Annotated in this window: 25 protein-coding genes and 3 pseudogenes (2 of these 28 cut by a window edge); 15 read left to right on the plus strand and 13 right to left on the minus strand. The window is 71.6% G+C overall.

The window, feature by feature from the left end:
* On the minus strand, positions 1-9789 hold the 5' end (the start) of the coding sequence (locus ACSYGN_RS40830) for a type I polyketide synthase (protein ID WP_460405948.1). Its footprint begins 14610 nt before the window's first position; 9789 of the gene's 24399 nt are visible here — the first part of the coding sequence; it begins with the start codon at positions 9787-9789; the stop codon falls past the left edge of the window.
* A gap of 305 nt (positions 9790-10094) precedes the next feature.
* Between ACSYGN_RS40830 and ACSYGN_RS40835 the strand changes: the two genes are divergently transcribed.
* The 3 genes from ACSYGN_RS40835 to ACSYGN_RS40845 all read left to right on the plus strand — a co-directional run bounded on the left by ACSYGN_RS40835 (position 10095) and on the right by ACSYGN_RS40845 (position 11446).
* Entirely contained in the window at positions 10095-10625 is a 531-nt protein-coding gene (locus tag ACSYGN_RS40835; protein WP_460405950.1) for a hypothetical protein, read from the plus strand.
* A 165-nt stretch (positions 10626-10790) separates the two neighbouring features.
* Positions 10791-11057 carry a hypothetical protein gene (locus tag ACSYGN_RS40840; protein ID WP_460405952.1) on the plus strand — a complete coding sequence of 89 codons (267 nt, stop codon included), beginning with the start codon at positions 10791-10793 and terminating at the stop codon, positions 11055-11057.
* Positions 11054-11446, plus strand: a complete 393-nt coding sequence (locus ACSYGN_RS40845) for a PIN domain-containing protein (RefSeq protein ID WP_460405954.1) — start codon at positions 11054-11056, stop codon at positions 11444-11446. Before ACSYGN_RS40840 ends, ACSYGN_RS40845 begins: the two co-directional genes overlap by 4 nt.
* A 196-nt stretch (positions 11447-11642) precedes the next feature.
* On the opposite strand, the gene ACSYGN_RS40850 is transcribed toward ACSYGN_RS40845, so the two are convergent.
* Positions 11643-12461, minus strand: a complete 819-nt coding sequence (locus tag ACSYGN_RS40850) for a class I SAM-dependent methyltransferase (RefSeq protein WP_460405956.1) — start codon at positions 12459-12461, stop codon at positions 11643-11645.
* Between the two features lie 290 nt (positions 12462-12751).
* A complete protein-coding gene (locus ACSYGN_RS40855; RefSeq protein WP_460405958.1) occupies positions 12752-13126 on the minus strand; it encodes a YybH family protein in 375 nt (124 codons plus the stop codon).
* A gap of 114 nt (positions 13127-13240) precedes the next feature.
* Here ACSYGN_RS40855 and ACSYGN_RS40860 point away from each other — a divergent pair, with 114 nt between their 5' ends.
* The 4 genes from ACSYGN_RS40860 to ACSYGN_RS40875 all read left to right on the plus strand — a co-directional run bounded on the left by ACSYGN_RS40860 (position 13241) and on the right by ACSYGN_RS40875 (position 15377).
* Positions 13241-14128, plus strand: coding sequence for a LysR family transcriptional regulator (locus tag ACSYGN_RS40860; protein WP_460405960.1), 888 nt, complete (start codon positions 13241-13243; stop codon positions 14126-14128).
* A 44-nt stretch (positions 14129-14172) separates the two neighbouring features.
* Positions 14173-14439, plus strand: coding sequence for a ribbon-helix-helix domain-containing protein (locus tag ACSYGN_RS40865; RefSeq protein ID WP_460405962.1), 267 nt, complete (start codon positions 14173-14175; stop codon positions 14437-14439).
* Positions 14436-14843, plus strand: coding sequence for a type II toxin-antitoxin system VapC family toxin (locus tag ACSYGN_RS40870; RefSeq protein ID WP_460405964.1), 408 nt, complete (start codon positions 14436-14438; stop codon positions 14841-14843). Before ACSYGN_RS40865 ends, ACSYGN_RS40870 begins: the two co-directional genes overlap by 4 nt.
* A 321-nt stretch (positions 14844-15164) precedes the next feature.
* Complete coding sequence (locus ACSYGN_RS40875) at positions 15165-15377, plus strand: hypothetical protein (RefSeq protein WP_460405966.1); 213 nt, start codon at positions 15165-15167, stop codon at positions 15375-15377.
* 153 nt (positions 15378-15530) lie between these two features.
* Here ACSYGN_RS40875 and ACSYGN_RS40880 read toward each other — a convergent pair whose 3' ends face one another.
* Positions 15531-15929: a YunG family protein gene (locus tag ACSYGN_RS40880; RefSeq protein WP_460405968.1), complete on the minus strand. Its 399-nt coding sequence runs from the start codon at positions 15927-15929 to the stop codon at positions 15531-15533.
* A 230-nt stretch (positions 15930-16159) separates the two neighbouring features.
* On the opposite strand from ACSYGN_RS40880, the gene ACSYGN_RS40885 reads away from it, so the two are divergent.
* Positions 16160-17254, plus strand: coding sequence for a barstar family protein (locus ACSYGN_RS40885; protein WP_460405970.1), 1095 nt, complete (start codon positions 16160-16162; stop codon positions 17252-17254).
* A 177-nt stretch (positions 17255-17431) separates the two neighbouring features.
* Here ACSYGN_RS40885 and ACSYGN_RS40890 read toward each other — a convergent pair whose 3' ends face one another.
* Positions 17432-18601, minus strand: coding sequence for a helix-turn-helix domain-containing protein (locus ACSYGN_RS40890; protein WP_460405972.1), 1170 nt, complete (start codon positions 18599-18601; stop codon positions 17432-17434).
* Positions 18602-18950: 349 nt separating this feature from the next.
* Here ACSYGN_RS40890 and ACSYGN_RS40895 point away from each other — a divergent pair, with 349 nt between their 5' ends.
* On the plus strand, positions 18951-19196 hold the full coding sequence (locus tag ACSYGN_RS40895; RefSeq protein WP_460405974.1) for a hypothetical protein: 246 nt from the start codon (positions 18951-18953) through the stop codon (positions 19194-19196).
* A gap of 81 nt (positions 19197-19277) precedes the next feature.
* Here ACSYGN_RS40895 and ACSYGN_RS40900 read toward each other — a convergent pair whose 3' ends face one another.
* Entirely contained in the window at positions 19278-19565 is a 288-nt protein-coding gene (locus tag ACSYGN_RS40900; protein WP_460405976.1) for a hypothetical protein, read from the minus strand.
* A 208-nt stretch (positions 19566-19773) separates the two neighbouring features.
* Between ACSYGN_RS40900 and ACSYGN_RS40905 the strand changes: the two genes are divergently transcribed.
* Complete coding sequence (locus tag ACSYGN_RS40905; protein WP_460405978.1) at positions 19774-21054, plus strand: MFS transporter; 1281 nt, start codon at positions 19774-19776, stop codon at positions 21052-21054.
* A 33-nt stretch (positions 21055-21087) separates the two neighbouring features.
* Here the strand turns inward: ACSYGN_RS40905 and ACSYGN_RS40910 are convergent, their stop codons facing one another.
* Positions 21088-21849 carry a futalosine hydrolase gene (locus tag ACSYGN_RS40910; protein ID WP_460405980.1) on the minus strand — a complete coding sequence of 254 codons (762 nt, stop codon included), beginning with the start codon at positions 21847-21849 and terminating at the stop codon, positions 21088-21090.
* A gap of 151 nt (positions 21850-22000) precedes the next feature.
* Here ACSYGN_RS40910 and ACSYGN_RS40915 point away from each other — a divergent pair, with 151 nt between their 5' ends.
* Complete coding sequence (locus ACSYGN_RS40915) at positions 22001-23194, plus strand: RNA-guided endonuclease InsQ/TnpB family protein (RefSeq protein WP_460405982.1); 1194 nt, start codon at positions 22001-22003, stop codon at positions 23192-23194.
* A gap of 30 nt (positions 23195-23224) precedes the next feature.
* Here the strand turns inward: ACSYGN_RS40915 and ACSYGN_RS40920 are convergent, their stop codons facing one another.
* The 3 genes from ACSYGN_RS40920 to ACSYGN_RS40930 form a co-directional block, all read right to left on the minus strand.
* Positions 23225-24292: a glucose-1-phosphate thymidylyltransferase gene (locus ACSYGN_RS40920; protein WP_460405984.1), complete on the minus strand. Its 1068-nt coding sequence runs from the start codon at positions 24290-24292 to the stop codon at positions 23225-23227.
* Between the two features lie 74 nt (positions 24293-24366).
* On the minus strand, positions 24367-39714 hold the full coding sequence (locus ACSYGN_RS40925; RefSeq protein WP_460405986.1) for a type I polyketide synthase: 15348 nt from the start codon (positions 39712-39714) through the stop codon (positions 24367-24369).
* A gap of 68 nt (positions 39715-39782) precedes the next feature.
* Positions 39783-52547, minus strand: a complete 12765-nt coding sequence (locus tag ACSYGN_RS40930) for a type I polyketide synthase (RefSeq protein ID WP_460405988.1) — start codon at positions 52545-52547, stop codon at positions 39783-39785.
* 559 nt (positions 52548-53106) lie between these two features.
* On the opposite strand from ACSYGN_RS40930, the gene ACSYGN_RS40935 reads away from it, so the two are divergent.
* The 3 genes and pseudogenes from ACSYGN_RS40935 to ACSYGN_RS40945 all read left to right on the plus strand — a co-directional run.
* Positions 53107-53628 (plus strand): hypothetical protein, encoded by a 522-nt coding sequence (locus ACSYGN_RS40935; protein ID WP_460405990.1) that lies wholly within the window; start codon positions 53107-53109, stop codon positions 53626-53628.
* Positions 53629-54186: 558 nt separating this feature from the next.
* A pseudogene (locus tag ACSYGN_RS40940) lies at positions 54187-54480 on the plus strand (lasso peptide biosynthesis B2 protein); the annotation flags it as partial.
* Positions 54481-54569: 89 nt separating this feature from the next.
* Positions 54570-54788 (plus strand): annotated as a pseudogene (locus ACSYGN_RS40945) (protein-L-isoaspartate O-methyltransferase family protein); the annotation flags it as partial.
* Positions 54789-54857: 69 nt separating this feature from the next.
* Here the strand turns inward: ACSYGN_RS40945 and ACSYGN_RS40950 are convergent.
* The 3 genes and pseudogenes from ACSYGN_RS40950 to ACSYGN_RS40960 form a co-directional block, all read right to left on the minus strand.
* Positions 54858-55256: pseudogene (locus tag ACSYGN_RS40950) on the minus strand (MFS transporter); the annotation flags it as partial.
* 66 nt (positions 55257-55322) lie between these two features.
* Positions 55323-55775, minus strand: coding sequence for a hypothetical protein (locus ACSYGN_RS40955; protein WP_460405992.1), 453 nt, complete (start codon positions 55773-55775; stop codon positions 55323-55325).
* Positions 55776-56536: 761 nt separating this feature from the next.
* Complete coding sequence (locus ACSYGN_RS40960; protein WP_460405994.1) at positions 56537-56680, minus strand: hypothetical protein; 144 nt, start codon at positions 56678-56680, stop codon at positions 56537-56539.
* 181 nt (positions 56681-56861) lie between these two features.
* Between ACSYGN_RS40960 and ACSYGN_RS40965 the strand changes: the two genes are divergently transcribed.
* Positions 56862-57671: the 5' portion of a LacI family DNA-binding transcriptional regulator gene (locus ACSYGN_RS40965; protein WP_460405996.1), read on the plus strand. 210 nt of this gene lie beyond the right edge of the window; the window shows 810 of its 1020 coding nt (coding positions 1-810); its start codon is at positions 56862-56864; the stop codon falls past the right edge of the window.

Raw genomic sequence — 57671 nt, forward strand, 5'->3', positions numbered from 1 at the left:
CGTACCCCGTACGACGGCGAGCACCCGGTGCCCGTGCCGCCGCGCGTCGGACAGCCGCTCCACGACGAGCACGCCGACACCCTCCGACCAGCCAGTCCCGTCGGCGCCGTCGGCGAACGCCTTGCAGCGGCCGTCGGGCGCGAGCCCGCCCTGGAGGCTGAACTCGACGAACGCGCCGGGGTTCGCCATGACCGTGACACCACCGGCGAGCGCCAGATCGCACTCACCGGAGCGCAGCGACTGCACGGCGAGGTGGAGCGCGACGAGCGCCGACGAGCACGCGGTGTCCACCGTCACCGCCGGGCCCTCCAGCCCGAGGGCGTACGAGACCCGCCCGGAGACGACGCTTCCGGCGCCACCCGTCAGCAGATGTCCACCGAGCCCCTCGGGCACCTCGGTCAGGCCCGAGCCATAGCCGGAGGCCCCGGCGCCGACAAAGACGCCGGTGCGGGTGCCCTTGAGGCCGGTGGGGTCGATTCCACCGCGCTCCAGGGCCTCCCAGGAGGTCTCCAGAATCAGCCGCTGCTGCGGGTCGATCGCGAGGGCCTCACGGGGCGAGATACCGAAGAAGGCCGCGTCGAACCCGGACGCCTCCGGCAGGAACCCGCCGGAGGCGGTGTCGCTGGCGGCGAGCAGCGTGTCGAGGTCCCAGCCCCGGTCCTCCGGGAATCCGGATACGGTGTCGAGCCCCTCGGCGACGACCCGCCACAGATCCTCGGGCCCGGCGACACCGCCGGGCAGCCGGCAGCCCATGCCGACGATGACGACGGGGTCTGTGTCGGTGACGGTGCTGACTTTGTCTTCCACGACGGCTGCGGTGCCGAAGAGTTCGCCGCTCAGGCGGGTCGCGACGGTCAGCGGGGTCGGGTGGTCGAAGACGAGCGTGGACGGCAGCGGAACGCCGGTGGCGCCGGTCAGCGCGTCGCGCAGTTCCACGGCGGTGAGGGAGTCGAAGCCCAGCTCACGGAAGGTCCGCCCGGCGGCCACGGCGGTGGCACCAGAGTGCCCGAGCACGGCGGCGGCATGTTCCCGTACCAGGGCTACGAGTTCGGCGTCGCGTTCGCCGGCCGGCAGCCCGGAGAGCCGGTCGCGCAGGGCGGCACCGGCGCGATTGACACCGGCCTGGGCGGTCCCGTTCGCGCTCAGCGCCTCGGCGACCTCAGGCAGGCCGGACAGCAGCGGGCTCGCCCGCCCGGTGGTGAACGCGGGCGCGAACCGCTCCCACTCCACATCCGCTACGACGATTGCCGCATCGCCCAGCTCCAGCGCCCTGCCCAGCGCACTCAGCGCCGCCCCGGACTCCAGCGGGCGCAGCCCCCGGCGTCGCAGCAACTCCTGCGCCTCCGCGTCGGCCGCCATACCGCTCTCGCCCCAGGGCCCCCAGGCGACGGCGGTACCGGCCTGGCCCCGGGCGCGTCGGCGTTCGACGAGGGCGTCGAGGTGGGCGTTGGCCGCCGCGTAGGCGGACTGGCCTCCGCTGCCCCAGACACCGGCTATGGAGGAGAAGACGACGAAGGCGGTGAGATCGCTGTCGCGGGTGAGGGAGTCGAGATGGTCGGCGGCCGTGGCCTTGGCGGCCAGGACGGCGGTGGTGCGGGCGGGGGTGAGGCGGTCGATGAGGTCGTCGTCGAGGATGCCCGCGGCGTGGAAGATCGCGTCGGTGGGGTGGTCGTTCAGGAGGGTGGCTACGGCGTCGTAGTCGGCCATGTCGCAGGCGACTACGGCGACTTCGGCGCCCAGGGCTTCGAGTTCGGCGGTGAGGTCGGCGGCGCCGGGGGCGTTCGGGCCTCGGCGGCTGGTGAGGGTGAGGTGGGTGGCGCCTCGGGCGATCAGCCAGCGGGCCAGGTGGGCGCCGAGACCTCCGGTGCCGCCGGTGATCAGGACCCGGGCGGGGGCCTGCCAGTCCTTGTTCTTGTTGGCGGGCGGTGTGGCGTGGGTGAGGCGGCGGGCGTAGGCGTCGGCGGCGCGGATCGCGAGCTGGTCCTCGGTGGTGGCGGTGGTGCCGGTGGCCGCCGCGTCATCGGTGCCATCGGTGACGAACGCGGCGAGGGTGGTCAGGGTGCGGCGGTCGGGGCGGGTGGGAAGGTCGAGGAGGCCGCCCCAGCGGTCGGGGTGTTCCAGCGCTGCGACGCGGCCGAAGCCCCAGAGGGCCGCCTGGGCGGGGTCGACGACACCCTCGGATGCCGTGCCGGCGGCCACGGCGGCCTGGGTGAGGAGCCAGAGGGGGGCGGTGAGGTCGGCGTCGCCGAGGGCTTGGACGAGGGTGAGGGCGGCGGTGGTGTCGGTGGGGCGGGCGAGGACGGCTGCGATCGGGGCGTCTCCGGTGACCGCTGCGGCCATGGTTGCGGCGAGGGTGGCTCGGTCGGCCTGCGGGTCGTAGGTGATGCGCTCGATGCAGGGCAGGAATTCCTCGATGCCGGGGAGGAGTTCGTCGGCGCCCTCGGGCTGGAGCAGGAGGCGGCGGCGAGCGGTGTCGGGGGCGGTGGTGGGGACGGTGAGCGGCTCCCAGGTGACCCGGTAACGCCAGCCGTCGGCCCGGGTCCGCTCGGCCGCGCCGCGCCGCCAGGAGGACAACGCCGGTACGACGGAGTCGAGTTCCTGCTCGTCGACGCCCAGGACTTCGGCGAGGTCACGGGCGTCACCACTCTCCACGGCCTCCCAGAAGCCGGCTTCCAGGGGGTTGGCGGCGGTGGCAGTGGTGGTGGGGTGGGCGACCTCGGGCCAGTAGCGCTCGCGCTGGAAGGCGTAGGTGGGCAACTGGACGAGGTGGGCGGCGGTGCCGGCAAAGAGGGCGGACCAGTCGACGGCCACACCGTGCGCGTACACCTTGGCGAGGGCGGTGACCAGGGCTTCCGGCTCGGGGCGGTCCTTGCGGAGGGTGGGGACGAGGATCGTGTTCTCGCCGCCGGTGATCGTAGAACCGGCGAGGGCGGTCAAGGTGCCGTCGGGGCCGAGTTCCAGGAAGCGGCGGACACCGCGTTCTTCCAGCGCCTTGACTCCGTCGGCGAACCGGACGGCCTCGCGGACATGGCGGACCCAGTAGTCGGCCGAGGCCAACTCCCCTGCGGCGGCGACCTGTCCGGAGAGATTCGAGATCACCGGGATGCGTGGCTCGTCGTAGGTGATGCTCTCGGCGACCGTGCGGAAGTCGGCGAGCATCGGTTCCATGAGCGGGGAGTGGAAGGCGTGGGAGACGCGGAGGCGGGTGGTGCGGCGGCCCAGCGTCGCCATCTCGGTTGCGATGGCCTCCGTTGCGGCGTCGGCGCCGGAAATCACTGTGGAGCGGGGGCCGTTGATCGCCGCGATCGCCGCGTCTTCGGTGAGGAGAGGCGTCACCTCGGCCTCGGTAGCCTCCAGGGCGAACATCGCACCGCCGGTGGGCAGTTGCTGCATCAGACGGCCACGGGCGGAGACTAAGCGGCAGGCGTCGGCGAGGGTGAGGACTCCGGCGACGTGTGCGGCGGCCAGTTCGCCGACCGAGTGGCCGATCAGGTAGTCGGGGCGGACACCCCAGGATTCGACCAGGCGGAACAGGGCGACCTCGATCGCGAAGAGGGCGGGCTGGGTCCAGCCGGTCTGGTTCAGCTCATCGGTGTCGGTGCCGTAGACGACGGCCTTCAGGTCACTGTCGAGGTGTGCGCAGACATCGTCGAAGGCGTCGGCGAAGACGGGGTAGGCGTCGTACAGCTCCCGGCCCATGCCGAGGCGTTGTGAGCCCTGCCCGGAGAAGAGGAAGGCGAGTTTGCCGTCACCAGCGGTGGTCGGCTGGGCGTCGTCCTGGGCCACGGCGGCCAGTCCGGCGAGGAGTTCCTCACGGTCCGTGCCGCGGATCACCGCGCGGTTCTCGAACGCGGTGCGGCTGGTGGCCAGGGACAGGCCGACGGTCACCGGGTCGAGGTCGGGGTGGTCCTGGAGGTGGACGAGGAGGCGTGCGGCCTGGTCGCGGAGGGCGTCCGCACCCTGGCCCGACACCACCCACGGGATCACCGGGAGCGGCCGGGGAATCTCGCGGGCTTCGGTCTCGTCAGGCGCTTGTTCCAGCACGACGTGGGCGTTCGTGCCGCTCAATCCGAACGAGGACACACCCGCCCGGCGCGGATACTGGCCCGTGTCGGGCCAGTCGACCGCCTCGGTCAGCAGCCGGACCTCGCCCGCCCCCCAGTCCACATGCGACGACGGCTCATCCACATGCAAAGTGGCCGGGAGGACCCCGTTGCGCAGGGCCAGCACCATCTTGATCACGCCCGCCACACCGGCGGCAGCCTGCGTGTGACCGATGTTCGACTTCACCGAGCCCAGCCACAACGGCCGGTCCCCGGTCCGGTCCTGCCCGTAGGTGGCCAGCAGCGCCTGCGCCTCGATCGGGTCGCCCAGCGCCGTACCCGTCCCGTGTGCTTCGACAGCGTCGATGTCGCCCGGGGTTAGCCCGGCACTGGCCAGGGCGGCGCGGATCACCCGCTGCTGGGAGGGCCCGTTCGGCGCCGTCAGACCGTTCGACGCACCGTCCTGATTGACCGCAGACCCCGCAACCACCGCAAGGACAGGGTGCCCGTTGCGGCGGGCGTCGGACAGCCGCTCCACCAGCAGCACACCCACACCCTCACCCCACCCCGTACCGTCCGCACCCTCCGCGAACGCCTTGCACCGCCCATCCCCCGCAAGGCCGCCCTGACGGCTGAACTCCACGAACGCACCGGGCGTCGACATCACCGTCACACCACCCGCCAACGCCAGATCACACTCACCCGCCCGCAACGACTGCGCGGCGAGATGAAGAGCGACGAGGCTGGAGGAACAGGCCGTGTCCACCGTCACCGCCGGACCCTCCAGGCCCAGCACATACGACACCCGCCCCGAGAACACGCTCGCCGCATTCCCCGTCCCCACGTACCCCCCGAAGTCACCCTCCGACAACGACAACAACACCGGATAGTCCTGACCGTTCGTCCCCGCGAACACCCCCGTCCGCGACCCCCTCAACACCCGCGGATCGATCCCCGCCCGCTCCACCGCCTCCCACGACGCCTCCAGCAACAACCGCTGCTGCGGATCCATGGCAAGGGCCTCACGCGGCGAGACACCGAAGAACCCCGCGTCGAAGGACCCGACATCGGACAGGAACCCGCCCAGCCGGGTGTGGCTGGTGTAGGGCCCGTCAGGCGCGTTGAGCAGGTCGAGGTCCCAGCCACGGTCGGTCGGGAACCCGACGATCCCGTCCCGCCCCTCCGACAGCAGCCCCCACAACCCCTCCGGAGACTCCACCCCACCCGGGAAACGGCACGCCATCCCCACGATCACCACAGGATCGGAGGCGACGGCACTTACCACGGGCACAGCGGACGCATCCGCGACAGCGCCCCCCAACTCCCCGTGCAGGAAGTCCGCGAGAGCCGCGGGCGTCGGATGGTCGAAGACCACCGTCGCAGGCAGCCGCACCCCGCACTCGGCCCCCAGCACATTCCGCAGCTCGACCGCGATCAACGAATCCACACCCAGATCACGGAACGCCCGATCGGCGGGCACCAACTCGGCACCCACGTACCCCAGGACGGCCGCCGCCCGTGCCCGCACGGTGTCGAGCAGTTCGGCGCGCCGGGCCTCCGGGGCGAGGCCGGTGAGACGGTCGCGCAGGGCATTGGCAGGGCCGGTGTGCTCGGCTGCCCCAGCCGTCGCCGCGTACAGCTCGGCGAGGAGCGGGCTGGTGCGGACGGCGGTGAAGGCCGGGCCGAACCGGCTCCAGTCGATGTCGGCGACGAACGCGACGGCGGCGGGCGCGGCCACGCTCAGGGCGAGGGCGTCAAGCCCGGCGACCGGGTCGAGGAGGTTCACCCCGCCACGGCGCTGCCGGTTCTCGGATGCGGAGTCGGCGGCCATGCCACCGCCCGCCCACGGCCCCCAGGCGACGGAGGTCGCGGTCAACCCCTCAGCTCGCCGACGCTCGGCGAGGGCATCGAGCATGGCGTTGGCGGCGGCGTAGTTGGCCTGGCCTGCGGAGCCGACGGTGCCTGCGAAGGAGGAGAAGAGCACGAAGGCCGAGAGGTCACGGTCGCGGGTCAGTTCGTCGAGGTGGCGGGCGGCGTCGACCTTGGACCGTACGACGGTGTCGAGCTGCTCGGGGGTGAGGGCGTCGAGGACGCCGTCCTCCAGGACACCGGCGGTGTGTACGACGGCGTCCACAGGGTGCTCGGCAAGCAGGTGCCGTACAGCCTCACGATCCGTCATATCGCATGTCACGATGGCGACTTGGGTGCCCAAGGCCGCGATCTCAGTCTCCAGCTCGGCGGCACCGGGGGCCTCCGGACCACGACGGCTGGTGAGGACGAGACGCTCGGCACCCTGCTCGGCGGCCCAGCGGGCGACGCGGGCGCCGAGGACACCCGTACCGCCGGTGACCAGGACCGTCCCGGTGGGCGTCCAGGGGTCGGCGGGCGTCTCGGTGACCGGTGTCAGACGGCGGGCGAGGACGGTGCCCCCGGCCCGCACGGCGACCTGGTCCTCGCCGAAGGCGGCGCCGGACAGCAGGGCGGCCAGCCGTGACGCCGTACGACGATCCAGGGAGGCGGGGAGGTCGACGAGACCGCCCCAGCGGTCAGGGTGTTCCAGGGCGGCCACGCGGCCCAGGCCCCACACGGCGGCCTGGTCGAGACGCGGCGGGAGGTCGTCGGCGCCGGTGGTGACCGCGTCCCGGGTGAGGGTCCACAGGGGCGCGGTGACGGCGGCGGCGCCGAGGGCCTGGACGAGAAGGGCCGTGGCGAGGACGCTCGCCGGGGTTCCGGCGCGCTCTGAGGGGGTGAGGGCGAGGGCTGAGACCACTCCCCCGACCTGGGTGTCCCCGGCCGCCTCGGTCAGCAGTGCGGCCAGGGTGAGGCGGTCGGCGTCGGCGGGGCAGGGCACGGTGACGACGTCGGTGGCGCGGGCGGTCAGCGCCTCGGTGAGGGCGCCGTGCCAGCCGTCGTCGACGAGGTCGGCGGGGGTGACCAGCAGCCAGCGGCCGGTCAGCCGTACCTCGCCGGGCAGTCCGGTCACGGGACGCCAGGTCACCCGGTGGCGGAGGCCGGCGTTCTCGGCGGGAGCGGTCTCGGGGCCGTAGGAGCGCTCGATCCAGTAGCGGTCGCGGCGAAAGGCGTACGTCGGGAGGTCGACGCGGCGGGCGCCGGGGAGGAGTGCCTGCCAGTCGGGGGTACGGCCGTGCACATGCAGTCGGCCGAGGGCAGCCGTGATGCTCTCGGCCTCGGGGCGGTCCTTGCGGAGGACCGGGACGAACAGGGCGTTGTCCTGCTCGGTGACGCAGGACGCGGCGAGGGCGGTGAGGGTGCCGTCGGGACCGATCTCGACGTACCGGGTCACGCCCTGCTCGTCGAGCGCGCGCACCCCGTCGGCGAAGCGGACGGCCTCACGGACATGCCGCACCCAGTACTCCGGCGAGGCCAACTCCCCGTCCGCCGCGACCTGTCCGGTCACGTTCGACACGACGGGGATGCCCGGCTCGCCGTACTCGATGCTCTCCGCGACGGCGCGGAACTCGGCGAGCATCGGCTCCATGAGCGGGGAGTGGAAGGCGTGCGAGACGCTGAGACGGGAGGTACGTCGCCCGTGCGCGGCAATCTCCGCCGCGACGGCGGAAGCCGCAGCCTCCACTCCCGAAACGACCACGGACCGAGGCCCGTTGACGGCGGCGAGCGAGACGCCTTCGGTGAGGAGCGGCGTGACCTCGTCCTCGGTCGCCTCGACGGCGAACATCGCACCGCCGGAAGGCAGTTGCTGCATCAACCGCCCCCGAGCGGCCACCAGACGGCAGGCGTCGTCAAGCGAAAGCACCCCGGCGACATGCGCGGCGGCCAGCTCGCCCACCGAATGCCCGACGAGGAAGTCCGGCCGGAGGCCCCACGACTCCACGAGCCGGAACAAGGCGACCTCAATGGCGAACAGCGCGGGCTGGGTCCACCCGGTCTGATGCAACTCATCGGCATCAGCGCCAAAAACAACATCGCGCAATCCACCACCGAGCCCCGTGCACACGGCGTCGAAGGCCTCGGCGAACACGGGACAGGAGTCGTACAACTCCCGCCCCATACCGACCCGCTGAGCCCCCTGCCCGGAGAACAGGAAGGCGACCTTGCCCTCCCCCTGGGCGTTCCCGGTGACGACCCGCTCCGAGGCGCGCCCCTCCGCGAGAGCGGCGAGCCCAACCAGCAACTCCGCACGACCGGAACCGAGGACAGCGGCCCGGTACGGAAGTGCCGCGCGCCCGCTGGCGAGGGACCAGGCGACGTCGTATGCGTCGTCCTCGGTGTAATCGGCGAGGTGGGCGGCAAGACGGGCGGCCTGCTCGCGCAACGTGGGTTCGTCGCTGCCGGAGAGCACCCAGGGCAGCACGGGCAGCCCGCGGCGGACGGAGTCACCGTCGGCCACGGTCTCCACGGCCGGGGCCTGCTCGATGACGGCGTGGGCGTTGGTGCCGGAGACGCCGAAGGCGGAGACGGCCGCGCGGCGCGGACGGTCGGCCTCGGGCCAGGCGACGGACTCGGTGAGGAGGCGGACGTTGCCCGCGCTCCAGTCGACGTGGGAGGAGGGCCGCTCGGCGTGCAGGGTGGGTGGCAGAACGCCGTTCCTCAGCGCGAGGACGGTCTTGATGACACCGACGACACCGGCGGCGGCCTGGGTGTGCCCGATGTTCGACTTGGCGGATCCGAGCCACAACGGCCGTTCGAAGTCACGCCCTTGCCCGTAGGTGGCGAGCAGCGCCTGGGCCTCGATCGGGTCACCGAGTGCGGTACCGGTGCCGTGGGCCTCGACGGCGTCGATCTCGGTGGCGGGGACGCCGGCGTTGGCGAGGGCGGCAAGGATGACGCGCTGCTGGGAAGGCCCGTTGGGGGCGGTGAGCCCATTGGAGGCACCGTCCTGATTGACGGCGGATCCCCGCACCACAGCAAGCACTTGATGCCCGTTCCGCCGCGCATCGGACAGCCGCTCGACGACGATGACACCGACGCCCTCGGCCCAGCCGGTGCCGTCGGCGTCGTCGGAGAAGGCCTTGCAACGCCCGTCGGAGGCGAGGCCGCCCTGCTGGCCGAACTCGATGAAGGCGCCGGGGCTGGACATGACGGTGACGCCGCCGACGACGGCGAGTGAGCACTCGCCGGAGCGTAGTGACTGGGCGGCCAGGTGCAGGGCGACGAGCGACGACGAACAGGCGGTGTCGACGGTCACCGCAGGCCCCTCAAGCCCGAGCGTGTAAGCGACCCGGCCGGACACGACAGACATGGAGGTACCGGTCAGCAGATGCCCGCGGACGTCGTCCGGGACCTCGCGCAGCCCGCTTGTGTACCCCTGGTCGCTGCACCCGACGAACACACCGGAGCGGCTGCCGCGCAGGGCGCCGGGATCGATACCGGCCCGCTCGACGGCCTCCCAGACGGCCTCGAGCAGCAGCCGCTGCTGGGGGTCCATGGCAAGAGCCTCGCGAGGCGAGATCCCGAACAGACCGGAATCGAACCGATCGGCATCGGCGACGAACCCGCCCCGCCGCTTTCCGGCCTCCTCGGCGCTCCCGGCATCGAGGTCCCACCCCCGGTCGGCGGGCCATTCACCGATCGCATCGGTCCCGGAGACCAGCAGGTCCCAGAAATCCTCGGGCGAGCGGACGCCACCGGGCAAGCGGCAGCTCATGCCGACGACGGCGACAGGTTCGGTGTCCCTCGACTCCAGCTGCGTGATCTTGCGGCGGGCGTCGTGCAGCTCGACGGTGAGCCGTTTGAGGTAGTCCCGAAGCTTCGCTTCATTCGTCATGGACTGCCCCCATGCTGTTGTGGTGACGGAACGGCCGCACCTGGCGCGGCGTGGACAGCATGTCCCGGGGGCGGGGGGTTTTCGGGGCCGTGGCCGGGTTGTCTGGGGAAACCCTTGAATCCGCTGCTCGCGGCAACTGCCGGACGGCGGCACGGACATACCGGAACGGCGGCAGACGGGCCCAGTCCTGGCCACGAGGCAACAACGAGCGCGCAACAGGTGGGCAGCGACGCTGTGGCCCGGCACCACGCGCCCTCTACCATCCGGGCAGTGGCCCGCATACGCCCCGGGCAGGAAGGCGCACCATGTGGTCAACCACTTCACGCCCGGTGCTCCGGCACCTCATCGGCGCTGTCGCGGTCGGCGTGACCCTGGCCACGACTTCAGGATGCACGGTCCCCATCGATGCGGTCGCCGGCATCTCGGTGACCGACGACGGCCGTCCGCTCGGTGTCATGCTGGTCTGCGGACATCACATCGACGGCGCCACCCTTTACGTGGACAGCACCGACACCGACAAGTCGGTGACAGTCGGCTCCTGGACGGCCGACAACCCCCTCACGAGAGGCCTCACCACCTGGCCCCTCGATGCACCTGCCCCCGGCTGGACCACGACCAGAACCCTCAAACCGCTCACCGCCAAGACCACCTACAACCTCTTCGGCGGGACCGAGGACAACTCCTGGTCATCGGCCAACGTCTCCTTCACCCTGGCCGACTTGGACCGCCTCACCCCGGGAAAGGTCCGCTACGACAGTGTCTCGAACAATGGAGACGAATCCGAAATAACGGTCCCGATGGCCGAGTTCAGGGCGAGGGCCTGCAAGACGTCATGATCTCCGGCTGGATCACCGATCCCGTGGGCGTCCTCGACCACCACCCAGAGGGCCGGCTCGGCGAGGTCACCGCGATGGAGGCCGGCCCGGCTCCCTCGCCCCTCCCTGCGCCCTCTACCGCCCGAAACCTGCCTTACGTACGCCATACCGTGCTATGGTGCCGGTATGGCAACGAAGAAGGTGACGATCACTCTCGACGAGTCCCTGGTAGAAGCCTTGGCCGGCGTCGCCGAGGAAGAGGGCATCCCGCTCTCGCGGCTCGTCGCCGGAGCGGCCGAACGGGAACTGCGGCTGCGTGCCGCCCGGACCGTGATCCAGGAATGGCAGGCCGAGCAGGGCGCCTTCACTCCGGAGGAGCTCGCCGCTGCCCGCGCCGAGATGGCTGACGCCGACGCCGAATACTTGCGCAGCACGGGGGCATCGGCCGCGTGAACATCCCGTACTTGTACGACGCCGGTGCGCTGATCGCCATCGACAACAACGACCGCCGCATGTGGGCCCGCCACCAGCTGGCTCTGGAGGACGGCCGGGACATCCACGTGCCCAGCGTCGTCGTCAGCCAGGCATGGCGCGACTCCCGCCGTCAGGTGAGGCTCGGCAGGTTCCTCGCCGGATGCCATGTCGTACCCGTGAACCTGGAGACCGCCAAGGCCGCGGGCATCCTCTGCGGCAAGTCCGGAACCGCCGACGTCGTCGACGCCACCGTCGTGGTCATGGCAGCCAGCCTCGGTGCGATCATCTGGACCTCCGACCCGGACGACATCCGCGCACTCATCGACGCCCAGGACATCAAGCCGACTCCGGTTCTCCGCGCCGTGTGACACGTCGATGAAGCCGAGGACGGCCGGGGCCGGTCCGATCCGCGAGGACGTCGCCTGGCAGGGGCGGGTCGGCGAGGGCTTCGATGTCTCAGGGGCGTCCTCAGCACCAACCTGGAGCGCATCCCGGGCTCGACGGGCCCGCTCCGCAGTGGGCCGGGAACGCCATGGACGCGCCGTTCCCGGCCCCGCCTCTTGCTCAGCGCCGGCAGACGAGGATGCCGCCCCGGCAGGTGATCTCGAAGGCGCCGTACCGGCCGATGTGGGCGAGGAGGATCGCGCGGGCGCGCTCGATCGTGTCCTCGAAGGGCACATCGTAGTGATCCGCCCACGCCCGGTACGAGGCCATGTGCGCGACGACCGGCTCGGGGTCGCGGACGGTGACGGTACCGGGCAGCTCCACGGTCTCCACACGGCCGAACGACTCCCCCATGAAGGCCAGTGCCTTCTCCAGCGAGAACCGAGCACTGAGGGAGATACGGGCAGGCCCCTGCCCGACGCCGAGAACATGACCGGCGGCCCGCCGCCACAGCTCGTCGAGTTCGGCCTTGTCCCGGGCACTGTTGGTGGAGACGATCACGACGCCGTCCGGGCCGACGACTCGGGACAACTCCGCGACCGCCTGGGCGATGTCGGGGACGTGGTAGAGCATGTGCATCGCCAGAGCGGCACCGACACTGTCTGTGGCCAGCGGCAACCGGGTGGCGTCCGCAACGGCGACGGGACCGGGAACGCCAGCCAGGATCCCTGGTGCGATGTCGAGGCCCAGCAACGCGAGGTCCGGCCGGTCCCGGCGCAGCCGCTCGATGTACTCGCCGTTGCCACAGCCGACGTCGACCACCCGCCCCCGCACACCGTTCAGTTGCTCGGCGACGATGCCGGGAAGGTCGTACCGGGGCGTCTTCCACCGGTAGAGCGACTGGCGGGCCGCCAGATCGCGGTCACTGCGGTAAGCACTCCCGGCGAGGCGTCGCCGATCGGTGACGGCGGCATCGCGTGCGGCGGACGGGTCGGTCACGTGGCGGCTCCAGTGGACGGGCTGGTGGGTACGGGCGCGAGGACGGCCGTGTACTGAAGTCGTTCACGCAGGTGTGCCGCCCGCGCGGCTCCAACCGTACTGCGGGCCTGTAAGCTCCCGGCCCAGGGCGGCGAGCCTTCGCACGATGCCGACCGACATGCGCTGCGGCGCCGTCCCCAGCGAACAGATCGCCGACCGACTGATCGTTGTCCTCGGCAGTGCGGTAGAGCTGAATCGCCATGTCCGCGAGGTGCCCGGTGACGGGATTTCACCGGCGCGGGCTCACCGGGTCACGGTGTCCGGTGGGCGGGTGGGGTGAACTCCGGCTGGTCCAGCAGGCGCAGCCAGCTTCCGTCCGGCTGGCGTCGGACGACCTGTGCCCGGGCACCGGCTCCGTCCTTCGGCGGGGTCGAGGTGAGGGCGATGTCCCCGCTGACCAGCGTCGGCAGCGGTTGCTCCGGCTGGAAGCGGGGGCGGCCGGCCAGCACCTTCTCCCACAGTTCACGGATCGCCTCCCGGCCCACCGTCTGTTCGCCGGGCGGGTAGGCCAGCACCGCGTCCTCCTCGTAGAGCGCGGCGACCCCGGCCGCGTCACCGGCGTTGGACCGTTCGACGAACAGCCGGGTGATGTCCTCGGGCCTCATGGCCTTCTCGTACTCCGGCACGGGTGCCTCCTGGCGTCGGGATTCAGTGCCTTGGTGCTTCGGCGCTTCTCAGCGTGGTCGTCCAGCTATCAGAAGTCCAACAGATGGATTTTCTAGGAGCTAGAATTCTTAGTCATGGAGCTGAGGCAGCTGGAATACTTCGTGGCGGTCGCCGAGGAGCGGAACTTCACCAGGGCGGCCGAGCGGGTGCACATCAGCCAGTCCGGCGTCAGTGCCCAGATCCGCCAGCTGGAGCGGGAGCTCGGTGCCGACCTCTTCGACCGGTCGGCGCGCACCGCCACCCTCACCGTCGCGGGAAAGGCCGCGCTCGAGCACGCCCGCGCCGCGCTGGCCGCCGCCGGGGCGGTGGGGCAGGCGGTCGGTGAGGTCACCGACCTGATCCGGGGGCGGCTCACCGTGGGGATGGTCACGGGCTGCACCCTCACTCCGCTGTTCGACGCGCTCGCCGCCTTCCACCGCGCACATCCTGGCGTGGAGATCTCGCTGCTGGAAGACAACTCCGACCGTCTCGTCGAGTGGGTGCGGGGCGGCACCGTCGACCTGGCTCTCGTCGGAACCGCGAACGCCGCCCCCGAGGGGCTGGAAGTGCTGACGCTCATCAGCGAGCGGCTCGTCGCAGCGGTTCCGGCCGGGCATCCCTTGACACGGCTGGAGCAGGTGGCTCTGCGGGACGTAGCCGCGTATCCCATCGTCTGTATGCCGCCCGGCACCGGGCTGCGCACGGTGTTCGACCGTGCCTGCGCCGCGCAGAATCTGCATCCGACGATCGCTCTGCGGGCCAGCGCCGCGGACGCCATCGCCGACCTCGCCGCCCGCGGGCTCGGCGTCGCCGTTCTCAGCGAGTCGATGGCCGAGGGCCACCGTGACCGCCTCACCGCCCACAGCATCCAGGACGTCACAGCACCGGCGCTGCTCGCTCTGATCTGGAGGAACGGGCACAGCCCTGCGGTACGTGAGTTGCTCGTGCACTGCCGACGGGCGTTCGCGGTGCCGGATGTCTGAGGCCGCCGGACACGTTGTAATAGTCCCTGTCGTACACTGCCGCTATGGCAACTCAGCGCGCGGGACAGACCGAGAACGTCTCCGTATCCCTGCCGTCCGATCTGCTGGCCGTACTGCGGGAGCGGACCGGTAGGCGTGGGGTGTCGTCGTACATCACTGACGCCGTTCGGCATCAGCTCGAGATGGACGGTCTGGCCGAGATCGTTGCCGCTCAGGAGGCCGAGCACGGTCCGCTGACCGAGGCCGAGATCGAAGCCGCTTCCCGGGAGCTCTTCGGCCACGCCGGAACCGAGGGGCAGCACGCCGCGTGAAGGAGGAGACTCCCCGGTCGGTCGTCCTCGACTCCCAGGCGCTCTCACTGCTGCTGTCCAACGACCGCGCGCTGACCGCCCGGATCGAGGCGACCCGCAGGGCAGGCATCCCGGTCCGTGTCTCAGCGCTGACCGTCGTCGAAGCGGTGCACGGCAAGACCGACATGCCCCGCCTCAAGTGGTACCTGTCCAGGCTGCGCCTGGAGCCCGTCACACCGGAGGACTCGCTCACGGCTGTGACACTGCTGAGGGAAGCCGGCGGACTGCACGGCCACAAGTACGCGATCGACGCCCTGGTCGCCGCCATGGCGCTGCGCTCGCCGTCCCCCGCCCTCGTCCTCACCTCCGACCGCGACGACTGGACCCGCCTCTGCGGCGACCGCGTGATCATCCGGGACGTCTGAAGCCCTGGCCGGCGCCGCAGAGGAAGAGGCATCCCGCTCTCGCGGCTCGTCGCCGGAGCGGCCGAGCGGGAACTGCGGCTGCGTGCCGCCCGGACCGTGATCCGGGAGTGGCTGGCTGAGCAGGGCGCCTTCACTCCGGAGGAACTCGCCACCGCACGCGCCGAGATGGCCGACGCCGAGTACGTGGGCGGCTCGGGAGCATCGGCCGCATGAAACATCCCGTATCCGTACGACGCCGGTGCGCTGATCGCCATCGACAACTACGACCGGCACATATGGGCTCGCCACCACCTGGCTCTCAACGACGGCCGGGACATACGCGTGCCCAGCGTCCTCGTCAGCCAGGCATGGCCCGAACCCCGCCGTCAGGGCAAGTGCCGCCAACTCGCCACCGGGGTGGACCACTGGTGGCCGGAGATCACAGCGTTCATCGCCACTGGCCACAGCAATGCCAAGGGTGAAGCGATCAACCGCGTGATCAAGCTCGTGCCCGCGCAGCCCACGGCTTCCGCAACCCCGCCAACCAGCGCATAAGCACGCGCTGTGTCACCACCCACCGAGCCGGCGGACGCCTCCACCCCGCCTGAATTCGAAGACCGGCGGAAGGCTCCTCGCTGCGGCTGACCCAGGCCACTAGCGGTCAGGGCGTCGTCCCGCTGAACCAGCCGGGCTGACCGCGGCCCTCCATCAGACCGGCTCCGGAAGATGACCGAGGTGCTTGATGACCCGCTCACGCAGAAGGAGGTACTCCGCCCAGCGGTGCGGCAGAGGGCCAGGCGGGCGCTCGACGACACGGGCAGCGGTAACGGTCTGTCCGAGCTGGAACTGCTCGCGCGTCAGGTCGAGTTCAATACCGCTGGGCAGCCGGTTCCACCAGTGGAAACCGTGCTGGGTCCCGTCAAGGTGCACCTCACCGACTATGAGATCACCGCCGAAGACGTCGCTGACGACCAAGGCCGTGATGTCACAGTGCCCCCAGGCCGGATTGCCGGGCTCCCAGTCGGCCCGGTTGTCGGGCGAACAGGTGTCGGCAGCCCAACTGGCGCGCAGGGCTCTGTCGAGATCGAGCAGGTTCCAAGGGGTCATGCCGCCAGGATCGCAGCCACCACTGACATCGCATACGGCGCAGGAGCCGCGAGCCCGAAAGGACAGAACCCGCACGAGCTGCCGAACGGGCGACAAATAGTCATACCGGACAGTGAGATCAACTGTCCGTCAGCAAGGACACGAGTGTTCCGCTCACCCGGATGTCGCGCTGTCCGTGGACACCCCTGGCCGACTACGAAAGAGCTTCACGGACTACACCTGGTCTGGGCATGATTCCCACCGTGCATGTGGACAGGGACCATCGCGTGCCGGGACGGTACACGCTGACGGACACAGGAAGCGGCCATGTCTGGGGCGTCTGCGCCGAGGTGGACGGATTGTTCAGGGAACCCCGGCGCGAAACGTACGAACTGTTCGGCTGGGTTCCGGACGGAGCCGAGGTGCGTGGCTGGGTAGGCAGCCGGGTGTGGCTGGTGCCGGAGGACAGGACGCTCGGTGCCTGGCTGCTGGAGGACGCGGAGAGCCTCGGACAGTACCCGGTAACGGAGAGTCTCGTGCTCACCGGTCTGGACGACTACGAGGGCCCGCCCGAGGGGCACCAAGCTCCTGTCCGACTGCACGACGGGCACCGGTGGCTGGGCTCCTGCCGGGAGTTCGCCCGCGTCCTGCCACCCGAGCAGGCAGAGCCCCGGCTCGTCCTGCGGGGACTCGCCCCGGGTGATCGGCTGCGGCGGGCACTGACGACGGGCACTCGGCGCACGCTGGACCTGGAGGAGGCCTGGCTGGAGATACGGGACGACCGGGGCGAGCCGCTCACCGGCCGACTACTGCGGCCCACAGTCCGCAGGTGGCAGCCGTCCTCCCGCGGGACGGACCTGATTGATCTGGAACTCGACGGAGACGTCGCACCCGTACCGGGATACGCCCAACCCGTCTGGGAGCGCTGGCTTGCCGACCCGCCGGCCGCCCCTGGCGCCTGGGCCGCGCTCGAGACCCGCCAGCGTGGAGCCTGGCTCGATCTCGTCCGGGAGCGGGGCTGTCGGCGCAAGCACCAGGACAGGCCGGCCGGACACGCATACGAGCTGGACGGTCGGCACATCACCGACGAACCGGGCCTCTACTTGGCACTCGGCGAGGCCGTCAACGGGCCGGGCGGCTACTTCGGCGGCTGCCTGGACGGTCTCGTGGACTGTCTGCGCGGCAACTTCGGCTACACCGCCCCCGCAAGCTTGCTCTGGCGGGAGGCCGCGACTGCGCGCGAGCACCTGTCCCGCGTTCTGGCGCCGGAGGGCGAGCAGTACGACCTTGTCGCTCTGGTGCTCGAAGTCTTGGCCGAGGGCGGGATGCACGTGACCTTCACGTGAATCGGCCACGCTGCCGCAGGAGTGGCGTACATGCTGCTGTCGGTCTGTCGGTCTGTCGGGCTACGTACGCGCCTGATACAGGAGCCGAGCCGTGTGCAGGTGCCGACGGGGAACCCCAAGGGGTTTGCTCACACGGTCTGATCTGCCGCCGTCGCGTCGCGAACGCCCCGCTGGGGGTCAGAAAGTCACCCCGGCGCGCTTGGCCAGTCTGGTGAGGCGGGGGTTGCTGCGGCGGTGCAGTGACGTCAGAACGCGCATCAGTTCTTGACTGGTCGGGTGCACCCGGGCCATCTCCGGTGCGACCTGCCATGCCTGCTCCAGTGAGGCCAGCGCCGAGTCACGGTCACCCAGTGCGAGGTGCGACCGGCCCAGGTTCATGTGCAGGGGGCCCATGCGAGTCGCGGGCAGGTCAGTGCCGCCTTTGATGAGGTCGTCGGCGGTGTCCAGCGCGCGGCGGTGCTGGTCCATGTCGGAGAACGTCGAGATGACGTGGGTGGCCGTCTGGTCCGGCCCGAAGTGGATGCCGTGTTCGTCGGCGTCCTCGCCGTACGCCTCGGCCGTGCGCCACGCGGCGCGGATGTGCTTCTCAGCGACGGACTTGTCCCTGAGCCGACCCGCCAGGGTGAGGCCGCGCAGGTGCAGGATGCCCAGGCCGAAGACGCGGTCACGCCCCTCGAGCGTCGACTCCGCCTCGACGATCGCCCGGTCCACAACGGCCAGCCCGCCCCCGAAGTCACCCGAATTGAGGAACGTCCCGGCCTCGTCGCGGGCGGCCACCGTGGCGGCGATCGGATGGGCACACTCAGCGGCCAGCCGCTGCTTCATGACGGCCAGCTCCGCGAGATGCATCCAGCGGTGCCGGGCGGCCAGCCAATAGACCACCGAGTACGCATCGGCGGCACGGGACCAGGCGTCGGGCGACTGCACGGCGTGGGCGTAGTTGGTCGCATCGGTCAGTACGCCGGGGAGCTTACGCAGCACCTCCGAGAGTTCGGTCCGGTAGCGGTGTCCGTTCAGCTCGGCGAGCCGACCCGGCAGGTCCTCAGGGTGGGCCGGTGGCACGTCAGGGATGTCGAAACGGCGGATGGCGTGGTTGAGGACGGCCAAGCTCTTCCCGTCGGCGCGATCGACGGCCGCCTTGCCCAGCAGCTCGTCCAGCGTCAGGTCCATGGCCTGGGCGAGAGCGGCGGCGACGCCCTGGGTCAGCCCTCGGTCGCCCACTTCGATCTTGCTCAGGAGCGAGACCGACACACCCGCTCGCCGGGCGAGGGCAACCTGGCTGTAGCCACGTGCCTTGCGGCAGACGGCCACGTTGGCTCCGGGTCCGGGAATCCTGGTCACGCTCATACCTGTGCGTCTTCCCCGCTCGACTTCCGCTACGAGTCATGGTCCCACTCCGGCCACCCCGGCGCCCCGGCGTTGTGCAAGAGCTGTGCAAGTCCACTTCGTTCGGCAGCCGTTGTCTTCTGCGAGACACATACACGCAGGTGGGACAAGGAGCCATGACATTGAGTGACAAGAAACCACCGACGACGCTCTGCCACGGGGAACTGCCCTACCCCCGGGGGACACTGGTCGAAGACTCTCAGACAGGGCGTCAGGGCGAGCTGCAAGGCGTGCTCGAGGAACGCGCCAAGGAGGGCAACAGGCTGATCAGCCGGACCGCATACCTGCGCCCTCGAGGGGGTGGCAGGGAGTGGGAGACGCCTTTGAACCGCATCCGTCCCACCGACGCGAGCGGTTAGCTCTGCCCACCAAGCTGGCTGCCCTGGTCGGCCCGGGTGATGTGATCGGTTATGAGGAGCAGTGGCGCACGGTCAAGGAAGCCACGACCGCGCTGGGGCCGATGGGCGGGTTGGCCGTTGTCATCACTTGGGCGGAAGGGGGCACGGCGCGCTTCCCAGCGGGTGACGAGCTGCTGCTGAGACCGGTTGAGGACTGAGCATCACACGTCAACGCCCGCCCACTCAGGTACGGGTGGACGGGCGTCGTCACAGCACCGGTGCGGGGGCAGCCCGTTGACTCAGCCGAGACCGCGATGAGCGGCCCACAGCACTGCGGCGCGGCTGGCGGCGTCGGCGACCAGGGCCGCTAGTTCGGGATTGTCTGGGACAGGGAACGAGACGTATGCGCCCCGACCGCCGCCGACTGGCCGGCCGTAGGCCTTTGCAGCAAGGTGACCGTCCGGGAGAAGCCGAACGTTGAGTGTGGTCAGCGTGAACGCCTCACCGCGTCGAGTGTCCGTCCAGCGGAGCGCCTGCGGGATCGTGACATTGATCGCCAGAGCACTCACTTCGAGGTCGCTGCTCATGGACGGATGATTTCACGCGAGTCGCCGCAGGCGGTCGCCACCCGGGCTTGCCTTCCGGGGTCGTGCGGCTGTCTCCAGAAACGCGATGCAGTCCGGCCCAGGTCCTGGGTACGGTCCGCGCATGTTTATGACGCCCCGTGTTTCTTAGCTCGGACACCAATCTCGACGTCATCCTTGTGTCCTTGCTCTATTACGGAGCGTAATCCCGTTGAACACTCTTCGCAGTCCCGGCCTGTTCCGGAACCGGGACTTCTCGCTGCTGCTGAGCGGCCAGTTGGTCTCCGCTGTCGGTGACCAGGTTCATTCCATGGCCCTGCCGCTGATCGTGCTGGCCCTCACCGGGTCGGCCGCTCAAGCCGGGTTCGTACTCGGCCTCGGCACCCTTTCCTTCCTGGTGTTCGGGCTGGTTGCCGGCGCGCTCGTCGACCGGTGGGACCGTAAGGCCACCATGATCTGGTGTGAGCTCGGCCGGGCCGTGCTCACTGCCGGCGTCGCCGTCTCGTTGTGGCTGAACAGGCTCACCATGCCCCAGTTGTACATAACCGCCGTGGCTACCGGGATCCTCACCACTCTCTTCCAGGTGGCGAACACCGCGGCGCTGCCCAACGTGGTCGGTCCGCAGCAACTGTCCGCTGCGCTCGGCTGCTCGCAGTCCGCGACCGGCGCGGTGGGCATCGTCGGGGCCTCGCTCGCCGGTGCGCTCTGCGCCCTCGGCCGGACCGTGCCGTTCGCCGTCAACGCGGCTTCCTTTGCGGTGTCAGCGGCGTCGCTGCGGCTCATGCGTGCTCGGTTCCAGGCTGACCGGCAGGGTGCGCGGACGACGGCCTCCCGTCTCACCACCGAGATCCGAGAGGGACTCGGCTGGCTATGGCACCAGCCCGTCATCCGCTTCCTCACTCTGGTCTCGGCCGCTGACAAGGTGCGTTACGGGGCCGGGTATTTATTGATCATCACGCTCGCCCGGCAGGTGGGTGCCTCGCCGCCCTGGATCGGCGTCATCTTCAGCGGCGCAGCGGTCGGTGCCATGGCGGGCGCACTGGTCTCCGACAGGGCCACACGCCGCTTTCCGCTGGGCCGGATCGCCGTGGTGATGCTGTGGTTGGAGGCGTTGATGTTCCCGCTGTATGCTCTCGCGCCCCATCCCCTGCTGCTGGCAGCGGTCGCAGCCGCCGAGTCGCTGGTGGCTCCGGTGTATACGGTGGCCATGACCACCCACCAACTGGCCATCATCCCGGATGAGTTGAGGGGGCGGGCGACGAGCGCGGTCGCCACGCTCACCACGGGGGCCTTGTCGATCGGCACGCTCGCAGGCGGTGAGCTGATCACCCTGCTGGGTGCCAAGCCGCTGGTCTGGCTCTGCGGAGCATGGCTGTTCGTCCTGGCCCTCCTCACGACCGCCAACAGGGCCGTGCGGCAGGCGCCGCCCGCCGGTGCGCTGTCGCGGCACAGGGTCGGAGGCGCGGCAGAGACCGGTTGCATGAGCGGCTAGCCGACAGAGTAGTTCTCCGCGCGGTCGTCCGTGTCAGTCGTACGGCGGCCCGTCCCCCTTCTCCAGGACCGTGCGCAGTGTCGCGAACGCCTCTTGGAGGGCGGTCAGGGCCTCGCCTATGCGCCAGGCCGCGCGGTCTCTCGTGCCTACCTCATTGGAGATCGTGCGGATCTCCAGGGCGGGGACCGAGTGGGCCGCGGCGGCCTGGGCCGCGCCGTAGCCCTCCATTGCCTCTGCGCCGGCGCCCGGGTGGGCCGCCGTCAGGGCTCGGGCCCTTGTGGTGGTGCCTGTGGCTGTGGAGACCGTCAGGATGGGGGCCTGGGTTGCGGACAGGGCGCGGGCCACCGTGGCCGACAGGTGGGGTGGGCTCGGCAGCGTTGCTCTGCCGAAGCCCAAGGTTTCGACCGGCAGGAAGCCTTCCGCCGAGTCCGCGCCCAGGTCCGCCGCGATCATGCGGTCCGCCACCACCACCGAGCCCACGGGGGCGTGCGGGGTGAAGCCTCCGCCGATGCCTGCGGCCACCACGAGGTCGTACGGCTCCTCTCGCAGGGCCGCCGCCGTCAGGGCCGTGGCCGTCGCGGACGCTGCTGCGGCCGGGCCCACGCCGGCCGCCAGCAGGTCGGCCCGTAGGGGGCAGGGGGCGGCGCCCCCCGCTCCGGTGCGACGCAACACGTAGCCGGGCAGGGCGTGTTCGGTGGAGGAGGGCGCCGGGTCCAGGCCCCTCGCCGCCGCCTCGCGTTCCGCCGTCACGGCCGTCACCACCAGCAGGCGTACGGGACGGGTTCCGAAGGTCATCGGGATTCCTCCGTGGACACCCCCGCCTTCCAGCGGAGGAGGAAACCGAGCCCCTGCGGAGAAGGGCAGGAAATTCGACTCGCCGCCGGGCGATTCGTCGTCCACCTGTCAACCCTCCGGGCCCACAAGCTGACATGATATTTTGTGAGGCGTGGAGACCACCGATGTGAAGCGGGCGTTCAAGTACCGCTTCTACCCGACCGATGCGCAGGCGGCCGAGTTGTCGCGCACGTTCGGGTGCGTGCGGAAGGTCTACAACATGGCGCTCGCCGCCCGTACCGAGGCGTGGGCGCGGCAGGAGCGGGTCAACTACAACCAGACGTCGGCGATGCTGACGGCGTGGAAGAAGACCGGGGAACTGGCCTATCTCAACGAGGTCTCCTCGGTCCCGCTCCAGCAGGCGCTGCGGCACCTGCAGGCGGCGTTCACCGGCTTCTTCGGCAGGCGGGCGAAGTACCCGCGCTTCAAGAGCCGGAAGAAGTCGAGGAAGTCCGCCGAGTACACCACCAGCGCCTTCCGCTTCCGCGACGGGAAGCTGACCCTGGCCAAGATGTCCGACCCTCTGGACATCGTCTGGTCCCGCCCGCTGCCCGAGAGGGCGGAGCCGTCCACGGTGACCGTGTCCCAGGACGCGGCCAGCCGCTGGTTCGTCTCCATGCTGTGCGAGGACCCGTTGGTCGGGCCGCTGCCCGCCACCGACACAGCAATCGGCATCGATGTCGGATTGGAACACCTGCTGACCCTGTCCACCGGGGAGAAGATCGCCAATCCCCGGCACGAGCGCCGCGACCGCACCCGGCTCGCCCGCGCCCAGCGGGAGCTGTCCCGCAAGGAGAAAGGCTCGGCGAACCGGGAGAAGGCACGCCGGAAGGTGGCGCGCGTGCATGCACGGATCACCGACCGCAGGCGCGACCACCTGCACAAGCTGACCACTCGACTCGTGCGTGAGAACCAAACGCTCGTGATCGAGGACCTGACCGTGCGCAACATGGTCAAAAACCGGAGTCTCGCCCGCGCCATCAGCGACGCGGCATGGGCAGAGTTCCGGAGCATGCTGGAGTACAAGGCCGCCTGGTACGGGCGGGAAGTGATCGCGGTCGACCGCTTCTTCCCCTCCTCCCGACTGTGCTCCCACTGCGGCACCCTCGCCAAGAGCATGCCGTTGCACGTCCGCACCTGGACGTGCGAGTGCGGCACGGTCCACGACCGGGACGTGAACGCGGCGAACAACCTTCTGGCCGCCGGGCTGGCGGTGTCGGCCTGTGGAGCCGGTGTAAGACCTCAACGGAGAACTCCGGGCGGGCAGTCGGCAGTGAAGCAGGAAACCCCACGGCGCAAGCCGTAGGAATCCCCCTCGTTCACGAGGGGGAGGAGGTCAAGACGGGATCTGGACGCGGCCGTGGTCGCCGATGACGAAGCGGTGGGCGGCGGGCAGGCGGGGGGCCAGGGTCACCTGGACGTTGCGGCCGATCAGGCTGGCCTCCACACGGCGGATGCGGTCGAAGGACGAGTCGCGCAGCACGATGGAGAACTCGATCTCGCTCGCCGTGATACGGCAGTTCTCGGCGACGGACGTGGACGGGCCGATGTAGGAATCGACGATGACGCTGCCCGCGCCGATGACGGCCGGGCCGACGATGCGCGAGTTGCGCACCCGGGTGCCCGCCTCGATGTGCACGCGCCCGATGATCTCGCTGGCCTCGTCCACGTCGCCGTCGATCCTGGTCTCCAGGCGTTCCAGCAGGGTGCGGTTGACCTCCAGCATGTCGTTGACGTTGCCGGTGTCCTTCCAGTACCCGGTGATCACCGTGGAGCGCACCGCGTAGTCCTGCCGGACCATCCAGCGCAGGGCGTCGGTGATCTCCAGCTCGCCGCGCGGGGAGGGCTTGATGGCGCGTACGGCGTCGTGGATCAGTGGGGTGAAGAGGTAGACGCCGGCGACGGCGAGGTCGCTGCGCGGCTTGCGGGGCTTCTCATCCAGGTCGATGACCTTCCCGGTGTCGTCGACGACGGCGACGCCGAAGGCGCTGGGGTCGGGGACGCGGGTGAGCAGGATCTGCGCGTCGCAGCGGTCCTTGCGGAACTCGTCGACGACATCGGTGATGCCGTCCAGGACGAAGTTGTCGCCGAGGTACATGACGAAGTCATCGTCGCCCAGGAACGGTTTGGCGATGAGGACCGCGTGCGCGAGCCCGAGGGGCTTGCTCTGCGGGATGTAGGTGGCCTCCAGGCCGAAGGCCGAGCCGTCGCCGACGGCGGCCTTGATCTCTTCGGCGGTGTCGCCGACGATGATGCCGACCTCGGTGATGCCCGCCTCGGCGATGGCTTCGAGGCCGTAGAAGAGGATCGGCTTGTTGGCTACCGGGACCAGTTGCTTGCTGGAGGTATGGGTGATCGGCCGCAGTCGCGTACCGGATCCCCCTGCGAGTACGAGAGCCTTCACGATTCCAGTTCCATCCAGGTGACATGCGGGAGTGGGGCGGCCGACCCGAGAGCGTGCGGTCGGCCGCCCCTCGGTCAGGCGTCGCCGAGTTCGGTCTCCAGGAACCGGCGCAGTTCGTCGTCCGACACCTCGTCCGGATGGGCGCTGTGGTCGGTGCGGTGGGTTTGGTCGGTGTCGGCCGTCTGTCCCAACGGGAGTGCGGCCGCGTCGAGTTGGTCGAGCAGCCGCTGGAGTCGGCTGCGGAGTGCGTCGTGGAGTCCGTCGTGGAGTCCGGGGGCGAGTTCGTCGTGCGGTCCGGCTTCGGCCAGCACCTGCTGGAACTCTCCTTCCATGCGATCGAGTTCGCGGTCGAGTCGCTCGAGTGCGCCCGTGCCGCCGTCAGCTGTGGCCTCAACCGACATTGGGGCCATCCTGGTGAGGAGATGGGCCGCGAGGCCCTCCGGGGTCGGGTAGTCGAACAGCAGCGTGGCCGGGAGGCGGACGCCGGTGAGGGCGGCGAGCCGGTTGCGCAGTTCGACGGCGGTCAGGGAGTCGAAACCGACCTCCAGGAAGCCCCGTTCGGGGTCGATGGTGTCGGCTTCCGCCGAGTCGTAGCCCAGGACCAAGGCCGCCTGGGTGAGTACGGCCCTGAGGACGGCGGCGTGCCGGTCCGGCTCCGGAAGGGCGGCCACGCGCTCCCGCAGTCCCTCGGCGGCGTCCGGTACGGGGGCCGTGGTCGCGTTGTTGGCGCGCGCCAGTCGCCGGGTGCGCGGCGATACGACGTCTCGCAGCAGGTCCGGCACCGAGCCGTCCGAGGCCCGCAGGCCCGCGGGGTCGAGTGCGGCCGGGGCGAGGAAGGTCTCCGTGGTGCCGAGCGCGGTGTCGAACAGGGCGAGGGCGTCCCCCGTGTCCATGGGCAGCACCCCGCCGCGTTGCACCCGGCGCCAGTCTGTCTCGCCCAACTTGCCGGTCATGCCGCTGCGTTCGGCCCACAGTCCCCACGCCAGCGACAGTGCCGGGTGCCCGGCGCCGGCGCGGCGGGCGGCTAGGGCGTCGAGGAACGCGTTCGCCGCCGAGTAGTTGCCCTGTCCGGCACCGCCGAGCGTCCCGGCGAGCGAGGAGAACAGGACCAGGGCGACCGGAGCGGCGGCGTCCCGGGTGAGGGTGTCGAGGTGCAGAGCGGAGTCGGCCTTGGCCCGCAGGACGGTGTCGAGGCGCTCGGGGGTCAGCGACTCGACCACGCCGTCGTCCAGGACACCCGCCGTGTGGACTACGGCGGTCAGGGGGCGGTCGGCCGGGATCCCGGCGAGCAGTTCGGTGAGCGCGGCGCGGTCGGCGGTGTCGCAGGCGGCGAGTGTCACCTCGGCGCCGTGGGCGCGCAGTTCGTCGGCCAGTTCGGGCATTCCGTCGGCGTCGGCGCCGCGGCGGCTCACCAGGAGGAGGGCGCGGGCGGAGTGCGCGGTGACGAGGTGGCGGGCCACCTGCCGGGCGAGCACCCCGGACGCCCCGGTGACCAGGACCGTGCCGGATGCGTCGAAGCGGGCCGGGGCCTCGTCGGCGGGGGTGCGGACCAGACGCGGGGCGAGGACGGCGCCGTCGCGCAGGGCCGTCTCCGCCTCGCCTCCCGCGAGTGCCGTGGGCAGCAGGGCGAGGGAGGCGGCGGTGCCGTCGTGGTCGAGGAGGCCGAAGCGGCCGGGGTTCTCGTTCTTCGCGGTGCGGATCAGGCCCCATACGGCGGCCTGCGCCGGGTCGGTGAGGGCCGCGTCGGCGTCAGCCGTGGTGCCGGTGCCGTCCGCCGCGGCCACCGTGACGCCGGTCGCCACGGCGTGGCGGGTGGCGAGCACCAGCCGTGCCTCGGCGAACGTCTCGTCGCCCAGCCAGGCCACGGCCAGTTCCAGCGCCCGCGCCGTGGTCAGCCGTACGGCGTCGTCGAGGGCGCTGTCCGTGGCGGGTACGACGGCCAGCACCGTCGTCGGCAGCGGTGCCCCGGCGTCGACGGCGGCGCGCAGGGCGTCGAGGGTGTCGTAGCGGGTCACGCCCCCGGCAGCCAGGGCCTCGTCCGCGCCGATGACGGCGAGGGAGCCGCCGTCGTCTCCGTCCCGCAGGTCGGCGTGCACCCACCGCACCCGGTGCAGCTCCGCCGCGCCGGTGACCGGCCGCGGTGTCTCGGCCGGGCGCAGGACCAGGCCGTCGATGCCGGCGACCGGTGCGCCGGTGGCGTCGGCGACCCGGACCGCGTAGCGCCGCTCGCCCCGCGGGGTGAGCCGTACGCGCAGCGCAGCGGGCCCGGCCGCGGTCACCGTCACTCCGGTGAAGCCGAACGGCATGAGTGTGGGCCCGTCGGGGTCGGCGGCGAGGGCGACGGTGTGCAGGGCGGCGTCCAGCAGGGCCGGGTGGACGGTGAAGTCCTCGGCGCGCCACGCGCTTTCCTCGGGGGCGATGTCGGCGTAGATCTCCTCGCCGAGGCGCCATGCGGCGCGCAGGCCGCGGAAGGCGGGGCCGTAGTCGAAGCCTCCGGCGGCGATCCGGTCGTAGAGGCCGGAGACGTCGAGGGGTTCGGCACCGGCGGGCGGCCAGGCGGTCGTGCCGAGCGGCTCGGCCAGTTCCGTGATTTCGTCGTCCGCGAGGGTGCCCCCGGCGTGCCGGACCCACGGCAGGCCCTCGTCGCCGTGGGCGCTCAGCGGGCGTGCGTGCACGGTGAGGGCGCGGCTGCCGGAGCCGTCGGAGGGGGCGACGGTGACCTGGAGCTGGACGGTGCCGGTGGCCGGGAGGACCAGGGGTGCCTCCAGGGTGAGGTCGGCGATCCGGGCGGCACCGGCGCGTTCGCGGGCGTGCAGGGCGAGTTCGAGGAACGCGGTGCCCGGGAAGAGGACGGTGTCGCCGAGCGCGTGGTCGCGCAGCCAGGGCTGGCGTTCCACGGAGACGGTGCCGGTGAGCAGCACGCCGTCCGAACCGGCCAGCGGTACGGCCACGTCGAGCAGCGGGTGCCCGGCGGCCTCGACGCCGGTGCGGGCGAGGTCCCGTATGCCCGGGGTGGACTCGAGCCAGTAGTGGCCGCGCTGGAACGGGTAGGTCGGCAGGTCCACTTGGCGGGCGCCGAGCGATGCGAGCAGCGTGGCCCAGTCGGGCGCGTGGCCGCGGACGTGCAGCCGCGCGAGTGCGGCGGTGAACGACTCGGGTTCGTCGGTGTCGCGGCGCAGCAGGGGTACGAGGGTGGCGTCGACGGTGACGGATTCGCCGGCCAGCGCGGTCAGTACCCCGCCGGGGCCGATCTCGACGTAGGTCGTGACGCCCTGCTCCTCCAGGGTGCGCACCCCGTCGGCGAACCGTACGGCCTCGCGGACCTGGCGGGCCCAGTGGCCGGGGTCGCCGAGTTCGGCGGCGCCGTAGGGAGCGCCGGTGACGGCGGAGACGACGGGCAACTGTGGTGCGTTGTAGGTGAGTTGTGCGGTGACGGCGGTGAACTCGTCGAGCATGGCGTCCATGCAGGGCGAGTGGAAGGCGTGGCTGACGTTCAGGCGCCGGGTCTTGCGGCCCTGGACGGCGAGCGCGCTGGCGACGGCGGTGACCGCGTCCTCGTCGCCGGAGATCACGGTGGCGAGCGGGCTGTTGAGCGCGGCGATCGACGCCCGCCCCTCGTGCCCGGCGAGCAGGTCCAGCGCCTCCAGCACCTCCTCCTCGGATGCCTGGACGGAGATCATGGCACCGCCTTCCGGCAGGGCGGCCATGAGGCGTCCGCGGTGGGCGACCAGCAGGCAGGCGTCCTCCAGGGAGAGCACCCCGGCGATGTGCGCGGCGGCGATCTCGCCGACGGAGTGGCCGAGGACGACATCGGGCTTGAGGCCCGCACTCTCCATCAGCCGGTACAGGGCGACTTCGACGGCGAACAGCCCGGCCTGGGTGTAGTCGGTGCGGTCGAGGAGGGCCGCCTCGGGGGTGTCCTGCTCGGCGAACAGCACGTCGCGCAGGGGGAGTTCGAGGTGCGGGTCGAGGTGGGCGCAGACGGTGTCGAGGGCGTCGGCGAAGGCGTCGTAGGCGGCGTAGAGGCCGAGGCCGGTACCGGGCCGCTGGGCGCCCTGCCCGGAGAACAGGAAGGCGACCTTGCCGGAACGGGCCCGGTCCACGGTGAGTTGAGGGTGTTCGCGGTCCTCGGCGAGCGCGGTGAGGGCCTCGGTGAAGACGGCGGGGTCGTCGGCGACGACGGCAGCCCGGTGGTCGAAGGCGGCGCGGCCGACGGCCAGGGACAGCGCGAAGTCGGCCGGGTTCGCCGGGGAGAAGTCGCGCGGGTTCGCCGGGGATCGGGTGGTGGTGACGCGGTCGAGCAGTCGGCGGGCCTGGTCGCGGAGGGCGGCGGCGGTGCGGGCGGACAGCAGCCAGGGGACGGCCACCGGTGCGGTGGGGGCCTTGGGCAAGGTTTCGGTCTCGGCCTCCTGGAGGATGACGTGCGCGTTGGTGCCGCTGACGCCGAACGCGGAGACACCGGCGCGGCGCGGCGCGGCGCCCCGTTGCTCCCAGGTCCGCTCCTCGTCGAGCAGCCGTACGGCGCCGGACGACCAGTCGATGTGCGGCGAGGGCTGCTCGGCGTGCAGGGTGCGGGGCAGGACGCCGTTGCGCAGTGCCATGACCATCTTGATGATCCCGGCGACGCCCGAAGCGGCCTGTGTGTGGCCGATGTTGGACTTCAGGGCGCCGAGCCACAGCGGCCGGTCGGCGGGCCGGTCCTGTCCGTAGGTGGCAAGCAGGGCCTGGGCCTCGATGGGGTCGCCGAGGACGGTCCCGGTGCCGTGCGCCTCGACGGCGTCCACGTCGGCCGGGGTGAGCCCGGCGGCGTCGAGGGCGGCGCGGATGACGCGCTGTTGGGCGGGTCCTCTGGGCGCGGTGAGGCCGTTCGAGGCACCGTCCTGGTTGACGGCGGTGCCCGCGACGGCGGCGAGGACGGGGTGGCCGTGGCGGCGGGCGTCGGACAGACGCTCCAGCAGGAGCAGGCCGACGCCCTCGGCCCAGCCCGCGCCGTCCGCGTCCGCGGAGAACGCCTTGCAGCGGCCGTCGGGCGACAGGGCGCGCTGGCGGCTGAACTCGACGAAGGTGTCCGGTGTGGAGATCACGGTGACTCCGCCCGCGAGGGCCAGCGTGCACTCGCCGGAGCGCAGGGCCTGCACGGCGAGATGCAGCGCCACCAGCGACGACGAGCAGGCCGTGTCCACGGTGACCGCCGGTCCTTCGAGGCCGAAGGTGTAGGCGATACGGCCGGAGGCGACGCTGCTGGCACTGCCGGTGGCCAGATAGCCCTCGAGCCCGTCGGGGGCCTGCCGGGCGCGGGTGCCGTAGTCGTTGTAGTTGGAGCCGACGAAGACGCCGGTACGGCTGCCGCGGACCTTCCCGGGGTCGATCCCGGCCCGCTCCAGCGCCTCCCATGACGTCTCCAGGAGCAGCCGGTGCTGGGGGTCGACCGCGACGGCCTCGCGGGGCGAGATACCGAAGAAGGCGGGGTCGAACGCATCGGCGTCGTAGAGGAATCCGCCGTGCCGGGCGTAGCTGTGGCCGGGTTTGTCGGGGTCGGGGTCGTAGAGGCTGTCGACGTCCCAGCCGCGGTTGCCGGGGAACTCGGAGATGGCGTCGGTGCCGTCGGCGACCAGCCGCCACAGCTCCTCGGGCGAACGCACCCCGCCGGGGAAGCGGCAGCCCATGCCGACGATGACGATGGGGTCGTCGGTGACGGGCTGCGTTCGCGAGGTGACGGACCCATCGGCCTCGGCGAGCACCGGACCGTCGTCGAAGCCGTCGAACAGCTCGGTGTCGAGGTGGGCGGCGAGCGCGGTGGCCGACGGGTGGTCGAAGACCAGGGTGACGGGCAGGCGCAGGCCGGTGGCCTCGGCGAGGCGGTTGCGCAGTTCGACGGCGGTCAGCGAGTCGAAGCCGAGGTCGCGGAAGGCGCGGCTGTCGGGCACGGCGTCGGCGTCGGTGTGGCCGAGCACCGAAGCGGCCTGGGTGCGGACCTCCGCGAGCAGCGCGGCGCGGCGGTCGGCGGGGGTGAGGCGGCGCAGCCGGGCGGTCAGCGGCGGCCCGTCCTGGACGCCGCCCTCCTTCTCCGCGCTGCTCTGCGGGAGGGCGGGGAGGGCCTGGGCGGTGCCGCGGGCCTCGGGGAAGTCGCGCAGTGCGGCGAAGGCGCGGACGGTGACGAGCTTCCAGTCGACGTCGGCGACGACGAGGAACTCCTCGTCCTGGTCAAGGGCGTGCTGGAGTGCGGCGACGGCCAACTCCGGCTCCATGGGGGGCACTCCGTCGCGGCGCAGCATCGCGGCGACCTCGTCGCTGACCATGCCGCCCCCGGCCCAGGTGCCCCAGGCGATGGAGGTGGCGGGCAGTCCGTCGGCGCGGCGGCGGGCGGCGAAGGCGTCGAGGAAGGCGTTGGCGGCGGCGTAGCTGCCCTGGCCGGAGCGGCCGAGGGTGCCCGCCATGGAGGAGAACAGCACGAACGCGGAGAGGTCGAGGTGCCGGGTGGCCTCGTGCAGGGCGAGTACGGCGTCCGCCTTGGGGCGCAGCACCCCGTGGGTGCGCTGCGGGGTGAGGGCGTCGATGACGCCGTCGTCGATGACGCCGGCGGTGTGTACGACGGCGGTCAGGGTGCCGCCGCCGGGCAGGTCGTCGACCAGCTGCCGTACGGCGTCCCGGTCGGCGACGTCGCAGGCGACGACGGTGGCCACCGCGCCCAACTCGGCGATCTCAGCGACGAGTTCGGCGGCGCCGGGGGCCTCGGGCCCGTGCCTGCTGACCAGCACCAGGTGTTCGGCGCCGCCGCGGGCGAGCCAGCGGGCGACATGCCGGCCGAGTCCGCCGGTGCCGCCGGTGACCAGGACGGTGCCGCTGGGCTGCCAGGCCGGGCCGTCCGGTCGCGGGCCGTCGCCGGCGCGGACGAGACGGCGGGTGAACAGGCCCGAGCCGCGCAGGGCGACATGGTCCTCGTCGAGACGGTCGGACAGGACAGTAGCCAGACGCCGCCCGGCCCGTTCGTCGAGTGTGCCGGGCAGGTCGATCAGGCCGCCCCAACGCTGCGGGTACTCCATGGAGGCGATCCGGCCGAGGCCCCAGGCCATGGCCTGGAGCGGGTGCTCGGGCGGGTCGTTGCGGTGCGCGGCGACCGCGCCCCGGGTGGCGCACCACAGGGGTGCGTCGATCCCGGCGTCACCGAGCGACTGGATGAGGCCGGTCATCAGGACGAGTCCGGTGGGCAGCACGCACTCATCGGCCCAGGGGCGCTCGTCGAGAGCGAGCAGCGACAGCACTCCGGCGACCGGTCCGTCGGCGGTCTCCAGCCGCAACAGGTCGGCGAACCGGTCGCGTTCGGCCTCGGGCTCGCCCGCGACGAGGATGCGCAGGGCGCCTGCGCGGTCCCGTACGGCGGTGATCACGTCGCGTACGAGGGGGTCGTCCTCGTGGCCCTCGGGGACGACGACGAGCCAGGTGCCGTGCAACTCGGGTGCGGACCCCAAGTTGGGGGCGGACCTGCCGTGCAACGCCGGTGCGGACGCGCTTGGTTCGGGCTTCGGGCGCCAGACGATGCGGTAGCGCCAGCTGTCCGTGGTGGAGCGATCGCGCCGGGTGCGCCGCCAGGAGGACAGGGCCGGTACGACGCTGCCCAGCGACTCGAGCGACTCCATGTCGTCCAGACCGAGCGTCTCGGCGAGTGCGGTGACGTCGCCGTCCTCGACCGACGCCCAGAAGCCGTCGTCGGCGAGATCGACACCGGCCAGCATGACCGGGTCGGCGAAGGAGCCGGTGGGCTCGGGGGCGGCCAGCCAGTAGCGCTGGTGCTGGAAGGGGTAGGTGGGGAGGTCGGTGTGGTGGGGGTGGGTGCCCTCGAAGACGGGGGTCCAGTCGACCGTGACTCCGTGCGCCCATGCCTCACCCAGGGAGGCGTAGAGGCGGGTGAGGCCGCCCTGGCCTCGGCGGAGGGTGCCGGTGACCAAGGCCTCGGCGGCTCCGGCCGACGCTACGGTCTCGACTGTCTCGGCGACGGGGACGGTGAGCACCGGGTGCGGGCTCATCTCGAGGAACGCGCCGTGGGTGACGGCCAGCTTCCTTACGGCGGGCTCGAGTTGGACCGTCTGCCGGAGGTTCGTGTACCAGTAGGCCGCGTCTGTGTCGTCCGACTCCAGCCACTCACCGGTGACCGTGGAGAGGAACGGTACCTCGGGGACGCGGGGGACGATGGGCGCGAGGACGTCCAGCAACTCGTCGCGGATCAGCTCGACGTGGGCGGAGTGGGAGGCGTAGTCCACCTCGATACGGCGGGCGCGGACGTCGCTCGTATCGGCGTAGGCGACCAGCTCGTCCAGCGCGTCCGCGTCACCGGAGACCACCACGGACGTAGGCCCGTTGACGGCAGCGACGGAGATACGGCCGTCCCAGCGGGAGATCAGCTCCTCCACCCCGTCCCGGGTCAGCGCGACGGACACCATCCCGCCCCGCCCGGCGAGCGCGATGATCGCCCGGCTCCGTAGCGCTACGACACGCGCCGCGTCCTGGAGCGAAAGCGCCCCGGCCACGACGGCCGCCGCGATCTCGCCCTGCGAGTGGCCGATCACCGCCGAGGGCCGGACTCCGAACGACTCCCACACCGCGGCCAGGGACACCATCACCGCCCACAGCACGGGCTGCACCACATCCACCCGGTCGAAGTCCTTGCCCTCACGGACGACTTCGACCAGCGACCAGTCCACGAAGGGGCTCAGCGCGGCGGCGCACTCGCCGAAGCGGGCGGCGAACACCGTGGAGGTGTCGAGGAGTTCGACGGCCATGCCGACCCACTGCGCGCCCTGCCCGGGGAACACGAAGACGGTGTCGATGTGCTCGCCGAGGCGCTGGGTGACGCCCCGGACGACGGCCGGGGTGGCCTCTCCGGCGGCGAGGGAGGTGAGGGCGGCGAGGAGTCCGTCGCGGTCGGCGCCGACGACGACGGCCCGCTCCTCCAGCGCGGCACGCCCGGTGGCCAGGCTGTGCGAGACGTCGACCGGGTCGAGGTCACCGGCCGTGACGGCCGACAGCAGCCGCTCGGCCTGGGCGCGCAGCGCCTGCTCGGAGCGGGCCGACAGCAGCCAGGGCGGTGCGGCCGGGACGGCGGACGCTGAAGCCGCCTGCGACGCGGGCTCCGTCTCCGACTCCGGCGCTGGCTCTGGCTCTGGCTCCGGCTCGTTCTCGGGCTGCTCGATGATCACGTGGGCGTTGGTGCCGCTGACGCCGAAGGAGGAGATACCGGCGCGCCGGGGCCGGTCGTCCGTCGTCCAGGGCCGGGCCTCGGACAGCACCTCGACGGCGCCGGACGACCAGTCGACGTAGGGCGACACCTCGTCGGCGTGCAGCGACTTCGGCAGGACGCCGTACCGGATCGCCTGGACCATCTTGATGATCCCGGCCATGCCCGAAGCGGCCTGCGAGTGACCGATGTTGGACTTCACCGAGCCGAGCCACAGCGGCCGACCGGCGGGCCGTCCCTGACCGTAGGTCGCGAGCAGGGCCTGCGCCTCGATGGGGTCGCCGAGCTTGGTGCCGGTGCCGTGCGCCTCGACGACGTCCACGTCGGCGGTGGACAGCCGGGCGTCGGCCAGGGCCGCGCGGATCACTCTCTGCTGGGATAGCCCGTTCGGAGCCGTCAGACCATTGCTGGCGCCGTCCTGGTTGATGGCGGAGCCGCGGATCACGGCCAGCACCTGGTGGCCGTTGCGCCGCGCGTCGGACAGCCGCTCCAGCAGGATCATGCCGACGCCCTCGGCCATCCCCATGCCGTCGGCGTCGGCGGAGAAGGGCTTGCAGCGGCCGTCGGTGGCGATGCCCCGCTGGCGGCTGAAGCCGACGAGACCGATGGGCTCGCCCATGATCGCGGCGCCGCCGGTAAGGGCAAGAGAGCACTCCCCCGAGCGCAGGGCCCGGATGGCGAGGTGCATGGCGACCAGCGCGGAGGAGCAGCCGGTGTCCATGGAGACGGCCGGGCCCTCCAGACCGAGGGTGTAGGAGATGCGGCCGGAGGCGATGCTGGTGACGGTACCGGTGATCAGATGGCCCTCCAGGCCCTCCGGTACCTCGGTGCGTGAGCCGTAGCCCTGGTGGGAGACGCCGAGGAACACGCCGGTGGGGCTGCCGTGCAGGCTGTCGGGCGCGATACCGGCGCGCTCCAGGACCTCCCAGCTCGTCTCCAGCAGGAGCCGCTGCTGCGGGTCCATCGCGGTCGCCTCGCGCGGCGAGATACCGAAGAAGGAGGCGTCGAAGTCGGCGGCGTCGTGCAGGAAGCCGCCCTCGCGGGCGTAGGTCTTACCGTGCCGGTCGGGGTCGGGATCGTAGAGGTTGTCGACGTCCCAGCCGCGGTCGGTGGGCAGCGAGGACACGGCGTCGGTCTCCTCGACGACCAGTCGCCACAAGTCGTCGGGTGTGGTGACACCGCCGGGGAAGCGGCAGCCCATGGAGACGATGGCGATGGGCTCGTCGTCGCGGGAGTCGGGGGCATTGCGCGCGTCGTAGGCGGGGACGGCCTCGGAGGCGGCGGGTGTGCCGACGGGGCCGTCGGGTACGAGGCCGGCGCGCAGGAAGCGGACCAGTTCGCGGATGTTGGGGTGGTCGAAGACGATCGTCGCCGGAAGTCCGAGACCGGTGGCGGAGTTGAGGCGGTTGCGCAGTTCGACGGCGGTGAGCGAGTCGAAGCCGAGTTCGCGGAAGGCGCGGTTCACGGCGATGTCGGTGCCGTCGGCGTGGCCGAGCACCCCGGCGACCTCGGTGCGCACCAGCTCGGACAGAGTCCGGTCCCGCTCGGCGGGGGACATCGCGGCCAGTTCGGCGCGCAGGGCGTCGGCGCGGCTGACGGCGCTCGCCACCACGGCCTCGTCGGCCTTCATCACCTCGGTGACCTCGGGCACCTCGTGCAGCAGGGGGCGCGGGTGGGCGGCGGTGAAGACCGGGACGAAGCGCTCCCAGTCGATGTCGGCGACGGCGAGGAAGGTGTCGTCGTGGTCGAGGGCCTGCCGCAGCCCCTCCACGGCCAGGGTCGGCTCCATGAACGGGATACCGCGCCAACGCAGCTGCTCCCGCACGATGTTGACGGCCATGCCGCCGCCCTCGGGGCTCCAGATGCCCCATGCGAGGGAGGTACCGGCGAGCCCGCGGGCGCGGCGGTGGTCGGCGAGCGCGTCGACGTAGGCGTTGCCCGCGGAGTAGGCGCCGTGGTCGCCGCTGCCCCAGGTGCCGGCGACGGAGGAGTAGAGCACGAACGCGTCGAGGGGGGCGTGGTCCTCACCGAAGAGCGCGTCGAGGTTGGCGGCGCCGAGCACCTTGGCGCGCAGGCCCTCGGCGAAGAGGTCGAGATCCGTCTCGGCGAGCGGGGCGAGCAGTCCGACGCCCGCCGTGTGCACGACGGAGCGGATCTCGGGGCCCTCCGCCTCGACCTGGGCGACCAGTGCCGCAAGAGCGTCACGGTCGGCGACGTCGCAGGCGGCGACGGTCACCCGGCAGCCCAGCGCGGTGAGTTCGTCGTGCAGTTCCTGGGCGCCGGGGGCGTCGAGGCCGTGGCGGCTGGTGAGCACCAGGTGCTCGGCACCGCTACGGGCGAGGAGACGCGCGGCGTGCCCGCCGAGGCCTCCGGTGCCGCCGGTGATCAGGGCGGTGCCGGTGGTGGTCCAGGTACGGGGGGCGGTACGACCGGTCGGCGAGGCGGTACGGCCGGACAGCGGGGCGGTACGGCCGGACAGCGGGGCGGTACGGCCGGACAGGGGGGCGGTACGGCCGGACAGCGGGGCGCGGACCAGGCGGCGGAGGTAGGTGCCGGAGGGGCGCAGCGCGAGCTGGTCCTCGTCACCGGCCGCGGCGAGGGCCGCGACGAGGGCCGCTCCGGTGCGCTCGTCGAGTTCGGCGGGGAGGTCGATCAACCCGCCCCAGAGCTTGGGCTGTTCGAGGGCGGCGACACGGCCGAGGCCCCAGACGACGGCCTGGAGCGGGTGCAGTACGGGGTCGTCGGCGAGGCCGGTGGTGGCGGACTCGGTGGTCAGCAGGTAGAGGCGGGCATCGGTCCCGGCGTCGATGAGCCCTTGCAGCAGGGCGACCGACTGGGTGAGGCCGACGGTGGGTCCGGCGTGAGCGGGCGCGGGCCGCTCGTCGAGGGCGAGCAGGGACACCACTCCGCGCACGGGATTGGCGGCGTCGGCGGCGGCGATGTCCGTCAACTGCTGTGCCACGGCGGCCCGGTCGAGGTCGGCCACCCCCATGATCACGGGCACGGCGGCGGCCCCGGCCTGGACGAGCAGGCGAGTGACATCTCCTACGAGTTCGTCGTCCTGGTGCGCCTCCGGGACGACGACGAGCCAGGTGCCGTCCAGCTGGGCCGCGGGTGAGCCGTGTTGGGTCGCGAGTGAGCCCTGTTCGGGCTGCGGGCGCCAGACGATGCGGTAGCGCCAGCTGTCGAGGGTGGAGCGGTCGCGGCGGGTGCGGTGCCAGGAGGAGAGGGCCGGTACGACGGTTTCCAGGGCCTCGGTGTCGGGGGTGAGGCCGAGGGTGCGGGCGAACTCCTCAAGGTCGCCTTCCTCCACCGTCTTCCAGAACGCCTCGTCGAGCGGGTCGGCGGCAGCGGTGGCGGTGGGCTTGGGTGCGTCGAGCCAGTAGCGCTGGGGCTGGAAGGCGTAAGTGGGGAGGTCGACGCGGTGGGGGTGGGTGCCGGTGAAGACGAGGGTCCAGTCGACCGTGACTCCGTGCGCCCATGCCTCGCCCAGGGAGGCGTAGAGGCGGGTGAGGCCGCCCTGGCCGCGGCGGAGGGTGCCGGTGACCAGGGCCTCGGCGCCGGTCGACTCCACGGTCTCGGCTACCGGGACCGTGAGCACCGGGTGCGGGCTCATCTCCAGGAAGGCACCGTGCCCGTCGGCGACCAACGTCCGGATCGCGGGCTCCAGTTGGACCGTCTGGCGGAGGTTGGTGTACCAGTAGGCGGCGTCCGTGGCCGCCGAGTCCAGCCACTCCCCGGTGACGGTGGAGAGGAACGGGACGTCCGGCTCAAGCGCCGTGATCGGGGCGAGGACGTCCAGCAACTCGTCACGGATCAGCTCGACATGGGCGGAGTGGGAGGCGTAGTCCACCTCGATACGGCGGGCGCGGATGTCACTCGTATCGGCGTACGCAACCAGCTCGTCCAGCGCGTCCGCGTCACCGGAGACCACCACAGACGTAGGCCCGTTGACCGCAGCAACCGAGACCCGGCCGTCCCAGCGGGAGATCAGCTCCTCGACCCCGTCCCGGGTCAGCGCAACGGACACCATCCCGCCCCGCCCGGCAAGCGCAATGATCGCCCGGCTCCGCAGCGCCACGACACGCGCGGCGTCCTGGAGCGACAGCGCCCCGGCCACAACGGCCGCCGCGATCTCGCCCTGCGAGTGGCCAACGACCGCCGAGGGCCGCACGCCGTACGACTCCCACACCGCCGCGAGCGACACCATGACCGCCCACAGCACCGGCTGCACCACGTCGACGCGGTCGAAGTCCCGCCCTTCACGGACCACATCCACCAGCGACCAGTCCACGAAGGGGCCAAGGGCTGAGGCGCACTCCTCAAACCGGGCCGCGAACACGGGCGAGGAGTCGAGGAGTTCGACGGCCATGCCGACCCACTGCGCGCCCTGTCCCGGGAACACGAAGACGGTGTCGATGGCGTCGCCGGGATTCTCGGCGAGGCCGCGGGCGACGGTGGCGGGCTGCTCGCCACGGGCGATGGCGTGCAGGGCGGCTAGGAGTTCGGCCCGGTCGGCGCCGACGACAACGGCCCGCTCCTCCAGCGCGGCACGCCCCGTGACCAGCGTGTGGGCGACATCGACGGCGTCGAGGTCACCTGTCTCCACGGCGGCGGCGAGCCGCTCGGCCTGGGCACGCAAGGCCTGCTGGGAGCGGGCCGACAGCAGCCAGGGCAGGGCGGCAGGGGCCGGGATCGGTACCGGACCGGCGGAGGAGGCGGAGGAGGAGGCGGTGTCCGGCGTACCGACCGTGTCTACGGTGTCGACCGTATCGGGGGTGTCCGGCGGGGCCTGCTCCAGGACGACATGGGCGTTGGTGCCGCTGCCGCCGAAGGAGGAGACACCGGCGCGGCGGGGGCGGCCGGTCTCGGGCCAGTCGACGGACTCGGTGAGGAGTTTCAGGGCGCCGCTGGACCAGTCGACGTGGGTGCTCGGCTCGTCGAGGTGCAGGGTCTTGGGGAGGACGCCGTGCCGTAGCGACTCGACCGTCTTGATCACGGAGGCGACGCCCGAAGCGGCCTGGGTGTGGCCGATGTTGGACTTGATGGAGCCCAGCCACAGCGGCCGGTCGGCGGACCGGTCCTTGCCGTAGGTGGCCATCAGGGCCTGTGCCTCGATGGGGTCGCCGAGCTTGGTGCCGGTGCCGTGCGCCTCCACCATGTCCACGTCGTCGGGAGTGAGCCCGGCGTCGGCGAGGGCGGCGCGGATGACCCGCTGCTGGGAGGGGCCGTTGGGAGCGGTGAGGCCGTTGGAGGCGCCGTCCTGGTTGATGGCGGAGCCGCGGATCACGGCCAGCACCTGATGGCCGTTGCGCCGCGCGTCGGACAGCCGCTCCAGCAGCAGTACGCCGACGGTCTCGCCCCAGCCGGTGCCGTCCGCGCTCTCCGCGAACGGCTTGCAGCGGCCGTCCGCCGCGAGCCCGCGCTGGCGGCTGAACTCCACGAAGTTGCGGGTGCTCGACATGACGGTGGCGCCGCCGCTGACCGCCATCGTGCACTGGCCGCTGCGCAGGGACTGCAGGGCGAGGTGCAGGGCCACGAGGGACGACGAGCACATGGTGTCGAGGCTGACGGCGGGTCCCTCGAAGCCGAAGCTGTAGGAGAGCCGGCCGGACAGGACGGCCGCGGAACCGCCGGTGAGCAAGTGCCCCTCGACGCCGTCGGGCGCCTGGGTGCCGTCGACGGCGTACCCCTGGTTGCTGGAGCCGATGAACACACCGGTGCTGCTGCCGCGCAGGGTGTTCGCGTCGATGCCGGCGCGCTCGAACAGTTCCCAGGTGGTCTCCATGAGGAGCCGCTGCTGGGGGTCCATGGCCAGGGCCTCGCGCGGCGAGATACCGAAGAACGAGGCGTCGAACTCGGCGGCGTCGTAGAGAAAGGCGCCTTCGCGGACGTAACTGGTTCCGGGCCGGTCAGGATCCGGGTCGTAGAGGGCGTCGAGGTCCCAGCCGCGGTCGGTGGGCAGCGCCGCGACCGTGTCGGTGCCCTCGGTCACCAGCGTCCAGAGGTCCTCCGGCGTGCGCACCCCGCCGGGCATACGGCAGGCGGTGGCGACGACGGCGACGGGCTCATGCTCACGGGACTCGAACTCGGCGAGCCTGCGGCGGGTCTGCCGCAGATCCGTGGTGACCCGCTTGAGGTAGTCGCGGAGCTTGCCCTCGTTGCCCTCGTTGCCCTCGTTGTTTTCCATGGTTTTTTCCATATGTGCCATGGCGAAAGTCAGCCCTTCGAGAATCGGGAGCCGTGACGGGGTTCCGCTCAGGAGATCCCGAGTTCCCTGTCGATCAGGTCGAACATGTCCTCGTCGGAGGCGGTGAGCAGTTCCTCGTCGACCGCCGTCCCTGGCTCTGGGTCTGTGTCCGGATTCAGGTCCTCCGGGTGCAGGTCCTTCGGATGTAGGTCCTCCGGGTGCAGGTCGACCGGGACCGAGCCCGGTCCGGGACAGCGGTCAGGCGCCGTCCAGGTGTCCAGCAGGGTGCGCAGTGCCTCGGTGAGCGCGTGACGTGCCGCGGGGTCGGTCGACTGCCGGTAGGCAGCCTCGAGTTGGTCGAGGCCGGGGGCGGGGGCGGGTACCGATACAGGGCCGACCTCGATGGTTGCGGCCGGCAGGAGTTCCGCTGCCAGGTGGTCGGCGAGAGCGTTCGGCGTGGGGTGGTCGAAGACGATCGTCGCCGACAGCCGGGTACCGACGGCCTTGCTGAGCCGGTTGCGCAGTTCCACCGCGGTCAGAGAGTCGAAGCCCATGTCACGGAAGGCCCGGCCCGCCTTGACGGTGTCGCCCGGACCATGGCCCAGGACCGCGCCGACATGGGTGCGGATCAGCTCGACGAACTTCCGGAGACGCCGGGCCTCGGGCAGGGCGGCGAGTTCGGCCAGCAGGCTGGCAGCGCCCGAACCGGCCCCGTCCTCCGGTATGTCGGAGCGCTGCTCGGCCTCGCGCGCCACGAGGAGTTCGCGCACCTCGGGCACCTCGTCCAGAAGCGGACGGTGCCCGGCGGCGCAGTAGGCGGGCAGGAAGCGGTCCCAGCGGATGTCGGCGACGACCAACGTGCCGGTACGAACGGCCCCGGGAAGCGCGCAGACCGCGAGTTCGGGGTCCATGGCCGGGACACCGCGGCGCAGCAACTGCTCACCGACCGAGTCATCGACCATGCCGCCGCCCGCCCAGGCACCCCACGCAATGGAGGTGCCGGGCAGCCCGCGGGCGCGGCGCTGTTCGGCGAGCGCGTCGAGGTGGGCGTTGGCGGCGGCGTACGGGGCCTGTCCGCCGTTGCCCCAGACGCCGGCGCCGGAGGAGAACAGGACGAACGCGTCCAACGGCCGGTCGGCGAGGAGTTCGTCGAGGTGCCGGGCGCCACGCACCTTGGCGCGCATCACGGCGAGGACGTCGTCGGGCGTCAGTTCGCCGAGCGGCCGGGCGTCCTCGACCGCGCCCGCCGTATGGACGACGGCGGTCAGGGCGGTGCCGGGGATGTCGTCGAGCAGGGCGGCGAGCTGGGCCCGGTCGGCGACATCGCAGGCGGTGAGGGTCACCAGGCAGCCCGACTCCGTCAGCTCGTCGCGCAGTTCGACAGCGCCGGGAGCCTCCGGGCCGCGCCTGCTGGTGAGGACCAGGTGTTCGGCACCGTTGCGGGCGAGCCAGCGGGCGACATGCGCGCCCAAGGCGCCGGTACCACCGGTGACGAGTACGGTGCCGTGGGGCTGCCATGCCTCGGCTTCGGCGGGGGAAGCGGAGGCGGCCGTGTCGGCGTCTGAGGATGTACGGATCATGCGGCGCACGCTGATACCCGCGGTCCGTACCGCGAACTCGGTCTCCCGGCCGCCGTCCGGCCCGTCCGGGATGGCGAGCAGCGCCGGAAGGTGGTCCACGGCGGTTCCGAGTCCGCCGGTCGGCAGGTCGACGAGGCCGCCGAAGCGGTCGGGTGCGTCGAGCCCGATCACCCGGGCCAGCCCCCAGACGGCGGCCTGCGCCGGGTCGGGAGCCGCGTCACCCTCACCGATGGACACCGCACCCCGGGTCAGGCACCACAGCCGACCGGACATCCCTGCGTCCTCCAGCGCCTGGGCCAGCACCATCGTGCCGAGCAGACCGCGGGAGGCGATACCGGGACCATGGTCACCCGGCTCGGTGTCCAGGGCCAGCAGGGACAGGATGCCTACCGCCGGTACGTGGTCGGGGAGGGCTCCGCGGAGCCGGTCGGCGAGTTCGGCGCGGTCTTCGGACTCGGGCAAGGTCAGCTCTACGGTGCGTGCGCCCGCGGTGCGCAGAGCATCGGCGGTGGCGGTCAGGAGGCCGTCGTCGTCCTTATGTCCCTCGGGGACGACGACGAGCCAGGTGCCGTCCAAGTCGGTGGCAGAAGGGGTCTGTTCGGGCTGCGCGCGCCATGCGACCCGGTAGTGCCAGCCATCGAGCGTGGAGCGGTCCCGTCGGGCTCGGTGCCAGGAGGACAGGGCCGGTACGACGGCTTCGAGCGACCCGGTGTCCGGGAGACCGAGAGTTTCGGCGAGGGCGGATACGTCACCGCCGTCGACGGTCGTCCAGAACTCCTCGTCGTGCAGGTCAGCGGCGGTGGTGGCGGTCGCCGTGGGCTTCGGGGCAGCCAGCCAGTAGCGGTGGCGTTGGAAGGGGTAGGTGGGGAGGTCGGTGTGGTGGGGGTGGGTGCCTTCGAAGACGGGGGTCCAGTCGACGGCGATGCCGTGGGTCCAGGCTTCGCCTAGGGAGGCGTAGAGGCGGGTGAGGCCGCCCTGGCCGCGGCGGAGGGTGCCGGTGACCAGGGCCTCGGCGCCGGTCGACTCCACGGTCTCGGCTACCGGGACCGTGAGCACCGGGTGCGGGCTCATCTCGAGGAACGCACTGTGAGGGGCGGCCAATTGACGTACTGCGGGCTCCAGTTGAACCGTCTGGCGGAGGTTCGTGTACCAGTACGCGGCGTCTGTGGCCGCCGACTCCAGCCACTCACCGGTGACCGTCGACAGGAACGGCACCGTCGGCTCCAGCGCCATGATCGGCGCCAGAACCTCCAGCAACTCCTCCCGGATCAGCTCGACATGGGCGGAGTGGGAGGCGTAGTCCACCTCGATACGGCGGGCGCGGATGTCACTCGTATCGGCGTACGCAACCAGCTCGTCCAGCGCGTCCGCATCACCGGAGACCACCACAGACGTAGGCCCGTTGACGGCAGCGACAGAGACCCGGCCGTCCCAGCGGGAGATCAGCTCCTCGACCCCGTCCCGGGTCAGCACAACGGACACCATCCCGCCCCGCCCGGCAAGCGCAATGATCGCCCGGCTCCGCAGCGCCACGACACGCGCGGCGTCCTGGAGCGACAGAGCCCCGGCCACCACAGCCGCCGCAATCTCACCCTGCGAGTGACCGATCACCGCCGAAGGCCGCACGCCGTACGACTCCCACACGGCCGCGAGCGACACCATCACCGCCCACAGCACCGGCTGCACCACATCCACCCGGTCGAAGTCCCGCCCCTCACGGACCACTTCCACCAGCGACCAATCCACGAAGGGGCTCAGCGCGGCGGCGCACTCCCCGAACCGGGCAGCAAACACCGGCGAGGAGTCGAGCAGTTCGACCGCCATCCCCACCCACTGCGCTCCCTGGCCCGGGAACACGAACACCGCCGACCCCACTCGCCCCGCGGTCCCGGAGGCGACGACCTCCGAACCGACAACCACAGCCCGATGCTCGAACAACGCCCGCTCACTCAGCAGCGACCACGCCACATCCACAGCACGCGCCCTGGACTCCCCCACATAAGAGACCACCCGCTCCACCTGAGCATTGAGCGAAGCCTCCGAACGCGCCGAGACCAGCAGCGGAACGACCACGTCCGCACTCGTATCCTCAAGCCGCTCAACTGCCTCCGGGACCTCCTCGATGATCACGTGGGCATTGGTCCCGCTGATCCCGAACGACGACACCCCCGCCCGCCGCAGACGCCCCGCCTCCCCCACCCACTCCCGAGCCCGCCCCAACACCTCGACACCGCCCACGGACCAGTCGACGTAGGGCGACACCTCGTCGGCGTGCAGCGACCTCGGCAGGACGCCGTACCGCATGGCCTGCACCATCTTGATGACCCCGGCCATACCCGAAGCAGCCTGGGAGTGACCAATGTTGGATTTCACAGAGCCGAGCCACAGAGGCTGGTCGGTCCCCGGCCGTTCCTGCCCGTAGGTCGCCAGCAGTGCTTCGGCCTCGATCGGGTCACCCAGCTTGGTACCGGTGCCGTGCGCCTCGACGACATCGACGTCGGCGGCCGACAACCCGGCGTCCGCCAGCGCGGCCCGGATCACCCGCTGCTGCGACAGGCCGTTCGGAGCCGTCAGACCGTTGCTCGCGCCGTCCTGGTTGACCGCCGAGCCACGCACCACCGCCAGTACCTGGTGACCGTTGCGCTCGGCGTCCGACAGCCGCTCCAGCAGCAATACGCCCACACCCTCCGCGAGCGAGAAGCCGTCGGCGTCGGCGGAGAAGGGCTTGCAGCGGCCGTCCGCCGCCAGGGCCCGCTGCCTGCTGAAGGCGACGAACTGGCTGGGCCCGGACATCACCGTGGCCGCACCCGCGAGGGCGAGGTCGCACTCGCCGGTACGCAGGGCCCGTACCGCCATGTGCAGGGCGACCAGCGACGACGAGCACGCCGTGTCCATGGTCACCGCCGGACCCTCAAGACCCAGGGTGTAGGCGATCCGCCCGGAGGCCACGCTCGACGCGGCGCCGGTGGCGAGGTAGGCCTCGCCCTCCTCGGTGGCGCGCAGGTGGGCGGCGTACTCCTGCTCGGTGAGGCCGACATAGACGCCGGTGCTGGTGCCGCGCAGGGACTTCGGGTCGAGCCCAGCTCGCTCCAGGGCCTCCCAGGTGGTCTCCAGGAGCAGCCGCTGCTGGGGGTCCATGGCGGTGGCCTCGCGCGGGGAGATACCGAAGAAGGAGGCGTCGAACTCGGCGGCGTCGTAGAGGAATCCGCTTTCGCGGACGTAGCTGGTGCCGGAGCGGTCCGGGTCGGGGTCGTAGAGCGCGTCGAGGTCCCAGCCGCGGTCGGCCGGCATGGCGCCGATGACGTCCGCCTCGTCCCGCACCACCCGCCACAGATCCTCGGGCGAGCGCACCCCGCCGGGGTAGCGGCAGCCCATCGAGACGATCGCGATCGGTTCATCGTCGGACACGGAGGGGACCGGCGCGGTGACGGTCGCGGTCGCGGTCGCGGTCGTGGTCGTGGTCGTGGTCGCGGCCTGCTGTTCGGAGCCGAAGGCCCGTTCCGCCAGGAATCCGGCCAGCGCGGCGATGCTGGGGTGGTCGAAGACGACGGTGGTCGGGAGCTTCAGGCCGGTGCTGCGGCCGAGACGGTTGCGCAGTTCGACGGCGGTGAGGGAGTCGAGGCCGAGATCCTTGAAGGCGAGCCCGGTGTCGACGGCGGTCGCGTTGTCGTGGCCGAGGACATCGGCGACCTGGGCGGCGACCAGCTCCACGAGGGCGGCCGTGCGGCCTGCCGGGTCGAGCCGGGCGAGGTCGCGCAGCAGGTCGGGGGTGGTTTCGGAGGCAGTTTCGGTTTCCGTCCCGGTGCCGTTGTCGGGCTGTGCCTCGGGGAGTTCGGCGAGCAGGGGGCTGTGCCGGACGGAGGTGAAGACGCCCGCGAAGCGCCGCCAGTCGACGTCGGCGATCGCGATGAGCGTCTCGTCGTGGTCGAGGGCCTGCTGAAGGCCGGTGACAGCGGTGTCCGGGTCGATGACCGGCACGCCGCGGCGGCGCAGGACGTCCTGAATCTCCTCGGCGATCATCCCGCCGCCCGCCCAGGGCCCCCAGGCCACGGACAGGACGGGCACCCCGGCGGCGCGGCGCTGTGCGGCCCTCGCGTCGAGGACGGCGTTGGCGGCGGCGTAGGCGCCGTGGTCGGCGACGCCCCAGGTGCCGGATATGGAGGAGAAGTAGACGACGGCGTCGAGGCCGGCCGGGTCGAGCAGGGCGTCGAGGTGGTCGGCGCCCTTCACCTTGCCGGAGAGGGTGGCGGTGAGGTCGGCGGCAGTGGTGTCGGCGAGGGAGCCGAGGGCGCTGACACCGGCAGCGTGCACGACCGCGCGGACCGGCGCCACGCCCTTACGTTCCAGTTGCTCCAGCAGCGCGGTCACGGAGTCCCGGTCGGCCATGTCGCAGGTGACGACGGTGACCGGGATGCCCTGCTCTTCTATCTCCTGGCGCAGTTCGGCCGTACCGGGTGCGTCGGCGCCCCGGCGTCCGGTGAGCACGAGGTGTTCGGCGCCATTGCCGACCAGCCAGCGTGCCATCCGGGCGCCGAGGGCGCCGGTACCGCCCGTGACCAGCACGGTCCCGCGCGGAGTCCAGGAGCGGGGCGGCGTGGCGCCGCCGAGCGGAGCACGGACCAGACGACGGCCGAGCAACTCGCCGCCGCGCAGGGCGATCTGGTCCTCACCGCCGTCACCCGCCAGCAGACCGATGAGCAGGTCCGGCACGGAGTCGTCGGCAACGACCTCGGGAAGATCGACCAGCCCGCCCCAGCGCTTGGGGTGCTCCAGCGCGGCAACCCGGCCGAGCCCCCAGACCCCCGCCTGAACGGGAGCGGCAGGCGCCGGCTCATCGCCCACGGCCACCGCGCCACGGGTGACACACCACAGCGGGGCCTCGGCACCGGCGTCGCCGAGGGCTTGAAGCAGCGCGAGGCTCAGCGCCAAACCCCATGGTACGGAGGGGTGTTCGGGGTGCGGGTGCTCGTCGAGGCCGGTGAAGGAGAGCACTCCGCCGAGGTCGCCCGCCGAGGCGATCCGGGTGCGCAGCCGCTCGCGTTCGGCACCGTCCGCCGCCGTGTCGACCGTCAACACACTGACGCCGTCGGCCCGTTCGGTGACGGCGGCCAGGACGGCCAGGACTTGGGGGTCGTCGCGGAACGCTTCGGGTACGACGACCAGCCAGGCACCGTTCAGTCGTTCGCCGCCGGTGAGCGCCGGGACGGTGGCAAGGGGACGCCAAGTGACGCGGTAGCGCCAGGTGTCGAGGGTGGAGCGGTCGCGGCGGGTGCGGTGCCAGGAGGAGAGGGCCGGTACGACGGTTTCCAGGGCCTCGGTGTCGGGGGTGAGGCCGATGGTGCGGGCGAACTCCTCAAGGTCGCCTTCCTCCACCGTCTTCCAGAACGCCTGGTCTAGCGGGTCGGCGGCAGCGGTGGCGGTGGGCTTGGGTGCGTCGAGCCAGTAGCGGTGGGGCTGGAAGGGGTAGGTGGGGAGGTCGGTGTGGTGGGGATGGGTGCCTTCGAAGACGGGGGTCCAGTCGACGGCGATGCCGTGCGCCCATGCCTCGCCGAGGGAGGCGTAGAGGCGGGTGAGGCCGCCCTGGCCGCGGCGGAGGGTGCCGGTGACCAGGGCCTCGGCGCCGGTCGACTCCACGGTCTCGGCTACCGGGACCGTGAGCACCGGGTGCGGGCTCATCTCCAGGAACGCACCGTGGGTGGCGGCCAGCTTCCTTACGGCGGGCTCAAGTTGGACCGTCTGGCGAAGGTTGGTGTACCAGTACGCGGCGTCCGTGGCCGCCGACTCCAGCCACTCACCGGTAACGGTGGAGAGGAAGGGGACGTCCGGCTCAAGCGCCGTGATCGGGGCAAGAATGTCCAGCAACTCGTCGCGGATCAGCTCGACATGGGCGGAGTGGGAGGCGTAGTCCACCTCGATACGGCGGGCGCGGATGTCACTCGTATCGGCATACGCGACCAGCTCATCCAGCGCGTCCGCGTCACCGGAGACCACCACAGACGTAGGCCCGTTGACCGCAGCAACCGAGACCCGGCCGCCCCAGCGGGAGATCAGCTCCTCGACCCCGCCCCGGGCCAGCGCGACAGACACCATCCCGCCCCGCCCGGCAAGAGCGATGATCGCCCGACTCCGCAACGCTACGACACGCGCCGCGTCCTGCAAGGACAACGCCCCGGCCACCACAGCCGCCGCGATCTCGCCCTGCGAGTGGCCAACGACCGCCGAAGGCCGCACGCCGTACGACTCCCACACCGCAGCCAGCGACACCATCACCGCCCACAACACCGGCTGCACCACATCCACCCGATCGAAGTCCCGCCCCTCACGAACCACATCCACCAGATCGAAGTCCACGAACGGCGCCAGAGCCGCCCCACACTCCCCGAACCGGGCCGCAAAGACCGGCGAGGAGTCGAGCAGTTCGACCGCCATCCCCACCCACTGCGACCCCTGCCCCGGGAACACGAACACCGCCGACCCCACACGCCCTGCAGCCCCCGTCGCCACCCCGGAGGCCACAACCTCCGAACCGACAACCACAGCCCGATGTTCGAACAACGCCCGCTCACTCAGCAGCGACCACGCCACATCCACAGCACGCGCCCTGGACTCCCCCACATAAGAGACCACCCGCTCCACCTGAGCGTTGAGCGAAGCCTCCGAACGCGCCGAGACCAGCAGCGGAACGACCACGTCCGCACTCGTATCCTCAAGCCGCTCAACTGCCTCCGGGACCTCCTCGATGATCACGTGGGCATTGGTCCCGCTGATCCCGAACGACGACACCCCCGCCCGCCGCAGACGCCCCGCCTCCCCCACCCACTCCCGAGCCCGCCCCAACACCTCGACACCGCCCACGGACCAGTCGACGTAGGAAGTAGGGCTCTCCCCGTGCAACGACCTCGGCAGCAGCCCCTCCCGCATCGCCTGGACCATCTTGATCACTCCAGCGACACCGGCGGCGGCCTGGCTGTGGCCGATGTTGGCCTTCAGCGAGCCGAGCCACAGCGGCCGTTCCGCCTCACGCCCCTGCCCGTAAGTGGCCAGCAGGGCCTGCGCCTCGATCGGGTCACCGAGCTTGGTCCCGGTGCCGTGTGCCTCCACCGCATCCACATCCGCCGCCGACAGACCCGCGTCGGCCAGCGCCGCCCGGATCACCCGCTGCTGCGACAGCCCGTTGGGAGCCGTCAGGCCGTTGCTGGCACCGTCCTGGTTGACGGCGGAACCGCGGATGACGGCCAGCACCTGATGCCCGTTGCGCCGCGCGTCCGACAGCCGCTCCAGCAGCAGTACGCCGACGCCCTCGCCCCACCCGGTTCCGTCCGCACTCTCCGCGAACGGCTTGCAGCGGCCGTCCGCCGCGAGCCCGCGCTGCCTGCTGAACTCCACGAACATGCCGGGACCGCTCATCACGGTGGCGCCGCCCGCGAAGGCGAGCGAGCATTCGCCGGACCGGAGCGACCGTACCGCCATGTGCATCGCAACCAGCGACGACGAGCACGCCGTGTCCACGGTCACCGCAGGGCCCTCAAGGCCCAGGGTGTAGGCGATCCGGCCGGACGCCACGCTCGACGAGACCCCGGTGAGGAGGTGGCCCTCCACCGCCTCGGCCGCTTCGTACAGGCGCGGGCCGTACTCGGGGGCGGTCGCACCGACGAACACACCGGTGGCGCTGCCCTGGAGACTGTCCGGCGTGATACCGGCCCGCTCCATGGCCTCCCAGCTGGTCTCCAGCAGAAGCCGCTGCTGGGGGTCCATCGCCAGGGCCTCACGCGGGGAGATGCCGAAGAACGAGGCGTCGAACTCGGCGGCACCGCTCAGAAAGCCGCCCTCACAGACGTAGCTCGTACCGGAGCGGTCCGGGTCGGGGTCGTAGAGCGTGTCGAGGTCCCAGCCGCGGTCGGCCGGCATGGCGCCGATGACATCCGCCTCGTCCCGCACCACCCGCCACAGATCCTCCGGGGAGCGCACCCCGCCCGGGAAGCGGCAGCCCATCGAGACGATCGCGATCGTCTCGTCGGCCACGCCTCGGCCGCTCACCTGGACGGCGGTGTCGACGCCGCCGCCCCCCTCGCGGACTGCGTCGAGGTGGCGGGCCAGGCGGGCGGGGGTCGGGTACTCGTAGACGACGGTGGCGGGCAGCCGCAGTCCGGTGGCCCGGTTGAGGCGCTCACACAGTTCCACGGCGGTGACGGAGTCGAGGCCGAGTTCCTTGAAGGTCCGGCCGGGGTCCACGGCGTCCGCGTCGGCATGCCCGAGGACGACGGCCGTGCCCTCCCTCACCAGGTGAAGGCTGTCGCCGACGAACGCAGCCGTCGGTGACGCGGGCAGTTCGAAGGCCGAAGGAGCACCGGGTGAGGAAGCCGGTGTTGCCGGGGCGGCCGTCCCCTCCACCCAGTCCCGGGTCCCCTCCACCCAGTACCGGCGCCGCTGGAAGGCGTATGTCGGCAGCCCGACCCTCCGCGGCTCCCGCTCCCCGCCGCCGCTGAACGCCGGGGTCCAGTCGACGTCGGCGCCGCTCGCCCACAGCTCTCCGAGAGAGGTGTAGAAGCGGGCGAGTCCGCCCTCGCCGCGCCGCAAGGTGCCGGTGACGACGGCGAGTTCGGCGTCGGAGCCGTTCGCCGCCGCCAGAGTCTCCTTCACCGGCACCGTCAGCACGGGATGCGGGCTGACCTCGACGAACGTCGTGCGCCCGGCGTCGGCCAGGGCACGCAGGGCGGGCTCCAGGAGCACGGTCTGGCGCAGATTGGCGTACCAGTAGGCGGCGTCCGTGGTGGCGCCGTCGAGCCGGTCGCCGGTGACCGTGGAGAAGAAGGGGATCTCGGGTGTGCGCGGGACGATCGGGGCGAGCAGGCGCAGCACCTCGTCGCGGACCGCCTCGACATGCACGGAGTGGGAGGCGTAGTCGACGTCGATACGGCGCACCCGGACGTCCCGGCGTTCGGCCTCGGCGGCGAGCGCGTCGAGGGCACCGGGGTCACCTGAAACCACCACGGAACCGGGGCCGTTGACGGCGGCGACGGAGATACGGCCGTCCCAGGTGGCGATGAGGTCGCGGGCCGCCGGTTCGGGCAATGTCACGGACATCATGCCGCCGAGGCCCTTGAGCGCGACGAGCGCCCGGCTGCGCAGGGCGACGGCGAGGGCGCCGTCGGCCAGGCTGAGCGCGCCCGCGACGACGGCGGCGGCGATCTCGCCCTGGGAGTGTCCGACGACCGCGGCGGGCCGCACCCCGTACGACTCCCACAGCGCGGCGAGCGACACCATCACCGCCCACAGGACGGGCTGGACGACCTCGACGTCGGAGCGGTCCAAGGAGGGTGCGCCGGGGGCGCCGCGCAGGACGGCGGTGAGCGACCAGTCGACGTGCGGGGCGAGTGCGGCCTCGCACTCGGCGATCCGCTCGGCGAACACCGGTGCGGTGTCGAGCAGTTCGACCGCCATACCGAGCCACTGACTACCCTGGCCGGGGAAGACGAACACCGGCCGGCCGGCGGTGCCGGGTGCGGCGGCGGGGCCGGCCGGGACGGCGAGCGCGAGCTGCCGGAGGATGTCATCGGCGTGGGTGCTGGTGCCTACGGCCCGGTACGGGAGCGGGGTGCGGGCGGTCAGCAGGGACCAGCCGACGTCCCGGGGGTCGGCGTCGGCGGCCGGATGCGCGGCGAGCTTCTCGGCCTGGGCGCGCAGGGCTTCGGGGCTGCGGGCGGACAACAGCCAGGGCACGACGGGCAGTTCACCGTCGGAGACGGGATCATCCTCCAAAAGCACTCGCACGGGGGCCTGTTCGAGCACCAGGTGGGCGTTGGTGCCGCCCATCCCGAAGGCCGACACCCCCGCCCGCAGCGGCCGTCCGACCTCCCCCGGGGTCCACTCGGCAGTCTCGAGCTGGACGCGCAGTCCGAGCCCGGTCAGGTCGATGGCCGGGTTGGGGACGGTGTGGTTGAGGCTCGGCACGAGCTGCCCGTTGGCCAGGCAGAGGATCACCTTGAGCAGCCCGGCGACACCGGCCGCGCCCTCCAGATGGCCGATGTTGGTCTTCACGGAGCCGACGGCCAACGGGGCGGTGCGGGCGGAGTCGGTGCCGAGGGCGGCGCCGAGTGCGGCGGCCTCGACGGGGTCGCCGACACGGGTGCCGGTGCCGTGGAGCTCGACGTAGTCGACGCTGCCGGGGGCGACTCCGGCGCGGGCGCAGGCGGCGCGCAGTACGGCTTCCTGGGCGGCGGCATCCGGGGTGGTGAGGGTGGCGCCGGTGCCGTCGTTGTTGACGGCGCCGCCGCGGATGACGGCGTACACATGGTCGCCGTCGCGCAGGGCGAGGGAGAGGGGCTTGAGGACGACGAGACCGGCGCCCTCACCTCGTACGAAACCGTTGGCGCGGGCGTCGAAGGTGTGGCACCGGCCGTCCGGGCTGAGCCCGCCGAACTCGGCGAGGGCCAGTGTGCTTTCGGGCACGAGGTTGAGGTGGACGCCACCGGCGAGGGCGAGTTCGCATTCCCCGGCGCGCAGGCTGTCACAGGCCAGCTGGACAGCGACGAGCGCGGAGGACTGGGCGGTGTCGACGCTCAGGCTGGGTCCGCCGACACCGAGGGCGTAGGAGAGACGGCCCGCAATGAGGCCGCGGCTGAGGCCGGTGGTGGTGTGGTGGCCGACGCCCGCGCTGCCCTGCCGGTGCACGAGAGCGGCGTAGTCGGCGGCGTCGGCACCGATGAACACGCCGGTGGCGTGCGGCAGCTGGGCCTGCGGGAGGGCTGCGTGCTCCAGGGCCTCCCAGCCGAGTTCGAGGATCAGCCGGGCCTGCGGGTCCATAGCCTGAGCCTCGCGGGGCGAGATCCCGAAGAAGCCGGCGTCGAAGTCGCCGGGGGCATCGAGGAACCCGCCGCGGTACGGCACGGAGGTACTGCGTCCGATGACAGCACCCTCGCCCGGCTCCCCCGTCCCGTCCGCCGGACGGCGGTCAGCCGGGGCGTCGGTAATGGCACTGCGTCCCTCGGAGAGCAGACGCCAGTACGCATCCGGCCCATCCGCACCGGGCAGCCGACAGGCGAGGCCGACGACAGCGACGGGCTCAGCGACGGCGGCGTTGTACCCACCGGCGGCCTCGGCAGTGGTCGCACCCTCGCCCACAGCCCCCGCCCCTGCCCCTGCCCCTGCCCCTGCCCCGCCCACGGGCTCGGTCGCGCGCGCGTCCGCGCCCACAGTCTCGTGGGCAGGCGCGGGGATCCGGGCGGCGGCGTCCGCGGGTACCGGCTCGTTCATGGATGGCACTCCAAACACCAGGGCGACGGGGTCGGGGCAGCCTTCACGGTGGCACGACGTCCGGCGCGTTCAGCGCTCCTGCCAGGTGCTCTAGGGGAACTTCTAGGGCCTGCCCACGGGCACCCACGGCGCAGGTGGGTCTCCCCTCTCACCGCTCTGCAGGATGCCGAAGAGACGGCATCACGCCCCGTCAGGGCGTGCGGCCCGACCGGGTCGGCCATCGCTCGGACTCATTGCCGCACCGGGTGGGGCGAGGTCATGATGGCTGCATGTGTCACACCGGGTTACCCGATCCCGACGCCGCGTGTCGGGGATCTTGCCTGCCGTGCTCTTCCAGGCACCGCTGGCAAACGGATCCGCCGCTGCATGCCCGCTGACGCCACGGTGATCAGGCAGGCCCTCGGCGCCTATTCGATACTTCAGCGGCTCCCAAGGCAGCGGTACGGAGAGCTGCCCCCTGTCTGTATGTGCCGTCCGCGCAGTGGGAAGTTGGAGGGCCTGCGCCAGTCGGGGCGATTCTCAGTCGCAGGCTTTCCACTCGCTGTAGAGAGGATCGACCATGACCTCGGACCACAACATGCTGTGGGGTCGTTGCGCGCTCCTGGGCCGTGTGCTGCTGCCGCTGGTGGATCAGGAGCCGTGGCGTCAGATTCGTCGCCGCGAGCACCTGCAGGCCTGGGGCGTCGACACGGCGGTGGGTGAGCGGCTGATTGAGGTCGTCGCGGCCCTGGCCGCTCATGCTGTCGCGGTGGACGCTTCCCTGTCCGCCGCAGAGCTCGATGATCTTCCCTTCAGAGCCGTGGCCGAAGCGGCGATCGGCAAGCAGGACTTCGAACTGCTTGCCGGACTACCGGGCACCTTCGCCGACGACCGCGACGAATTGGCCGTGAAGGTCTTCCGCCTGTACGCCTACCGGGGCGGACAGTACAGCCTCCAGTTGACTCGGCTGAGCACGGAAGTGCGCCATGCACTGGTCGTCCTCACCGAACGCTCGCCAGCGCCGTCCCTCACCTGCGGGGACATCTTCCGCCGGGCCGCAGAGACCGGCTTGCCGCGTGCTGATGGGCATCAGGCAAGCTGAGGCCGCACTCCCGCCACTGTGGTGGTCCTGGCGGCCGTCAGTTTCGGTCACACTCCCGGCCCGGGGGTGCACTTCACCGGCGCGGCCGGCGACGCCGTCCTGTCCGCCCCCTCCTCCTACCTCGCGGACCTGCTGCGTGAGCGGAGGCACCGCCGGGCCTTGCAGCACACCCTCGCCCACGCCCGGCTGCGGCACACACCTCCGCCATCAACGTGCTCAGCCGCGTCCGTCCGGCCTCCCGGATCGACCTGGCCGGGGCCTGGTGGCAGACGGCCGCCGAACTACGGGGCCCGGGCCGGGACTGGATTCCCCAGGCCCAGCGCCCGCTCGCCTGGACGCCGCTGCTGGCCTCGCCGGACTGGATGACCCACGGCGCCCGGCTGATGCTCTCGGCCGCCCTGGACGAGGCCGCGGGCGCGCTCACCGACGTGCCGGCCCGGCTGGCCGACTGGTCCGACCGACAGGACCTGGCCCGGGTCGGCGCGAACACCGCCGGGTGGCGAGCACTCACGCTCGCCGGGCACGGCATCGAGCTGGCCGCCCCACACGGTCCGCGCCGCTCGCCCCGCCCGCCTAGGCCAGCGCGAACTGGACACGGCCCGGGCCGAGGCCCTGGTCGGCGCCGTCCGGCACACCGCCCGATGGTGGCCGGGCCGGGCCGCCTGCATGGAGACCTCCCTCGGCGCCGTACTCGCCGCCGCACTCCTCGGCCACCGCCTCGACTGGTGCCTCGGGGCCCGGTTCGCCCCGCCGCCGGTCGAGTACCACGCCTGGGCCGACCTGCCGGGCCACGGCCCGGTCGGCGAGTACACCGCCGCCGGATGGCACCACTACACCGCTCTGACGATCTGACCCGCCACGCTGTACTGGCGGCGCGTGTCCTTCACCGCCCCGAGCAGTTGTCGCATACGAGTGCACTACACCCCTTGACGGAGTGAGCAGTGACCGCCGTCGCCGACGTCGCAGAGTCCGTTCCCGAACGCCACTACACCCACCACGACGGCCGCGGCGTCACCCCGCACCGCTCCAACCCAGTCGTGACCCACCGCGAGATCACCACCCTCGACGTCCAAGGCGGCATGAACGTCGCCGAGTTCGGCACCGGCTCCGGCTACTCCGGAGCCCTGCTCGCCGAACTCGTCGGCCCCACCGGTGCGGTGACCAGCCTCGACATCGACGCCTACCCCGTGAAGTGGGCGAACCTCATCCACCACGAGCGCGGCCTCGGCCACGGCCCCCAGCACCGGGTTCAGGAATCCCGCCCCGAATCCACTGACGGCGAACACGGCCAGTACCGCTCCCATCGGAGCATCGGAGGCGAGAATCAGGAATCTCGGCGCCCCGGCCAGTAGGAAGCCGGTGAAGAACACCACCCGGCGTCGTAGCCGGTGCGCAGCCAGCGCAGCGACCAGGCTCCCGGCGACCGCCGCGGCTCCCAGCACGCTGCCCATCAGACCGATCGCTGCCGGACCGTTGCCGGATTCTTTGGCCCAGACGGGCATGAGCACCGTGGTGAATCCCGCGTCCAGCAGGTTGGTGATCCCGACCATGACGATGACGGTCAGCAGCAACAGTTCGCCACGCAGGAAGGTGAAGCCCTCGCCGAATCGTCGCCAGTAACCCGCCCCCGTCTCTCCGGCTTGGGATGGGGCGTCCTCCGCAGCCGCAGCGACGTTGTGGGGTGGCTCGTGGCGTCATGTCCGGGCCTGGTGTTTCTCGAGCCAGAGCCGGGCGCCGACCTCGCTGGGGTACTCGCGGACGGTGAGCATGGCGACGGTCCAGCCGACGCAGTATGCGGCGAAGGCGGGCATGATAGGTGCGGCGAGTGCGAGGAGGCCGCGGCCCGCGTAGCCGAACCTCGTGGAGCGACGCTTCTCCTGACGTTTCCGGTAGCGGGACTCGCTCGGCGTGGGCGCGTCCAGTAGGGCCCTGCTGTGGTCACTGCGCTGCTTCATCCACCCCCAGACCAGAGCGCCGCAGGACGCAGCCACTTGCGCCCAGTCCCAGACAAGTCGGGCGGTTGGCGGCACCGCGCGCAGTTCTTTCTTGGCGGCCCACGCCTCGGTCCTGGCGTCGTCGATCAGTGTGCGGGCCTTCGCTCCGGAGGCCCGCGCGTCCTCGGCGTCGTAGGCGTACAGCGCGGCCACGGCCCTGGTGACGGCTCGTACTGGGCCGTGCCGATCTTCCCTGACGCCTTCCCGTCGGTGCCGAGGGGAAGACCCAGAACGACGCCTGCCCCGTCGAGCAGCCTCGGCGCGGACTCATCGGTGGTCAGCGCCGATCGGGACTCGGCGACGGGTGTCAATGTCCGGGCCTGCCACTCCGCGGCTTGGTTCAACTGCCGTGAGTTTCCTGCGGAGTCCAGCCCGTCGGTGACTGTGTGTGATCGCGGGGAGCGTATCGGCTCCAGGTACCGCCGTTCTCGTTGCTGGCTGCGACACCGCTCAGCGCGCCCACGGGCCCCACCACTTGGGTGGCAGCGGGTCGGCTGGACCCGAAGTCGGCTGATCGGGATGGAGTCCGAGCCGTCGCAAGGCGTCCGCGCGAACGCGGACGACGATCGTGCCGTGCCAGTGGCCGTCGGAACGCACCCCGCACATATGGTCGATCCAGACATCGTGCTCGGCGAAGGGGTACCAGTCGATTCCCCGGTCACGCAGTCAAACCGACATCAGCCGACCGGGCCGCGGGCAGCCAGCGACGTTCTCGTAAGAGAAGAGAACCACCCAGTCAGAGGTGTGTCTGTCCATGGCCGCCATCATGCCGTATCACGAGCAACCGCCGTCTGTGTGAGAACCAGCACTCGGGACCTCCCCCCGCCAGCGGCCACCTCAGCCCAACGAATACGAACGCCGACACCGCGAGGCTGTGCTCACGCTCGCTGCGTGATCCACGAAGCGTGTCCACCTCACGGGGGAAGGCCCGTCTCCATCCGCAGGTGGTCGAACTCGGCTGTCCACGGCCCCTGCAGGTGCAGCACGGTGTGGGCGCCGTCGTCGTCGCGGAGCAGGGCGAAGTCGTTCGCACGGAGGCCGGGCGGGGCGTATCGCATGCGCAGTTCCTGTCGGCTCACAGCACTCAAGCGTGTGCGTTGATCATTGGCACCGAAAGTCTCGCTTACGCATCGGCCCAAGTAAAAGTGAACGCAAACGCTTGCGCAACAGCGAAGCTCGGTTTACGTTCACGTCACCCACAGATCACACCGACGTGAAACCAACGGGAGGAAGTGCTCCGTGACGGCCAGCATCAACGACGTCGCCCGCGCCGCCGGCGTCTCCGCGTCCACCGTGTCCCGCGCGCTGCGTGGCCGGCCGGGCGTGTCCGACGAGGTCCGCCTTCAGATCACTGCCGTGGCTGCCGAGCTGGGTTATACGGCGTCGCGTTCGGCGTCCAGTCTGGCCAGCGGGCGTACCTTCACCGTCGGGGTGGTGGTCCCGCATGTGGGCCGCTGGTTCTTCGGGACCGTGGTGGACGCTGCCGAGCACGTGTTCAGTGCCGCCGGGTACGACGTCCTGCTCTACAACCTGGGTTCGCCGGAGTCGCGCAAGCGGTTCTTCGCGAAGATGCCGGTGCGCAAGCGGGTGGACGCGGTGCTGTCGCTGCTGATCCCCGACGAGGCGGAGTCGGCGGCGCTGCGCTCCCTCGGCATCCCGCTGGCCAGCACGGTCGGCGTTTCGCGTCCCGGGTTCACGGTGGTCGGGATCGACGACCGGGCCGGCGCGGAGAGCGCGGTGCGGCATCTGGTGAACCTCGGGCACCGCCGGATCGGCATGATCAGCGGGTCGAGCGAGCCGCAGCACTGGACCACGCCGATCGAGCGGCGGCAGGCGTATCTGGACGTGCTGGCCGATGCCGGCATCGCCCACGATCCTGCCCTGGAGGCGGACGGCGAGTACACCGTCGAGGGCGGCGAGCGGGCCATGACCGAACTCCTCGCCGCCCCACGGCCTCCGACCGCCGTGTTCGCCCAGTCCGACGAGATGGCGATGGGCGCGCTGCGCGCCCTGCGCCGGCACCGGCTGACGGTGCCGGGCGATGTGTCC

This window comes from Streptomyces sp. YIM S03343, from assembly GCF_054729195.1.

What these genes read in the sequence shown, in the direction of transcription:
- ACSYGN_RS40835 (WP_460405950.1), top strand. Translation starts at nt 10,095, where the DNA reads ATGTGGTCAACCACTTCACGCCCGGTGCTCCGGCACCTCATCGGCGCT.
- ACSYGN_RS40840 (WP_460405952.1), top strand. Translation starts at nt 10,791, where the DNA reads ATGGCAACGAAGAAGGTGACGATCACTCTCGACGAGTCCCTGGTAGAA.
- ACSYGN_RS40860 (WP_460405960.1), top strand. Translation starts at nt 13,241, where the DNA reads ATGGAGCTGAGGCAGCTGGAATACTTCGTGGCGGTCGCCGAGGAGCGG.
- ACSYGN_RS40865 (WP_460405962.1), top strand. Translation starts at nt 14,173, where the DNA reads ATGGCAACTCAGCGCGCGGGACAGACCGAGAACGTCTCCGTATCCCTG.
- ACSYGN_RS40880 (WP_460405968.1), bottom strand. Translation starts at nt 15,929, where the DNA reads ATGACCCCTTGGAACCTGCTCGATCTCGACAGAGCCCTGCGCGCCAGT.
- ACSYGN_RS40885 (WP_460405970.1), top strand. Translation starts at nt 16,160, where the DNA reads ATGATTCCCACCGTGCATGTGGACAGGGACCATCGCGTGCCGGGACGG.
- ACSYGN_RS40890 (WP_460405972.1), bottom strand. Translation starts at nt 18,601, where the DNA reads ATGAGCGTGACCAGGATTCCCGGACCCGGAGCCAACGTGGCCGTCTGC.
- ACSYGN_RS40900 (WP_460405976.1), bottom strand. Translation starts at nt 19,565, where the DNA reads ATGAGCAGCGACCTCGAAGTGAGTGCTCTGGCGATCAATGTCACGATC.
- ACSYGN_RS40910 (WP_460405980.1), bottom strand. Translation starts at nt 21,849, where the DNA reads ATGACCTTCGGAACCCGTCCCGTACGCCTGCTGGTGGTGACGGCCGTG.
- ACSYGN_RS40925 (WP_460405986.1), bottom strand. Translation starts at nt 39,714, where the DNA reads ATGGAAAACAACGAGGGCAACGAGGGCAACGAGGGCAAGCTCCGCGAC.
- ACSYGN_RS40930 (WP_460405988.1), bottom strand. Translation starts at nt 52,547, where the DNA reads ATGAACGAGCCGGTACCCGCGGACGCCGCCGCCCGGATCCCCGCGCCT.
- ACSYGN_RS40935 (WP_460405990.1), top strand. Translation starts at nt 53,107, where the DNA reads ATGACCTCGGACCACAACATGCTGTGGGGTCGTTGCGCGCTCCTGGGC.
- ACSYGN_RS40960 (WP_460405994.1), bottom strand. Translation starts at nt 56,680, where the DNA reads ATGCGATACGCCCCGCCCGGCCTCCGTGCGAACGACTTCGCCCTGCTC.